The sequence below is a fragment of the Enterobacter sp. FUJ80071 genome (assembly GCF_038739915.1).
Taxonomy (GTDB): domain Bacteria; phylum Pseudomonadota; class Gammaproteobacteria; order Enterobacterales; family Enterobacteriaceae; genus Enterobacter; species Enterobacter kobei.
In genome coordinates, this window is record NZ_JBBXKH010000001.1 from 4,126,514 (window position 1) to 4,182,083 (window position 55,570).

General features: G+C 54.3%; 60 protein-coding genes, 2 tRNA genes and 1 pseudogene (2 of these 63 cut by a window edge). 27 read left to right on the forward strand and 36 right to left on the reverse strand.

Features of this window, described 5'->3' with window-relative positions; translation table 11 throughout:
* The 7 genes from AAER43_RS19995 to AAER43_RS20025 all read left to right on the forward strand — a co-directional run.
* Positions 1-138, forward strand: the 3' end of a protein-coding gene (locus AAER43_RS19995) for a tagatose bisphosphate family class II aldolase (RefSeq protein WP_014885349.1). It extends 717 nt beyond the left edge of the window; 138 of the gene's 855 nt are visible here — the last part of the coding sequence; the start codon falls outside the window, past its left edge; the stop codon is at positions 136-138.
* Positions 139-172: 34 nt separating this feature from the next.
* Complete coding sequence (gatZ, locus tag AAER43_RS20000) at positions 173-1,444, forward strand: tagatose-bisphosphate aldolase subunit GatZ (protein WP_050861474.1); 1,272 nt, start codon at positions 173-175, stop codon at positions 1,442-1,444.
* A 14-nt stretch (positions 1,445-1,458) separates the two neighbouring features.
* Positions 1,459-1,926 carry a PTS galactitol transporter subunit IIA gene (gene gatA, locus AAER43_RS20005; protein ID WP_014885351.1) on the forward strand — a complete coding sequence of 156 codons (468 nt, stop codon included), beginning with the start codon at positions 1,459-1,461 and terminating at the stop codon, positions 1,924-1,926.
* A 27-nt stretch (positions 1,927-1,953) separates the two neighbouring features.
* Entirely contained in the window at positions 1,954-2,238 is a 285-nt protein-coding gene (gene gatB / locus AAER43_RS20010; RefSeq protein WP_050861476.1) for a PTS galactitol transporter subunit IIB, read from the forward strand.
* A 4-nt stretch (positions 2,239-2,242) separates the two neighbouring features.
* A complete protein-coding gene (locus AAER43_RS20015) occupies positions 2,243-3,616 on the forward strand; it encodes a PTS galactitol transporter subunit IIC (protein WP_014885353.1) in 1,374 nt (457 codons plus the stop codon).
* 41 nt (positions 3,617-3,657) lie between these two features.
* The gene (gene gatD, locus AAER43_RS20020) at positions 3,658-4,701 is read left to right on the forward strand and encodes a galactitol-1-phosphate 5-dehydrogenase (RefSeq protein ID WP_050861488.1); all 1,044 of its coding nucleotides are present in this window, start codon (positions 3,658-3,660) and stop codon (positions 4,699-4,701) included.
* 110 nt (positions 4,702-4,811) lie between these two features.
* Positions 4,812-5,585 (forward strand): DeoR/GlpR family DNA-binding transcription regulator, encoded by a 774-nt coding sequence (locus tag AAER43_RS20025; protein ID WP_048997416.1) that lies wholly within the window; start codon positions 4,812-4,814, stop codon positions 5,583-5,585.
* 121 nt (positions 5,586-5,706) lie between these two features.
* On the opposite strand, the gene rsmI is transcribed toward AAER43_RS20025, so the two are convergent.
* Positions 5,707-6,570: a 16S rRNA (cytidine(1402)-2'-O)-methyltransferase gene (gene rsmI / locus AAER43_RS20030; protein ID WP_014885356.1), complete on the reverse strand. Its 864-nt coding sequence runs from the start codon at positions 6,568-6,570 to the stop codon at positions 5,707-5,709.
* 62 nt (positions 6,571-6,632) lie between these two features.
* Here rsmI and AAER43_RS20035 point away from each other — a divergent pair, with 62 nt between their 5' ends.
* The 4 genes from AAER43_RS20035 to dolP are packed head-to-tail and all read left to right on the forward strand — an operon-like array spanning position 6,633 to position 10,333.
* On the forward strand, positions 6,633-8,783 hold the full coding sequence (locus tag AAER43_RS20035; RefSeq protein WP_050861489.1) for a penicillin-binding protein activator: 2,151 nt from the start codon (positions 6,633-6,635) through the stop codon (positions 8,781-8,783).
* Entirely contained in the window at positions 8,741-9,136 is a 396-nt protein-coding gene (locus AAER43_RS20040; protein WP_014885358.1) for a YraN family protein, read from the forward strand. Before AAER43_RS20035 ends, AAER43_RS20040 begins: the two co-directional genes overlap by 43 nt.
* A 21-nt stretch (positions 9,137-9,157) precedes the next feature.
* Positions 9,158-9,748: a DnaA initiator-associating protein DiaA gene (gene diaA / locus AAER43_RS20045; RefSeq protein WP_003861754.1), complete on the forward strand. Its 591-nt coding sequence runs from the start codon at positions 9,158-9,160 to the stop codon at positions 9,746-9,748.
* Positions 9,749-9,757: 9 nt separating this feature from the next.
* Positions 9,758-10,333 carry a division/outer membrane stress-associated lipid-binding lipoprotein gene (gene dolP / locus AAER43_RS20050; RefSeq protein WP_014171764.1) on the forward strand — a complete coding sequence of 192 codons (576 nt, stop codon included), beginning with the start codon at positions 9,758-9,760 and terminating at the stop codon, positions 10,331-10,333.
* 62 nt (positions 10,334-10,395) lie between these two features.
* Here dolP and AAER43_RS20055 read toward each other — a convergent pair whose 3' ends face one another.
* A complete protein-coding gene (locus AAER43_RS20055) occupies positions 10,396-11,433 on the reverse strand; it encodes a permease (RefSeq protein ID WP_023337853.1) in 1,038 nt (345 codons plus the stop codon).
* 40 nt (positions 11,434-11,473) lie between these two features.
* Entirely contained in the window at positions 11,474-12,118 is a 645-nt protein-coding gene (locus tag AAER43_RS20060) for an NAD(P)H-binding protein (RefSeq protein ID WP_014885360.1), read from the reverse strand.
* A gap of 128 nt (positions 12,119-12,246) precedes the next feature.
* On the opposite strand from AAER43_RS20060, the gene AAER43_RS20065 reads away from it, so the two are divergent.
* A complete protein-coding gene (locus AAER43_RS20065) occupies positions 12,247-12,765 on the forward strand; it encodes a type 1 glutamine amidotransferase domain-containing protein (protein WP_014885361.1) in 519 nt (172 codons plus the stop codon).
* On the opposite strand, the gene AAER43_RS20070 is transcribed toward AAER43_RS20065, so the two are convergent.
* Complete coding sequence (locus tag AAER43_RS20070; RefSeq protein WP_050861490.1) at positions 12,745-13,179, reverse strand: YhbP family protein; 435 nt, start codon at positions 13,177-13,179, stop codon at positions 12,745-12,747. The two genes, AAER43_RS20065 and AAER43_RS20070, sit on opposite strands and share 21 nt — an antisense overlap.
* 14 nt (positions 13,180-13,193) lie before the next feature.
* Here AAER43_RS20070 and AAER43_RS20075 point away from each other — a divergent pair, with 14 nt between their 5' ends.
* Positions 13,194-13,523 (forward strand): GIY-YIG nuclease family protein, encoded by a 330-nt coding sequence (locus AAER43_RS20075; RefSeq protein WP_023331388.1) that lies wholly within the window; start codon positions 13,194-13,196, stop codon positions 13,521-13,523.
* Here AAER43_RS20075 and AAER43_RS20080 read toward each other — a convergent pair.
* Both AAER43_RS20080 and AAER43_RS20085 read right to left on the reverse strand, forming a co-directional pair.
* A complete protein-coding gene (locus AAER43_RS20080) occupies positions 13,510-14,013 on the reverse strand; it encodes an N-acetyltransferase (protein WP_050861492.1) in 504 nt (167 codons plus the stop codon). The two genes, AAER43_RS20075 and AAER43_RS20080, sit on opposite strands and share 14 nt — an antisense overlap.
* Entirely contained in the window at positions 14,007-14,531 is a 525-nt protein-coding gene (locus tag AAER43_RS20085; protein ID WP_014885365.1) for an SCP2 domain-containing protein, read from the reverse strand. Before AAER43_RS20085 ends, AAER43_RS20080 begins: the two co-directional genes overlap by 7 nt.
* A gap of 211 nt (positions 14,532-14,742) precedes the next feature.
* Here AAER43_RS20085 and AAER43_RS20090 point away from each other — a divergent pair, with 211 nt between their 5' ends.
* The 3 genes from AAER43_RS20090 to AAER43_RS20100 all read left to right on the forward strand — a co-directional run bounded on the left by AAER43_RS20090 (position 14,743) and on the right by AAER43_RS20100 (position 17,710).
* A complete protein-coding gene (locus AAER43_RS20090) occupies positions 14,743-15,738 on the forward strand; it encodes a peptidase U32 family protein (RefSeq protein WP_050861498.1) in 996 nt (331 codons plus the stop codon).
* A gap of 7 nt (positions 15,739-15,745) precedes the next feature.
* Positions 15,746-16,624, forward strand: coding sequence for a U32 family peptidase (locus AAER43_RS20095; RefSeq protein WP_050861500.1), 879 nt, complete (start codon positions 15,746-15,748; stop codon positions 16,622-16,624).
* Positions 16,625-16,702: 78 nt separating this feature from the next.
* Positions 16,703-17,710 (forward strand): LLM class flavin-dependent oxidoreductase, encoded by a 1,008-nt coding sequence (locus AAER43_RS20100; RefSeq protein WP_050861502.1) that lies wholly within the window; start codon positions 16,703-16,705, stop codon positions 17,708-17,710.
* A 62-nt stretch (positions 17,711-17,772) separates the two neighbouring features.
* On the opposite strand, the gene mtr is transcribed toward AAER43_RS20100, so the two are convergent.
* The 12 genes and pseudogenes from mtr to AAER43_RS20160 all read right to left on the reverse strand — a co-directional run bounded on the left by mtr (position 17,773) and on the right by AAER43_RS20160 (position 31,456).
* Entirely contained in the window at positions 17,773-19,017 is a 1,245-nt protein-coding gene (gene mtr / locus AAER43_RS20105; RefSeq protein ID WP_057057657.1) for a tryptophan permease, read from the reverse strand.
* A gap of 142 nt (positions 19,018-19,159) precedes the next feature.
* Positions 19,160-21,055, reverse strand: a complete 1,896-nt coding sequence (locus AAER43_RS20110) for a DEAD/DEAH family ATP-dependent RNA helicase (RefSeq protein WP_014885369.1) — start codon at positions 21,053-21,055, stop codon at positions 19,160-19,162.
* The gene (gene yrbN, locus AAER43_RS20115; protein WP_097397692.1) at positions 21,048-21,128 is read right to left on the reverse strand and encodes a protein YrbN; all 81 of its coding nucleotides are present in this window, start codon (positions 21,126-21,128) and stop codon (positions 21,048-21,050) included. Before yrbN ends, AAER43_RS20110 begins: the two co-directional genes overlap by 8 nt.
* 107 nt (positions 21,129-21,235) lie before the next feature.
* Positions 21,236-22,120, reverse strand: coding sequence for a lipoprotein NlpI (gene nlpI, locus AAER43_RS20120; protein WP_013098912.1), 885 nt, complete (start codon positions 22,118-22,120; stop codon positions 21,236-21,238).
* 50 nt (positions 22,121-22,170) lie between these two features.
* A pseudogene (gene pnp / locus AAER43_RS20125) lies at positions 22,171-24,368 on the reverse strand (polyribonucleotide nucleotidyltransferase).
* Between the two features lie 242 nt (positions 24,369-24,610).
* Positions 24,611-24,880 carry a 30S ribosomal protein S15 gene (gene rpsO, locus AAER43_RS20130; protein ID WP_003861789.1) on the reverse strand — a complete coding sequence of 90 codons (270 nt, stop codon included), beginning with the start codon at positions 24,878-24,880 and terminating at the stop codon, positions 24,611-24,613.
* Between the two features lie 154 nt (positions 24,881-25,034).
* A complete protein-coding gene (truB, locus tag AAER43_RS20135; protein ID WP_050861505.1) occupies positions 25,035-25,985 on the reverse strand; it encodes a tRNA pseudouridine(55) synthase TruB in 951 nt (316 codons plus the stop codon).
* On the reverse strand, positions 25,985-26,389 hold the full coding sequence (gene rbfA / locus AAER43_RS20140) for a 30S ribosome-binding factor RbfA (protein WP_014885372.1): 405 nt from the start codon (positions 26,387-26,389) through the stop codon (positions 25,985-25,987). Before rbfA ends, truB begins: the two co-directional genes overlap by 1 nt.
* Positions 26,390-26,476: 87 nt before the next feature.
* Positions 26,477-29,164, reverse strand: a complete 2,688-nt coding sequence (infB, locus tag AAER43_RS20145; protein ID WP_014885373.1) for a translation initiation factor IF-2 — start codon at positions 29,162-29,164, stop codon at positions 26,477-26,479.
* A 24-nt stretch (positions 29,165-29,188) separates the two neighbouring features.
* Positions 29,189-30,691 carry a transcription termination factor NusA gene (gene nusA / locus AAER43_RS20150; protein WP_014885374.1) on the reverse strand — a complete coding sequence of 501 codons (1,503 nt, stop codon included), beginning with the start codon at positions 30,689-30,691 and terminating at the stop codon, positions 29,189-29,191.
* Between the two features lie 28 nt (positions 30,692-30,719).
* Positions 30,720-31,172 (reverse strand): ribosome maturation factor RimP, encoded by a 453-nt coding sequence (gene rimP, locus AAER43_RS20155; RefSeq protein WP_014833432.1) that lies wholly within the window; start codon positions 31,170-31,172, stop codon positions 30,720-30,722.
* Positions 31,173-31,379: 207 nt separating this feature from the next.
* Positions 31,380-31,456, reverse strand: a tRNA-Met gene (locus AAER43_RS20160).
* Positions 31,457-31,743: 287 nt separating this feature from the next.
* Here AAER43_RS20160 and argG point away from each other — a divergent pair.
* The gene (gene argG, locus AAER43_RS20165) at positions 31,744-33,090 is read left to right on the forward strand and encodes an argininosuccinate synthase (RefSeq protein ID WP_014885375.1); all 1,347 of its coding nucleotides are present in this window, start codon (positions 31,744-31,746) and stop codon (positions 33,088-33,090) included.
* A gap of 178 nt (positions 33,091-33,268) precedes the next feature.
* Here the strand turns inward: argG and AAER43_RS20170 are convergent.
* From AAER43_RS20170 to rlmE, 6 genes are all read right to left on the reverse strand, one after another.
* Positions 33,269-33,355, reverse strand: a tRNA-Leu gene (locus AAER43_RS20170).
* A gap of 9 nt (positions 33,356-33,364) precedes the next feature.
* Entirely contained in the window at positions 33,365-33,697 is a 333-nt protein-coding gene (gene secG / locus AAER43_RS20175; protein WP_003861803.1) for a preprotein translocase subunit SecG, read from the reverse strand.
* 222 nt (positions 33,698-33,919) lie between these two features.
* Positions 33,920-35,257: a phosphoglucosamine mutase gene (glmM, locus tag AAER43_RS20180; protein ID WP_014885376.1), complete on the reverse strand. Its 1,338-nt coding sequence runs from the start codon at positions 35,255-35,257 to the stop codon at positions 33,920-33,922.
* Positions 35,250-36,098 carry a dihydropteroate synthase gene (gene folP, locus AAER43_RS20185; RefSeq protein ID WP_014885377.1) on the reverse strand — a complete coding sequence of 283 codons (849 nt, stop codon included), beginning with the start codon at positions 36,096-36,098 and terminating at the stop codon, positions 35,250-35,252. Before folP ends, glmM begins: the two co-directional genes overlap by 8 nt.
* A 98-nt stretch (positions 36,099-36,196) precedes the next feature.
* On the reverse strand, positions 36,197-38,131 hold the full coding sequence (gene ftsH / locus AAER43_RS20190) for an ATP-dependent zinc metalloprotease FtsH (protein WP_013098921.1): 1,935 nt from the start codon (positions 38,129-38,131) through the stop codon (positions 36,197-36,199).
* Positions 38,132-38,233: 102 nt separating this feature from the next.
* Positions 38,234-38,860: a 23S rRNA (uridine(2552)-2'-O)-methyltransferase RlmE gene (rlmE, locus tag AAER43_RS20195; protein ID WP_003861812.1), complete on the reverse strand. Its 627-nt coding sequence runs from the start codon at positions 38,858-38,860 to the stop codon at positions 38,234-38,236.
* A 127-nt stretch (positions 38,861-38,987) separates the two neighbouring features.
* On the opposite strand from rlmE, the gene yhbY reads away from it, so the two are divergent.
* The gene (yhbY, locus tag AAER43_RS20200) at positions 38,988-39,281 is read left to right on the forward strand and encodes a ribosome assembly RNA-binding protein YhbY (RefSeq protein ID WP_003861814.1); all 294 of its coding nucleotides are present in this window, start codon (positions 38,988-38,990) and stop codon (positions 39,279-39,281) included.
* Positions 39,282-39,432: 151 nt separating this feature from the next.
* Here the strand turns inward: yhbY and greA are convergent, their stop codons facing one another.
* Positions 39,433-39,909: a transcription elongation factor GreA gene (greA, locus tag AAER43_RS20205; protein WP_014171793.1), complete on the reverse strand. Its 477-nt coding sequence runs from the start codon at positions 39,907-39,909 to the stop codon at positions 39,433-39,435.
* A gap of 228 nt (positions 39,910-40,137) precedes the next feature.
* Between greA and dacB the strand changes: the two genes are divergently transcribed.
* Genes dacB through pmrB form a run of 3 tightly spaced genes read left to right on the forward strand, consistent with a single transcriptional unit; the run spans position 40,138 to position 43,276 of the window.
* Positions 40,138-41,571 (forward strand): serine-type D-Ala-D-Ala carboxypeptidase, encoded by a 1,434-nt coding sequence (gene dacB / locus AAER43_RS20210; RefSeq protein WP_045134768.1) that lies wholly within the window; start codon positions 40,138-40,140, stop codon positions 41,569-41,571.
* Positions 41,572-41,573: 2 nt separating this feature from the next.
* Complete coding sequence (pmrA, locus tag AAER43_RS20215; protein ID WP_014885379.1) at positions 41,574-42,236, forward strand: two-component system response regulator PmrA; 663 nt, start codon at positions 41,574-41,576, stop codon at positions 42,234-42,236.
* On the forward strand, positions 42,233-43,276 hold the full coding sequence (pmrB, locus tag AAER43_RS20220) for a two-component system sensor histidine kinase PmrB (RefSeq protein WP_050861507.1): 1,044 nt from the start codon (positions 42,233-42,235) through the stop codon (positions 43,274-43,276). Before pmrA ends, pmrB begins: the two co-directional genes overlap by 4 nt.
* Before the next feature lie 34 nt (positions 43,277-43,310).
* Here the strand turns inward: pmrB and cgtA are convergent, their stop codons facing one another.
* The 4 genes from cgtA to rplU form a co-directional block, all read right to left on the reverse strand.
* The gene (cgtA, locus tag AAER43_RS20225; RefSeq protein WP_014885381.1) at positions 43,311-44,483 is read right to left on the reverse strand and encodes an Obg family GTPase CgtA; all 1,173 of its coding nucleotides are present in this window, start codon (positions 44,481-44,483) and stop codon (positions 43,311-43,313) included.
* Complete coding sequence (locus AAER43_RS20230) at positions 44,480-45,454, reverse strand: DMT family transporter (protein WP_014885382.1); 975 nt, start codon at positions 45,452-45,454, stop codon at positions 44,480-44,482. Before AAER43_RS20230 ends, cgtA begins: the two co-directional genes overlap by 4 nt.
* 95 nt (positions 45,455-45,549) lie before the next feature.
* Entirely contained in the window at positions 45,550-45,807 is a 258-nt protein-coding gene (gene rpmA / locus AAER43_RS20235; protein WP_004385076.1) for a 50S ribosomal protein L27, read from the reverse strand.
* Between the two features lie 19 nt (positions 45,808-45,826).
* Positions 45,827-46,138 (reverse strand): 50S ribosomal protein L21, encoded by a 312-nt coding sequence (gene rplU / locus AAER43_RS20240; protein ID WP_003025032.1) that lies wholly within the window; start codon positions 46,136-46,138, stop codon positions 45,827-45,829.
* A 257-nt stretch (positions 46,139-46,395) separates the two neighbouring features.
* On the opposite strand from rplU, the gene ispB reads away from it, so the two are divergent.
* Together ispB and sfsB are read left to right on the forward strand one after the other, a co-directional pair.
* Positions 46,396-47,367: an octaprenyl diphosphate synthase gene (ispB, locus tag AAER43_RS20245; protein WP_014885383.1), complete on the forward strand. Its 972-nt coding sequence runs from the start codon at positions 46,396-46,398 to the stop codon at positions 47,365-47,367.
* Between the two features lie 229 nt (positions 47,368-47,596).
* The gene (gene sfsB / locus AAER43_RS20250; RefSeq protein WP_014885384.1) at positions 47,597-47,884 is read left to right on the forward strand and encodes a DNA-binding transcriptional regulator SfsB; all 288 of its coding nucleotides are present in this window, start codon (positions 47,597-47,599) and stop codon (positions 47,882-47,884) included.
* A 61-nt stretch (positions 47,885-47,945) separates the two neighbouring features.
* Here sfsB and murA read toward each other — a convergent pair whose 3' ends face one another.
* The 7 genes from murA to mlaF all read right to left on the reverse strand — a co-directional run bounded on the left by murA (position 47,946) and on the right by mlaF (position 52,738).
* Positions 47,946-49,205, reverse strand: coding sequence for a UDP-N-acetylglucosamine 1-carboxyvinyltransferase (murA, locus tag AAER43_RS20255; RefSeq protein ID WP_032635434.1), 1,260 nt, complete (start codon positions 49,203-49,205; stop codon positions 47,946-47,948).
* Positions 49,206-49,255: 50 nt separating this feature from the next.
* Positions 49,256-49,510, reverse strand: coding sequence for a BolA family iron metabolism protein IbaG (gene ibaG / locus AAER43_RS20260; RefSeq protein WP_008501458.1), 255 nt, complete (start codon positions 49,508-49,510; stop codon positions 49,256-49,258).
* Positions 49,511-49,636: 126 nt separating this feature from the next.
* On the reverse strand, positions 49,637-49,930 hold the full coding sequence (mlaB, locus tag AAER43_RS20265; protein ID WP_050861510.1) for a lipid asymmetry maintenance protein MlaB: 294 nt from the start codon (positions 49,928-49,930) through the stop codon (positions 49,637-49,639).
* The gene (gene mlaC, locus AAER43_RS20270) at positions 49,930-50,565 is read right to left on the reverse strand and encodes a phospholipid-binding protein MlaC (protein WP_014885387.1); all 636 of its coding nucleotides are present in this window, start codon (positions 50,563-50,565) and stop codon (positions 49,930-49,932) included. Before mlaC ends, mlaB begins: the two co-directional genes overlap by 1 nt.
* 17 nt (positions 50,566-50,582) lie before the next feature.
* Entirely contained in the window at positions 50,583-51,131 is a 549-nt protein-coding gene (gene mlaD / locus AAER43_RS20275; protein ID WP_014885388.1) for an outer membrane lipid asymmetry maintenance protein MlaD, read from the reverse strand.
* Between the two features lie 4 nt (positions 51,132-51,135).
* On the reverse strand, positions 51,136-51,918 hold the full coding sequence (mlaE, locus tag AAER43_RS20280) for a lipid asymmetry maintenance ABC transporter permease subunit MlaE (protein ID WP_032635433.1): 783 nt from the start codon (positions 51,916-51,918) through the stop codon (positions 51,136-51,138).
* Positions 51,919-51,925: 7 nt separating this feature from the next.
* The gene (mlaF, locus tag AAER43_RS20285) at positions 51,926-52,738 is read right to left on the reverse strand and encodes a phospholipid ABC transporter ATP-binding protein MlaF (protein WP_014885389.1); all 813 of its coding nucleotides are present in this window, start codon (positions 52,736-52,738) and stop codon (positions 51,926-51,928) included.
* Between the two features lie 227 nt (positions 52,739-52,965).
* On the opposite strand from mlaF, the gene AAER43_RS20290 reads away from it, so the two are divergent.
* The 4 genes in view from AAER43_RS20290 to lptC are tightly spaced (at most 14 nt apart) and all read left to right on the forward strand, a layout consistent with a single transcriptional unit that may run on beyond the window.
* Positions 52,966-53,943: a calcium/sodium antiporter gene (locus AAER43_RS20290; protein ID WP_045134767.1), complete on the forward strand. Its 978-nt coding sequence runs from the start codon at positions 52,966-52,968 to the stop codon at positions 53,941-53,943.
* A gap of 13 nt (positions 53,944-53,956) precedes the next feature.
* On the forward strand, positions 53,957-54,943 hold the full coding sequence (gene kdsD / locus AAER43_RS20295; protein ID WP_050861515.1) for an arabinose-5-phosphate isomerase KdsD: 987 nt from the start codon (positions 53,957-53,959) through the stop codon (positions 54,941-54,943).
* 14 nt (positions 54,944-54,957) lie between these two features.
* Positions 54,958-55,524, forward strand: coding sequence for a 3-deoxy-manno-octulosonate-8-phosphatase KdsC (kdsC, locus tag AAER43_RS20300; protein WP_023331400.1), 567 nt, complete (start codon positions 54,958-54,960; stop codon positions 55,522-55,524).
* A protein-coding gene (gene lptC / locus AAER43_RS20305; protein WP_014885393.1) for an LPS export ABC transporter periplasmic protein LptC crosses the window boundary here: on the forward strand, positions 55,521-55,570 show its start. 526 nt of this gene lie beyond the right edge of the window; the window shows 50 of its 576 coding nt (coding positions 1-50); its start codon is at positions 55,521-55,523; the stop codon falls past the right edge of the window. The genes kdsC and lptC overlap by 4 nt, the downstream gene beginning before the upstream one ends.

Below are 55,570 nucleotides of genomic sequence, written 5' to 3' on the forward strand. Positions count from 1 at the left end.
TCGAATGCGCTGAAAACCTATCTCGCTTCATATCCCGATGCCAGCGACCCCCGTCATTACATGGTACCCGCCAAAAGTGCCATGCAAGAGGTCGTACGCAAGGTTATTGCCGATTGTGGTTGTGAAGGAAAGCTCTAACAACGAAAGATTAATGCCCTAATCCGGAGGAAATGTGAAAGATATTATTGCCCGCCATAAAGCGGGAGAGCATCTCGGTATTTGTTCTGTCTGTTCCGCACACCCGCTGGTCATTGAAGCTGCACTGCGTTTTGATTTGAATACCGACAATAAAGTGCTGATTGAGGCCACTTCAAATCAGGTGAATCAGTTTGGCGGCTATACCGGCATGACTCCTGCTGATTTTCGCGATTTTGTATTGAATATCGCCAGGGACGTTGGTTTTCCCCGAGAACGCCTGATTCTTGGAGGGGATCACCTGGGGCCTAACAGCTGGCAAAACGAACCGGCTGAAGCCGCGATGGAAAAATCCGTTGAGCTGATCAAAACCTATGTCGCTGCCGGATTTACCAAGATCCATCTGGATGTTTCCATGTCATGCGCCGACGACCCCGTCCCGCTAGCACCAGTAGTGGTAGCCCAGCGGGCTGCACAGTTATGCAAAGCTGCAGAAGAGACGGCTAATGAGGAACAAAAAGCGGCACTAACCTACGTTATTGGCACTGAAGTTCCCGTACCGGGTGGGGAAGCCAGCAGTATTAACTGCGTGCATGTTACCCGTGTTGAAGATGCCGCACAGACGCTCGATACCCACCGCGCTGCCTTTAGCGCACTCGGTCTGGAAGATGCGATGACACGCGTGATCGCTATCGTGGTGCAACCGGGCGTGGAGTTCGACCATACCCAAATCATTCACTATCAACCCCACGCGGCCGAGGCACTATCCGGCTGGATCCGCCAGACACCAATGGTCTACGAGGCGCATTCAACCGACTACCAGACCCGTCAGGCTTATCAGGCCCTGGTGCGCGATCACTTCGCGATCCTGAAAGTGGGCCCAGCGCTCACCTTTGCTCTGCGTGAAGCCATCTTTGCCCTGGCACAAATGGAGAGAGAACTTATCGCCCCTGAGCAGCGCAGCCACGTGCTGGAGGTGATTGACGAAGTGATGCTGAACGAGCCGGATTACTGGAAAAAGTATTACCGTCCAACCTGGAGCCAGGCGATGGTGGATATCCATTTCAGTCTTTCTGATCGCATTCGCTACTACTGGCCGCATCCACGTATCCGTCAGGGCGTGGAGAAATTACTCACCAACATGAGTAATACCTCCCTACCGCTGGGTCTTATTAGCCAGTTTATGCCCGTTCAGTTCGAACGATTGTCAATGAATGAGATCGTTGCAACACCGCACAATCTCATCATCGACAAAATACAGGATGTATTACGTGCCTATCGATTTGGCTGTACCCCTGAATACGTCTGATGCCCGGAGAGTCTATGAGTCACGTTTTTGTCCGTACCGGAATTGAGTTTGAAAACTGTCAGCTTGCGCTGGCACACATTGGTGAGGAGATGTTGGCGAAAGGTGTTGTGCATGCCACTTACCCAGCCGCACTTCTCGAAAGGGAGATCAACTACCCCACCGGCATAACCCTTGAACGCCATGCGGTTGCAATCCCGCATTGTGAGGCGGTACATGCCAAAATCCCCGCGATTTACCTGATTCGCCCGGACAAACCGGTGAATTTTCAGCAGGCTGATGATGATGGAGAGGTCGCCGTTTCACTCATCATCGCATTAATTGTTGAAAACCCTGCGGCGCAAATAAAACTGCTGCGCCGTCTTTTCAGCGAGCTACAAAACCCGGACACGCTGGACCTGTTGTTGGTCACACCAGCCGATCGCCTGGCTGAGCAATTCCGGGAGACGATCCTTGAGCCTGACTCCTGTGCACAGGCTTCATAACATACTGATAATAAAAAGGAGTACCCTATGAAACGTAAAGTTATTGTTGCCTGTGGTGGTGCCGTAGCAACCTCAACCATGGCGGCTGAAGAGATCAAAGAACTGTGTGAAGCCCACCATATAGCGCTTGATCTGGTCCAGTGTCGTGTGACGGAAATTGAAACCTATATGTACGGTGCAGACCTCATTTGCACCACGGCAAAAGTCGACAGATCGTTTGGTGACATTCCGGTAGTTCATGGGATGCCGTTTGTATCGGGCGTCGGTATCGAAGCCCTGCAACAAAAAATCCTCACTATCCTCGAGGGGTAAAATCATGTTTACCGAAATCATGCGGTATATCCTCGACCTCGGTCCCACCGTCATGCTGCCCATCGTTATCATTATCTTCTCAAAACTTTTGGGGATGAAACTGGGCGATTGCTTCAAGTCCGGCCTGCATATCGGCATAGGCTTCGTGGGAATTGGATTGGTCATTGGCCTGATGCTCGACTCCATTGGTCCGGCAGCTAAAGCGATGGCAGAACAATTCCAGATTAACCTTCACGTAGTGGATATCGGCTGGCCAGGTTCTTCACCCATGACCTGGGCCTCACAAATCGCACTGGTGGCGATCCCGATAGCGATCGGCGTCAATGTCATCATGCTGGTCACTCGTATGACCCGTGTAGTTAACGTGGACATCTGGAACATCTGGCACATGACCTTCACCGGCGCAATGCTGCACCTGGCCACTGGCTCTTACTGGCTGGGGATCCTTGGTGTGGTGGTTCACGCAGCCTTTGTCTACAAGCTGGGTGACTGGTTTGCCAAAGACACGCGAGACTTCTTCGGCCTGGAAGGAATTGCTATTCCACACGGCTCGTCGGCGTATCTCGGTCCCGTCGCGGTGCTGGTCGATACGATTATCAACCACATTCCAGGTCTTAAGCGGATCCACTTTAGCGCCGACGATGTCCAGAAACGTTTTGGTCCGTTTGGCGAACCGGTCACCGTCGGTTTTGTCATGGGACTGGTCATTGGCATGCTGGCAGGCTACGACGCGAAATCCGTTCTGCAACTGGCAGTGAAAACCGCTGCAGTGATGCTGTTGATGCCGCGGGTCATCAAGCCGATTATGGATGGCCTGACGCCGATTGCTAAACACGCTCGCAAACGCCTGCAGGCCAAATTTGGTGGTCAGGAGTTCTTAATTGGTCTTGATCCCGCACTGCTGCTGGGTCATACGTCAGTGGTTTCCGCCAGTCTCATTTTCATCCCGTTAACCATTCTGATTGCGGTGCTGGTGCCAGGTAACCAGGTGCTACCTTTCGGCGACCTTGCGACTATCGGTTTCTTCGTGGCAATGGCGGTCGCGATTCACCAGGGTAATCTGTTCCGTACACTCATCTCCGGCGTCATCATCATGGGGATCACACTATGGATCGCCACACAGACCATCGGCCTGCATACCCAGCTTGCACAGAACGCTGGTGCGTTAAAAGCAGGTGGGCTTGTGGCATCCATGGATCAGGGTGGTTCGCCAGTCACCTGGTTGCTCATCCAGCTCCTTACCTGGCAAAACGTGGTGGGATTCATTGTGATTGGCGCGATCTACTTCACAGGCGTACTGCTCACCTGGCGACGTGCCCGGACGTTTACGACGGCAGAGAAAAACGCCGCTAACCCGCAAAGCCAGACGGTATCTTAATATCCGGGGAGCCATGCTCCCCTTCTTTTCTGGAGTAAATCATGAAATCAGTGGTAATTCACGCTGAGGGTAGCGTGCGCGTTGAAGAACGTCCGATCCCTCAAATACAGGATGCGGATGAAGTTCTGGTGCGCATTGTTTGCTCAGGGTTATGCGGCTCAGATATCCCGCGTATTTTTGCCAAAGGGGCACACTATTATCCTATCATCCTGGGCCATGAATTTAGCGGACACGTCGAAGCCTATGGTGCAGATGTAAAGGACCTCCAGGCGGGAGATGCTGTGGCCTGCATTCCACTTCTGCCCTGTTTTTCCTGCCCAGAGTGTGGGCAAGGCTACTACTCGCTGTGTAAGCAGTACCAGTTTGTCGGCTCACGCAGTGACGGTGGCAATGCCGAATATATTGTCGTGAAACGCGCGAACTTGTTCCGCCTGCCAGCAGAGATGGCAATCGAAGACGGGGCATTTATCGAACCTGTCACCGTAGGTTTGCACGCGTTTCATCTGGCTTCAGGCTGCAAAGGTAAAAATGTCATTATCGTCGGAGCGGGGACGATCGGTCTGCTGGCGATGCAGTGCGCGTTGGCGCTCGGGGCAAAGAGCGTAACTGCGATTGATATCAACGACGATAAACTCGCCCTGGCGAAAACACTGGGTGCGACTCAAGTATTCAACAGCAGTACCTTGAGCACCGATGACATTCTCAACGCGCAGAGTGACAGTCGATTTGACCAACTGGTGCTGGAGACCGCAGGAACACCACAAACTGTCTCGCTTGCCATTGATATTGCTGGCCCTCACGCACAAGTTGCGCTGGTCGGTACATTGCATCATGACCTGAATTTATCTGCCGCAACCTTTGGTAAAATATTACGTAAGGAACTGACGCTTTTGGGTAGCTGGATGAACTACTCTGCACCGTGGCCAGGGGAAGAGTGGGAAACAGCAGTCCGCCTGCTCACCGGGAAAAAACTGCAACTGGAGCCGCTCATTGCTCATACTGGCGACAGTGAAAGCTTCGCTCAGGCCGTGCAGGCACTGAATGGGGCACCGATGCAGGGCAAAATTATGCTGCGTTTCGCCTAATCTCTCGAGCCAGCAACCTGAGCTGGCTCACATTTACTTTCGAATATAGCCTTACACCTTTCGCATACCTTCGATTAGAATAGGAACAGTTAATTATCAGGCAAATCAATATGAACTCATTTGAGCGAAGGAACAAAATCGTTGACCTCGTCAACGCTCAGGGTAGCGTGATGGTGCAGGATCTTTCTAACCTGTTCGGCATCTCGGAAGTGACCATTCGAACCGACCTGCGCCTGCTGGAAGAAAAAGGCTTAGTCACGCGCTTCCATGGAGGCGCAGCAAAACCGGGCAGTAACCTGGCTGAAAGTGAGAATCAGGAAGTCATACTGGAGGAGCGTTACCAACTGGCAAGCGACCCGAAAAAACGTATTGCTCAGGCCGCTGCTGCCCTGATCGAAGAAGGAATGACGATTATTTTAGACAGCGGCAGTACCACTATGCTAATAGCCGAAGCCCTGTCGAGAAAAGCCAATATTACCGTCATTACCAACAGCTTGCCCGCTGCGTTTGCTCTTTCGGAAAATAAAGATATTACGCTGGTGGTTTGCGGCGGCACGGTACGCCATAAGACGCATTCAATGCACGGTACCATTGCCGAGCGTTCGCTTGCAGGTATTAGCGCGGACTTGATGTTTGTTGGGGCGGACGGTATTGATGCGACAAACGGCATCACCACCTTCAATGAAGGCTATTCCATCAGCAGCGTGATGGCCGCCGCCGCCCATAAAGTGATTGCCGTACTCGATGCGAGCAAGTTTAATCGTCGCGGGTTTAACCAGGTACTGCCAATGGAGAAGATTGATTGTGTGATTACGGATGATGGGATCGGAAAACATGATAAAGATCTGCTGAGCAAAACGGGCACTGAGGTCATTACGGTTTAGCTAACAACGCAGGTCAGCGCATGACCTGCGCAATTTTCTTTTCCGACATTTATACCGACATTTTATAAAGTTGCAGGCAAAGTAAGGCGCAGCCGCCGCCCGGCAAAAAGACGGCTGGGGCTTACTCCCCCTGCTGCTCCAGCGCGTACTTATACAGGGCATTCTTCTTCACGCCGTGAATTTCCGCCGCCAGCGCAGCCGCTTTTTTAAGCGGCAATTCGGCCTGTAGCAATGCCAGCGTGCGCAGCGCATCGGCTGGCAGGGCATCCTCTTCTGCTTTATGCCCTTCGACAATCAGCACCATCTCACCTTTGCGGCGGTTTTCGTCTTCCTTCACCCACGCCAGCAGTTCACCCACCGGTGCGCCGTGAATGGTTTCCCAGGTTTTGGTCAGCTCGCGCGCCAGCACGACGTAGCGGGACTCACCCCAGACGGTAACCATATCGTCCAGGCTTTCCAGCAGGCGGTGGGTGGATTCGTAGAAAATCAGGGTGCGCGGTTCCGCTTCCAGGTCTTTTAAGACGTCGCGACGGCCTTTGGATTTGGCGGGCAGAAAACCTTCATAGCAGAAACGGTCAGACGGCAGACCTGCGGCGCTTAACGCAGCAATCGCGGCGCACGGTCCCGGCAGGGGCACAACGCGAATTCCGGCTTCACGGCAGGTACGCACCAGATGGTAGCCGGGGTCGTTAATCAGCGGCGTTCCCGCGTCGGAGACCAGCGCAATGTTCTGCCCCTCCTTGAGCTTCGCCACCAGCGTGTCGGCTTTTTGTTGCTCATTGTGATCGTGCAGGGCAAACAAACGGGCGTTAATCGCGAAATGCTGCAGCAGTAAACCGGTATGACGAGTGTCCTCAGCCGCAATTAAATCAACGGCTTGCAATACAGTGAGTGCACGTTGGGTAATATCAGACAAATTCCCGATAGGAGTAGGTACAATATAAAGCTGGCCTTGAGAATTATCTGCCGTTTCGTGTTGTTTCATTGTTTCGTCCGTATTGCCGATTTAATATTGAGCATTGCGTAAAAAAAATCACTGGATACAGTATGGTACCGTTAACGTTTCTTCGAAAAAAAGCCACGCGCAGCGTGCCGCTTCTGCTGGCAGCCCTGATCTTTGCAGGCTGCGGCACCCAGGCACCTGACCAGAGCACCGCCCATCTTGAGGGTTCCGCTCAGGCTGATTCTGGCTTTTATCTGCAACAAATGTCGCAGAGTTCAAATGATACCAGGATCAACTGGCAATTACTCGCCATTCGTGCACTGCTGAAAGAGGGAAAAACCCAGCAGGCTGCAGAGCTGTTCGGCCAGCTGCCGAAAGATCTTAACGATACCCAGCGTCTTGAGCAGAGCCTGCTCTCTGCCGAGCTGAAGGTCGCGCAGAAAGAGTATGACGGCGCGAAAAAGATCCTGGGTAGCATCGACCTGAGCGCGCTGGATAAAAACCAGCAGGCACGCTTCTGGCAGGCGGGTATTACCGCTGAACAGGGGCGTCCTTCCCTGACGCTGCTCCGCGCGCTTATCGCTCAGGAACCGCTGCTTGCCGGTGCCGACAAGCAGAAAAATATTGATGCCACCTGGCAGGCTCTTGCCGCCATGACCCCGGATCAGGCAAAGGCGCTGGTCATCAACGCGGATGAGAACGTGCTGCAGGGCTGGCTTGATCTCCAACAGATGTGGTTTAACAACCGCACCGACCCTAAGATGCTGAAGGCCGGTATTACCGACTGGCAGACTCGCTACCCGCAAAACCCGGGCGCCAAAATGCTGCCAACCCAGCTGGTGAACGTGCAGAACTTTAAGCCAGCATCGACCAGCAAAATTGCACTGCTTCTGCCGCTAAATGGTCAGGCGGCGGTGTTTGGCCGTACGATTCAACAGGGCTTTGAAGCGGCGAAAAACGGCACTATGCCGGTGACGGGCAGCGCGGTGCCGGTGCAGGCAGCACAGGCGGCCAACGTGAATGATGTTGTCAGCCCTTCCGCCGCCGAGACCAGCGATCTGACCACGGCGCAAACCCCGGCGCAAGGCACGATGCAAAACCCGGTGACCGCACCGACGACGCCTCCGCCTGCTGCAGAACCAGCAACACAGGCGCCAGTGGAGACACCTGCTTCTCCTGCAGTGCCTGAGGCAACAGCAGAACAAACTCAACAACAGCCAGCACAACCAACCACTCCACCTGCCGCGCAGCCGCAGGCCGTGGCGACCACCAGCGCTAATCCTGGCACCGAACTGAAAATTTACGACACCAGTTCGCAGCCGCTTGACCAGGTACTGGCTCAGGTGCAACACGACGGGGCGAGCATCGTTGTCGGTCCGCTGTTGAAAAACAACGTGGAAGAGCTGATGAAGAGCAATACCACGCTAAACGTGCTGGCGCTCAACCAGCCGGAGCAGGTTCAGAACCGGGCCAATATTTGCTACTTCGCGCTCTCTCCGGAAGACGAAGCTCGCGATGCGGCACGTCATATCCACGAGCAGGGTAAACAGGCTCCACTGTTGCTCATCCCGCGCAGTACGCTGGGCGATCGCGTAGCGAATGCCTTCGCCGATGAGTGGCAGAAGCTGGGCGGCGGTATCGTGCTGCAGCAGAAATTCGGTTCCGTCTCAGAACTGCGCGCGGGCGTAAACGGCGGAGCGGGTATCGCGCTTAACGGCAGCCCGGTGACCGCCAGCCTGCCACAGCAGCAGGGCGTGACCATTGGTGGGCTGACCATCCCTGCCCCACCTACCGACGCGCAGATCGGCGGCGGTGGAAAAGTGGATGCGGCTTATATCGTTGCCACACCGCAAGAGATCGCCTTTATCAAACCGATGATTGCGATGCGTAACGGCAGCCAGAGCGGCGCAACGCTCTATGCCAGTTCCCGCAGCGCGCAAGGCACCGCTGGCCCCGATTTCCGTCTGGAAATGGACGGCCTGCAGTACAGTGAAATTCCGATGCTCGCGGGCAGCAACCCGGCGCTGATGCAGCAGGCGCTGAGCAGCGTACGTAACGACTACTCACTGGCGCGTCTGTATGCCATGGGGGTCGATGCATGGGCGCTGGCGAACCACTTTACCCAGATGCGTCAGGTACCGGGCTTTGAGCTTAACGGCAACACCGGCGATCTGACCGCGACGCAGGACTGCGTGATCAACAGGAAGTTATCATGGCTCAAATACCAGCAGGGACAAATCGTCCCGGCCAGTTAAGCCGTAAAGAGACCGGCGATGCGTGGGAGTTAAAAGCGCGTCGCTGGCTTGAAGGCAAAGGACTGCATTTTATCGCCGCTAACGTTCGCGGACGTGGCGGCGAAATTGATCTGATCATGAAAGAGGGTCAGGTGATTGTGTTTGTAGAAGTCCGCTTTCGACAGTCTTCCCGTTTTGGCGGTGCTGCCGCCAGCGTGACGCTCGCCAAACAACATAAATTATTACAGACTGCCCACTTGTGGCTTGCCCGCCATAATGGGAGTTTTGATACTGTGGATTGCCGGTTCGATGTGATAGCCTTCACCGGAAATGAGATCGAATGGCTTAAAAACGCTTTTGGCGAAGACGCATAATTACGATTTAAAAGGGATAACGTGCTCGAAAGAATTAAAGTGTGCTTCACAGAAAGCATCCAGACTCAGATTGCCGCGGCGGAAGCCCTTCCGGACGCGATCTCTCGTGCTGCAATGACGCTGGTGCAATCCCTGCTTAATGGCAACAAAATCCTCTGTTGTGGCAACGGTACCTCAGCCGCCAACGCACAGCATTTTGCTGCCAGCATGATTAATCGTTTTGAAACCGAACGCCCGAGTTTACCTGCCATTGCACTTAATACCGATAATGTGGTCTTAACAGCGATTGCTAACGATCGTCTGCATGACGAAATTTACGCAAAGCAGGTGCGCGCCCTGGGGCATGCCGGTGATGTGCTGCTGGCCATCTCCACGCGCGGCAACAGCCGGGACATTGTCAAAGCCGTTGAAGCCGCGGTCACCCGAGACATGACTATCGTCGCCTTAACCGGCTATGACGGTGGTGAACTGGCGGGTCTGCTGGGGCCGCAGGATGTGGAAATCCGCATTCCGTCTCACCGAAGCGCACGCATTCAGGAGATGCATATGCTCACGGTAAACTGCTTATGCGATTTGATCGATAACACGCTTTTCCCTCACCAGGATGATTAAGGAGTTTTTATGAAGGCTTTATCGACCCTCGCAGTCCTTATGTCTGCATTGCTGCTTCAGGGATGTATCGCTGCGGCTGTCGTGGGTACTGCCGCAGTAGGCACCAAAGCGGCGACCGATCCACGCTCTGTAGGAACGCAGGTGGATGACGGTACGCTGGAGCTGCGCGTCAACAGTGCGCTGTCGAAAGACGAACAAATTAAGAAAGAAGCGCGTATCAACGTGACGGCTTATCAGGGCAAAGTCCTGCTGACGGGTCAGTCACCGAATACCGAACTCTCCAGCCGCGCGAAGCAGATCGCCATGGGCGTTGAGGGCACTACGGAAGTCTTCAATGAAATCCGTCAGGGCCAGCCAATCAGCCTGGGTACGGCGTCGTCTGACACCTGGATCACCACAAAAGTCCGTTCCCAGCTGCTGGGTTCAGATCAGGTGAAATCCTCAAACGTAAAAGTGACGACCGAAAACGGTGAGGTGTTCCTGCTGGGTCTGGTTACCGACCGTGAAGGGAAAGCGGCAGCGGATATCGCCAGCCGGGTCAGCGGCGTGAAGCACGTCACCACCGCGTTTACTTACATCAAATAAAAAAAACCTCACTTGAAGGGATTTTTGTAGGCCCGGTAAGCGTAGCGCCACCGGGCTTTTTTTCACAGAAGCGCAATGCTTCCCACCAGCACCCCACTTAACGCTACCAGCCCCGCTGTCAGCCACAGCGCTTTTGCCGGGAAAGACTTACGCAGCATGACAAGCGACGGCAAACTAATGGCCGGCAAGGTGATAAGCAGCGCCAGCGCGGGCGCGGTGCCCATGCCAGCCAGCATCATGGTCTGAACAATCGGAATTTCAGCCGCCGTTGGGATCACAAACAGGCAGCCAGCAACGGCCATCGCAATCACCCACATCAGCGTGTTATCAATCGCGCCATCCGCATGCGGGAACAGCCAGACGCGCGCCGCGCCGAGTACCAGAACCGCCAGGATATAAACCGGAATGGTGCTCCAGAAAAGTTGCCACAGCGCTTTACCCCAGCGGGCAAAGAAACTGCCCTGCGGCTCGCTGATGTCCAGCTCAACAGAAGCGGGCTCTGGCGCTTTCTCTTTCACCAGATTTTGCACCAGCGTCGCCACCACCAGCACCGTCAGCAGCCCGGCAACCAGGCGGATAGCCGCAAAATGCCAGCCGAGCACAAAGCCCATAAACACCAGCGTTGCCGGGTTGAGCAGCGGGTTGCCCATCCAGAACGCCAGTGCACCGCCCATCGAGACACGCTGACGGCGCATTCCTGCGGCCACAGGGGCTGCACAGCATGAACACATCATGCCCGGCAGAGAGAAAATCGTCCCCAGCAAGGTGCCCTGAAAGCGTGGCTGCCCGAGGGTTTTCACCAGCCAGTTTCGCGGAATAAGTACCTGAATCAGCGACCCTAACAAGACGCCTAATACCGCAGCTTTCCAGACAGCAAGGAAGTAGACCATGGCGTAATCCCACGCCGCCTTCAGCGGGCTGGCATCCGCCTGCGCGAGTATCGATTTACCAATGCTGTGCGTTTCAGCGGCGGTGAAGGCCTTGCCATAGTACGGCTGCCATTTCACATACCAGAGGCCAATGATGACCACGAGAAAGAAGAGTGCGGGCTTCCACCATTGGACAGGTGTCGCCGCCTGAGATGAAGACTGACCAGTCATACCATTCCCCGGAGAGTGTTATTGAATAAGCCGGAGAAGTTTACGCCTCGCCCTGCGCGATTTCACGCAGTTTTGCCGAAGGGATGATATTGACCCCTTCCTGCGACGGTGCCAGCGCCTCTTTCAGCATCGCCTGCGCGACATCCCGCGCCTCAATGGACTTCCAGTTACCCGGCAGGATGCGAAACAGCGGAGCGAAAACAGACTCGTTAAAGCGCCGTTCGTCGCGGTGCCCCATCAGCATGGAAGGCCGCACAATGGTCAGATATTCCCACTTCTGGGCAATCAGCGCCTCTTCCATCTTGCCCTTCACCTGGTTGTAAAAAAACGGCGAGCCGGTGCTCGCGCCGTGCGAACTGACCACCAGAAAATGCTTTGCCCCCAATTTTTTCGCCGTCAGTGCGGTATCCACCACCAGGGTGTAATCCGCATGGACAAAGGCTTCTTTACTGCCCGCCTCACGCCGCGTCGTACCGAGGCAGCAAAAGGCGATATCAATCGGGTCCTGCACCTGCGCCAGCGCGTCGGTGAGCTGCGGGTCGTGCGGGTTAAAGACGCCGGAGATATCCAGCAGCGGGCGACGCGTCGGTGCGGCGATATAGTTAATATGGCGATCCTGGATCAGCAGCCGCAGCAGATGCCCGCCGACCAGCCCGGTTGCGCCCGTAATCAGTACCTGGCTCATCGTATCCCCTTTACAGAATTGTCCGTTTGCGAACTCAGCGTGGTCGACCACACTTAGAAGTCTGTTACAGGTAAGTATTTACCACAAGCGGAGAAAAATCAGTCTGAAGCCAAAACAACGGAGGAAGCATGGGCAAGAAAATCGCAGTCTTGATTACCGACGAGTTTGAAGATTCAGAATTCACCTCTCCTGCAGAGGCATTCCGCAAGGCGGGACATGAGGTCATTACCATTGAGAAAGAAGCGGGCAAAACGGTGAAAGGCCATAAGGGCGAAGCCAGCGTGACCATCGACGAAACTATCGATAACGTCAGCCCGTCTGATTTCGACGCCCTGCTGTTACCCGGCGGCCATTCACCGGATTCCCTGCGCGGGGACGAGCGTTTCGTCACTTTCACACGTGACTTTGTCGCTACCGGAAAACCAGTCTTTGCTATCTGTCACGGCCCGCAGCTGCTGATCAGCGCCGACGTGGTCCGCGGACGTAAGCTGACGGCGGTGAAACCGATCGTGATCGATCTGAAAAATGCGGGGGCTGAGTTTTACGATCAGGAAGTGGTCAACGACAAAGACCAGTTGATCACCAGCCGGACCCCGGACGATCTTCCGGCGTTTAACCGGGAAGCGCTACGCCTGCTCGGCGCGTAGCCAGTGAAGCTTCTTGCCAAAGCCCAGCGTGTTGTCGGTAAATTTCAGCTCATCGAGGCGGATTTCCCACACCGGGGCTTTTAGCGCAGCGGCAACCGGGAAGCGGCGCGTGTAGTGCTTACGGCGCGCGTCGCTCTCTTCTCCCTCCAGCCGACGGATCTCTCCCTTGAACTGCACGCCACGGATCAGCGCGACCGTTTTGGGCTGGCCATTTACCGTACCCGCCACCTTCGCCTGCTGGCCGGTCATTTGCGCATGCCGCGTTTTGTCTTCGCTCATGACATAGAACGCTACGCGCTTGGGATCGTAGTAATAAAAGGCGTTCGCGCACCACATCTCTTCGTCTTTACAGACGCACCAGGTGACGACATGCTGCTTCGCCAGCCAGCGGTTAATGGCTGCCAGTGTTTCCATTTTCGCTCTCTCTCATGCTATGGTGCGTTCACCTTAACATACTGAATCTGTTTACCGTGTGCTGGTTTCTCTATCTCGTCCGAACCGCTGATAACGCACTCTACACCGGGATCACTACCGATGTGGCGCGGCGTTTTTTACAACATCAAACGGGGAAAGGGGCAAAAGCGCTGCGGGGGAAAGGTGAACTTCAGCTGGCTTTTTACGCCGCCGTCGGCGACAGGTCGCTGGCGCTCAGGCTGGAATACCGGATTAAACAGCTGACGAAGCGCCAGAAAGAGCGCCTCGTTACCGGAGACGGCTCCTTTGAGGCGCTACGCGAAAGCCTGCTCAGAAACGATTGAAGTGATCGTGGTAATCAACCAGGCCACTCACACCGTTCAGGGCATCATCCGCCAGGCGATGTACCTGGAAGGCGGATTCGGTACCCGGCCAGCGGCAGCGCAGATCGTAATGCGCGGCCTGCTCGAAGCCTAAGCGGCCATAAAATGCCGGATCGCCCAGCGTGACCACGGCGGCATAGCCAAACTCATTCAGCGAGTCCAGCCCTTCATACACCAGCTGGCGCGCCAGGCCCTGGCCGCGATAGTTCTCATCGACCGCCAGCGGTGCCATGCCTACCCACTGCAGATCTTCGCCATGAACAATTACCGGGCTGAAGGCAACATAGCCAACAACCTGACCTTCGTCATCGGTGGCTACCAGCCCTAAAGTAATCAGGCCGTCTTCACGGAGATCGTGGACCAGTTGGGCCTCCGCATCGCTCTCAAAAGCGCGGCGTAACAACGCATCGATACCCGGTGCATCAATCCCAATTTCGACTCGAATCAGCATGGCTCACCTACTGAAGTGTGTTTACTGTCAGGCGGGGTTTTCAGCCCAGCCTCAACGAAATCTGCCATTTGCATCAGCATCACGCGCAGCGCTTTCGGCATCTGCTCCAGCTCAATGGCATCCATTAAATTTTTCACGTACAGACCCAGCTCCGTATCGCCTTCAATGACCAGACGGCGCTGGAAGAATAACGTATCCGGATCCTGTTTACGCGCGGCGATCATCAGCAGATCGCTGGCACTGGCGCTAAAGCTCACATCCGCCTCGGCGGACTCACGCACAATGAGTTGATCATTCTCAACCGAGGTAAACCAGCGCAGCCCGATGTCACGCACCTCAATGCTCAGCCAGCGGCCTTCCAGAAACTCCAGCTCGCCGTCCTGCAGCGCCTGGCGGAATTGCCAGCTCAGGACCTGCTCGAGCACCTGACGTTTTAGCGCGAACGGCGCCAGTTTCACCGGCACGCTCAGCATTGATGGACCGAATTGTACGAGACGTGAACGCAGTTTATCCAGCACGAGCTTTACTCCCTGATAGCAATAGTCCCGCTATTTTGCCATATCCGACGCACAACATAGCGGCGTAAATCAACAAACCGTCGTCCGGTGACGCTCATTATTGGTGTCATCAATACGCCATTAGCTGCCTTAAATCAAAAATTGTCGCCCAGGGGTTAATTAAAATCCCAGCTCGTTAACAATTTTGCGATCGACTACATCAGGATAATTTATGGAGCTGCTCTGCCCTGCCGGTAACCTACCGGCGCTTAAGGCGGCCATCGAAAATGGGGCCGATGCGGTCTATATCGGGCTGAAAGATGATACCAACGCCCGCCATTTTGCTGGCCTCAACTTTACGGAGAAAAAGCTTCAGGAAGCCGTTAACTTCGTTCACCAGCACCGCCGCAAACTGCATATTGCCATTAATACCTTTGCGCATCCTGACGGCTATGCCCGCTGGCAGCGCGCGGTAGATATGGCCGCACAGCTGGGTGCCGATGCGTTAATCCTGGCCGACCTCGCCATGCTTGAGTATGCGGCAGAACGCTATCCGCATATTGAGCGCCACGTCTCTGTTCAGGCATCAGCCACGAATGAAGAGGCCGTGCGTTTTTATCATCAACACTTTGACGTCGCTCGCGTGGTGCTGCCCCGCGTGCTCTCCATTCATCAGGTTAAGCAACTCGCGCGCGTCACGCCAGTGCCGCTGGAAGTTTTTGCCTTTGGCAGCCTGTGCATCATGGCCGAAGGCCGTTGCTACCTTTCTTCTTATTTAACCGGTAAATCACCCAATACCGTTGGGGCCTGCTCTCCTGCCCGCTTTGTCCGCTGGCAACAAACCCCACAGGGGCTGGAATCACGCCTGAATGAAGTGTTGATTGACCGCTATCAGGACGGCGAAAACGCGGGTTATCCAACGTTATGCAAAGGCCGATATCTGGTTGACGGTGAGCGCTACCACGCGCTGGAAGAGCCTACCAGCCTCAACACGCTGGAGCTGCTGCCGGAACTGCTGGCGGCGAATATTGCCTCGGTAAAAATTGAAGGTCGCCAGCGTAGCCCGGCCTATGTGAGCCAGGTGGCGAAAGTCTGGCGTCAGGCTATCGACCGCTGCATGGCGGACCCGCAAAACTATGCTCCGCAGGCAGCCTGGATGGAGACGCTCGGTTCTATGTCCGAAGGCACGCAAACGACGCTTGGCGCGTATCACCGTAAATGGCAGTGAGATAACCATGAAATATTCATTAGGACCGGTGCTCTACTACTGGCCAAAAGAGACGCTGGAAGATTTTTACCAACAGGCCGCCACCAGCAGCGCTGATGTGATTTATCTCGGTGAAGCCGTGTGCAGCAAGCGCCGCGCCACCAAAGTGGGCGACTGGCTGGAGATGGCGAAAAGTCTCGCCGGAAGCGGTAAACAGGTGGTGCTCTCGACGCTCGCGCTGGTGCAAGCCTCGTCCGAACTGGGTGAACTGAAACGCTACGTTGAAAACGGTGAGTTCCTGCTGGAAGCGAGCGACCTGGGCGTGGTGAACATGTGCGCCGAACGTAAGTTACCGTTCGTCGCGGGTCATGCATTGAACTGCTATAACGCCGTCACGCTGCGCCTGCTGCTCAAACAGGGAATGACGCGCTGGTGTATGCCGGTGGAACTCTCACGCGACTGGCTGGTAAACCTGCTGACGCAGTGTGACGATCTCGGCATTCGCAATCAGTTTGAAGTGGAAGTGCTGAGCTACGGCCATCTTCCGCTGGCTTATTCCGCGCGCTGCTTTACCGCGCGTTCGGAAGACCGCCCGAAAGACGAGTGTGATACCTGCTGCATCAAGTACCCGAACGGGCGCAGCGTGCTATCCCAGGAAAATCAGCAGGTGTTTGTCCTGAACGGGATCCAGACCATGAGCGGCTATGTCTATAACCTGGGCAACGAACTGGCGTCAATGGACGGCCTGGTGGATATGGTGCGTTTATCCCCTCTGGATACCGGCGTGTTCACAATGCTGGACGCCTTCCGCGCAAATGAAACCGGCGCAGCTCCGCTGCCGCTAACGGCAAACAGCGACTGTAATGGTTACTGGAAACGCCTGGCCGGGCTGGAACTTCAGGCCTAAAAAAGGCTCACTTTGTTAACAACGGTTATCATTTTTTAATGCAGTATTAAAGATTGACCGTCGACAAAGTGAGCTGTTATGACTGACAAAACCCTTCCGTTTTCGGTGCTGGACCTGGCGCCGATCCCACAAGGCTCCTCGGCCAGAGAAGCCTTTTCGCATTCTCTCGATCTGGCTCAACTGGCTGAAAAGCGTGGCTACCATCGCTACTGGCTGGCCGAGCACCACAACATGGTTGGCATTGCCAGCGCCGCCACCTCGGTTCTGATTGGTTATCTGGCGGCGAACACAACGACATTGCACCTGGGCTCCGGTGGCGTGATGCTGCCGAACCACGCCCCGCTGGTGATTGCCGAGCAGTTTGGCACGCTGAATACCCTCTATCCTGGCCGTATTGATTTGGGGCTGGGTCGTGCGCCGGGTAGCGACCAGCCGACCATGCGCGCCCTGCGTCGCCATATGAGCGGCGATATCGACAACTTCCCGCGCGATGTGGCTGAACTGGTTGACTGGTTTGACGCGCGCGATCCGAACCCACACGTGCGCCCGGTGCCGGGCTACGGCGAGAAGATCCCGGTGTGGCTGCTGGGTTCGAGTCTTTATAGCGCGCAGCTTGCCGCGCAGCTGGGTCTGCCGTTTGCGTTTGCCTCGCATTTCGCACCGGATATGCTGCATCAGGCTCTGCATCTCTATCGTACGAACTTTAAACCGTCTGAACGTCTGGAGAAACCGTACGCGATGGTGTGTATTAACATCATTGCCGCCGACAGTAATCGCGATGCTGAATTCCTGTTTACCTCCATGCAGCAGGCGTTTGTGAAGCTGCGCCGCGGTGAGACCGGGCAACTTCCACCGCCAGTGGAGAATATGCATCAGCTGTGGTCTGCCTCTGAGCAGTATGGCGTGCAGCAGGCGCTGAGCATGTCGCTGGTGGGGGATAAAGCGAAAGTGCAGCACGGTCTGGAAGCGGTGCTGCGTGAAACGCAGGCGGATGAGATTATGGTTAACGGCCAGATTTTCGATCACCAGGCGCGTTTGCATTCGTTTGATTTGGCGATGCAGGTGAAAGAGGAGCTGGTTGGGTAGTTTTTTGCTTTGCTCCCTCTCCCTTTGGGAGAGGGTCGGGGTGAGGGGGCAAGCCGCACGTTTTACTGGTATACCGGCAACAGATTAAAGCTCGACAGCACGTGTACCACCGCGTTGCCAGCACCAAATACCAGGATCAGTGCAATCATCGGTTTGCCACCCCAGACGCGGAATTTAGGACTACCGAAGCGTTTACGTGATTTACGCGCCAGCAGCGCCGGCACAATCGCCGCCCAGATGGTTGCCGCCAGACCCGCATAGCCGATGGCGTACAGGAAACCGTTCGGCCACAGCAGCCCCCCCGCAACGGGCGGCAGGAACGTCAGCAGCGCCGTTTTGAAACGTCCCATCGCGGAATCATCAAAGCCAAACAGATCCGCCAGGTAGTCAAACAGACCCAGCGTCACGCCGAGGAAAGAGCTCGCCACGGCAAAGTTGGAGAAGATCACCAGCAGCAGATCCAGGCTACGGCTGTTCAGCACGCCGCTCAACGCCTGAACCAGCACATCAATGTTACCGCCCTTCTGCGCAATATCGATGAACGCCGGGCGCGGGATGTTGCCCATCGTACCCAGCAGCCAAATTACATACAGGCCCAGCGCCAGCAGCGTACCGTAGACCAGACACTTCACGATGGTGCGTGGATCTTTGCCGTAGTACTTCATCAGGCTCGGCACGTTACCGTGGTAGCCAAACGATGCCAGACAGAACGGCAGCGTCATCAGCAGGTACGGGGTGTAGGAAGTATTCACTTCCGCGACATTAAACAGCGTGGCGGGCGTGACGTGCCCCAGCAGGCTACCGAAGGTCAGGAAGAAGGTGATGACCTTGGCGCCCAACACAATCGCCGTCATGCGGCTCACCGCTTTGGTACTCATCCAGACGATAAAGGCCACGCCCAGAGCAAAACACAGACCCGCCAGACGCGCCGGAACGTTTAGCGACATCTCAGCAAAGGTGTGGTGCAGTATCGAACCGCTCGCGGAAATGTACGCGTAGGTCAGAATGTAGAGCACAAACGCGATGGAAAGCCCGTTTACCAGGTTCCAGCCCTTGCCCAGCAGATCTTTGGTGATGGTGTCGAAGCTGGAGCCAATGCGGTAGTTGAGGTTCGCCTCAAGGATCATCAGCCCGGAATGGAGCATACAGAACCAGGTAAAGACCAGCGCCGCCAGCGACCAGAAGAACCACGCACCGGACATGACCACAGGCAGGGAAAACATCCCGGCACCTATAATGGTTCCGCCGATGATCACCACGCCGCCAAGCAGCGAAGGTGACGTTTGGGTGGTGGTTAGTGTCGCCATACAGCCTTTTCTCCAGTCAATTATGCGGTTCTGCATTTTAGTGTGACGCACTGTACCAGTACAAGAGTACAAAGGGAATAAAAAAAGCCCCGATAGCATTTATCGGGGCTGTATATTTTACTTTACGTCAGAAGCGTAAGGCTTACGCGTCACCGAAACGACGACGGCTGGTGCCTTCTTCACGACGTGGGCCACGGTTTTCGCGGCGCTCGCCGGAGAAACGACGACCTTCACCACCGCGACCTTCTGTGCGACCGCCTTCACGACGCTCGCCGCCGAAACTGCGACCACCGCCACGACGTTCGCCACCACGGTCAGGACGTGGCTGAGCATCGCCCAGCAGCTGCATGTTCATCGGCTTGTTCAGGATGCGGGTGCGAGTAAAGTGCTGCAGTACTTCGCCCGGCATACCTTTTGGCAGCTCGATGGTAGAGTGGGATGCGAACAGCTTGATGTTACCGATGTAACGGCTGCTGATGTCGCCTTCGTTAGCGATCGCGCCAACGATGTGACGAACTTCAACACCATCATCACGGCCCACTTCAATGCGGTACAGTTCCATATCGCCCGCTTCACGGCGTTCACGACGTGGACGGTCTTCACCACCACGCTCTGGACGGTCACCACGTGGGCCACGATCGTTACGGTCGCCACGACGTTCAAAGCGATCGTCACGGTCACGGAATTCACGCTTAGGACGCATTGGCGCATCAGGTGGCACGATCAGAGTACGTTCGCCCTGCGCCATTTTCAGCAGTGCCGCAGCCAGGGTTTCCATGTCCAGCTCTTCGCCTTCAGCCGTAGGCTGAATCTGCGACAGCAGTGCACGGTACTGATCCAGATCGCTGCTTTCCAGCTGCTGCTGTACTTTCGCGGCGAATTTTTCCAGACGGCGTTTGCCCAGCAGTTCTGCGTTTGGCAGTTCAGCTTCTGGAATAGTCAGCTTCATGGTGCGTTCGATGTTACGCAGCAGACGACGCTCGCGGTTCTCAACGAACAGCAGCGCACGGCCCGCACGACCCGCACGACCGGTACGGCCGATACGGTGAACGTAAGACTCGGAATCCATCGGGATGTCGTAGTTAACAACCAGGCTGATACGCTCAACGTCCAGACCACGTGCTGCCACGTCGGTTGCAATCAGGATATCCAGACGACCGTCTTTCAGGCGCTCCAGCGTCTGCTCACGCAGAGCCTGGTTCATGTCACCGTTCAGTGCTGCGCTGTTGTAGCCGTTACGCTCCAGCGCTTCAGCCACTTCCAGGGTCGCGTTTTTGGTACGCACGAAGATAATCGCCGCATCAAAATCTTCCGCTTCCAGGAAACGTACCAGCGCTTCGTTTTTGCGCATGCCGTACACAGACCAGTAGCTCTGGCTGATGTCCGGGCGAGTGGTGACGCTGGACTGAATACGCACTTCCTGAGGATCTTTCATGAAGCGTTTGGTGATACGACGAATCGCTTCTGGCATGGTAGCAGAGAACAGCGCGGTCTGATGACCTTCTGGGATCTGCGCCATGATGGTTTCGACGTCTTCGATGAAGCCCATACGCAGCATTTCATCTGCTTCGTCCAGTACCAGACCACTCAGTTTAGAGAGATCCAGCGTACCGCGCTTCAGGTGATCCAGCAGACGGCCCGGCGTACCGACAACAATCTGTGGGCCCTGGCGCAGGGCGCGTAACTGCACGTCATAACGCTGGCCACCGTAAAGGGCTACCACGTTTACGCCGCGCATATGTTTAGAGAATTCCGTCATGGCTTCAGCAACCTGAACAGCCAGTTCACGGGTTGGAGCCAGGACAAGGATCTGCGGTGCACGCAGGTCCGGATCGATGTTGTTCAGCAGCGGCAGCGAGAACGCTGCAGTTTTACCGCTACCAGTCTGGGCCATGCCCAGCACGTCACGACCAGAAAGCAGGTGTGGGATACACTCAGCCTGGATCGGAGATGGTTTTTCGTAACCCAGATCGTTAAGGGCTTCAAGGATAGGAGCCTTCAGGCCCAGATCTGCAAAAGTGGTTTCGAATTCAGCCATGTAGTACAAGTGCCTCGATATTAATGGCGGCCAGTCTACTTAGCTCATCGTGAAAATGATTAGCAATTTTCATTGAAAAGTGTGAACCGGCTCAAAGTAGGTGTATTGACGAACAACAACGCCCTCACCAGTTAAGGTGATGGCAATCAAAAGATTACGGGCTGATGTTTATGTCGTCAGCTATTGCTGGTCCGATTCTGCCAGGTCGTCTTGCTCCTGGCCCAAGAGCGATAATTCCAACAATGCATAACGGTGCTCAACGAAGTTGTGTACGTTGTTAGCAACCGCTAATTTGAACAGTGCCGTAGCGCTGTCCTTATCCCCCAGACTTAGGTAGTACTTACCTAAATAGAAGTTGGTTTCACTGAGATGCTCAGCGAGCGAGGTGTTATCCGTTGCGTCCGCCTTGAGGCGTTCCATCAGCGTTGCTTCGCTAATGTTGCCCAGGTAGAACTCGACAATGTTCCATCCCCACTGTTCCTTGTCCGATTTATCGAAGCGCTGTTTCAGGGCCTCTTTTGCCTGCTTCTCATCGAGCTTCTGCTCAACGATGTAAAGCCACAGGCTACGGAAAGGATCATTAGGATCGTCTTGATAAAACGCCAGCAGATCATCTTGCGCTAACTTATCACGACCGCCGTAGTACAATGCGATACCGCGATTCAAGTGCGCGTAGTTGTAAGTTGGATCAAGCTCAAGTACAGAATCAAACGCTTCATAGGCAGCATCAAAATTGCCTGCCTGCGTTAAATAAATGCCTAAGTAATTGAATACTTCAGGCATATCAGGTCGGATAGCCAGCGCTTGTGAAAAATCATTTCGCGCCAATGCCCTCAGACCGAGACTATCATACAACACTCCGCGCTCATATAAAAGCTGTGCGCGTTCGTCATCGGTTAAAGCCCGACTGGCAAGAATTTGTTCCATGCGTGCCAGAATCACTTCCTGCTGCAAAGTCGGTTGCAATGGCACTGCGAGGACTTCGCTCTTACGCCAGGCAGAGTTGCTGCATCCTGCCAGCGTTAAAGCTGTCGCAACGAAACACCAGCGCAAAAAAGGCTTCATTTCCCACTCCCGAAGACAACTATTGGATGAACGTCCTGTCCCCCGGCGGCTTAACAAGGCGTCCTGCCTGATACCAGGCCCTCCGCAATGCGGAGGGCAAATGGCAACCTTACTCGCCTTGCTGTTCAGCAGCCGGAGTTTCCGGCGCCGCAGCAGGCTGAGACTGCTCGGTTGCTTCTTTAATGCTCAGACGGATACGGCCCTGGCGGTCAACTTCCAGAACTTTAACCGGTACTTCCTGACCCATCTGCAGGTAATCGGTCACTTTCTCAACGCGCTTGTCAGCGATCTGAGAGATGTGAACCAGACCTTCTTTACCGCCACCGATGGCAACGAACGCGCCAAAGTCAACGATACGGGTCACTTTACCGTTGTAGATACGGCCCACTTCGATTTCAGCGGTGATCTCTTCGATACGACGGATAGCGAATTTCGCTTTCTCGCCGTCAGTTGCTGCGATCTTCACAGTACCGTCATCTTCGATTTCGATGGTGGTGCCCGTCTCTTCGGTCAGCGCACGGATTACGGAACCGCCCTTACCGATAACATCTTTGATCTTGTCTGGATTGATCTTGATGGTGTGGATACGTGGAGCGAACTGAGAAATGTCGCCACGCGGCGCGTTAATCGCCTGTTCCATCACGCCCAGGATGTGCAGACGCGCACCTTTAGCCTGGTTCAGAGCAACCTGCATGATCTCTTTGGTGATACCTTCAATTTTGATATCCATCTGCAGTGCAGAGATACCGTCGCGGGAACCCGCCACTTTGAAGTCCATATCGCCGAGGTGATCTTCGTCACCCAGAATGTCAGACAGAACAACGAAGTTGTCGCCTTCTTTCACCAGGCCCATTGCGATACCCGCAACAGCGGCTTTGATCGGCACGCCTGCATCCATCAGTGCCAGAGAAGCACCACATACGGAAGCCATGGAAGAAGAACCGTTAGATTCGGTGATTTCAGACACCACACGTACGGTGTACGGGAATTTGTCAGCTTCTGGCATCACGGCCAGCACGCCGCGCTTCGCCAGACGACCGTGACCAATTTCACGACGCTTCGGCGAGCCAACCATGCCGGTTTCCCCTACGGAGTACGGAGGGAAGTTGTAGTGGAACAAGAAGTTGTCAGTGCGCTCGCCCATCAGTTCGTCGATGATCTGTGCGTCACGAGCGGTACCCAGGGTCGCGGTGACCAGGGCCTGCGTTTCACCACGGGTAAACAGTGCGGAACCGTGAGTACGTGGCAGTACGCCAGTACGCACATCCAGACCACGGATCATGTCTTTTTCACGGCCATCAATACGCGGCTCGCCGGCCAGTACGCGGCTACGAACAACGTTTTTCTCGATAGCGTGCAGGATTTCGCCAATTTCGTTAGCGTCCAGCGTTTCGTCTTCAGCAACCAGGGTCGCGGTCACTTCAGATTTGATCACATCAACCTGAGCATAGCGCTCCTGTTTGTCGGTGATGCGGTACGCGTCGCTCAGACGAGACTCTGCCAGTGCCGCAACACGTGCGTTCAGCGCGTCGTTTGCTGCTTCTGGCTGCCAGTCCCAACGTGGCTTACCGGCTTCTTTCACCAGGTCGTTGATGTTCTGGATAACAATCTGCTGCTGATCGTGGCCGAAGACCACTGCGCCCAGCATCTGGTCTTCGCTCAACAGTTCTGCTTCGGATTCAACCATCAGAACCGCCGCTTCAGTACCGGCAACAACCAGGTCCAGCTTACTTTCTTTCAGCTCTTCCTGAGTTGGGTTCAGCACGTACTGGTCATTGATGTAACCCACGCGCGCGGCACCGATTGGGCCATTGAATGGAATACCAGACAGTGACAGGGCAGCAGATGCACCGATCATCGCAACGATGTCCGGGTTAACCTGTGGGTTAACGGAAACTACGGTTGCGATAACCTGTACTTCGTTAACGAAGCCTTCCGGGAACAGCGGACGAACCGGGCGGTCAATCAGACGCGCGATCAGGGTTTCGCCTTCGCTTGGACGGCCTTCACGACGGAAGAAACCACCAGGGATTTTACCGGCAGCGTAGGTACGCTCCTGGTAGTTAACGGTCAGCGGGAAGAAGTCCTGACCTGGTTTAGCTTTTTTCTGGCCCACTACGGTGACGAACACCGCGGTGTCATCCATGCTTACCATAACGGCAGCAGTAGCCTGACGTGCCATCATGCCGGTTTCCAGCGTGACGGTATGTTGACCATACTGGAATTTACGAACGATCGGATTCAGCAAAATTCTGTCCTTTCTTAAATGTATGACAGCACACCACCGGCGTGCTGTCGATTTAACCCGACCTTCTTCGCATCCTCGCGACTAATGACAACCGACACCCCCATGGGTGAAGCCTCTCATTAGCCGCGCGAACCTCTGCAATGAAGATCATTTATAGCAACAATACAATAGTTTCCAGTGAATTGCTGCCGTCTGGTTGAAAAAAGGGGCCATCAGGCCCCCTTTTCTGAAACTCGCAAGACTTAGCGACGCAGACCCAGACGCTCGATCAGCGCGGTGTAACGTGCAACATCTTTACGTTTCAGGTAGTCGAGCAGTTTACGACGCTGAGAAACCATACGCAGCAGACCACGACGGCTGTGGTGATCTTTTTTGTGCTCTGCAAAGTGACCCTGCAGGTGGTTAATCTGTGCAGTCAGCAGAGCAACCTGAACTTCGGTAGAACCGCTGTCGTTAGTACCACGACCAAACTCAGAAACGATTTTAGCTTTAGCTTCAACGCTTAGAGACATTTTAAAACTCCAAAGTATAAAGAATGTAAGGGTGCCGATCTCTAATTCAGCGACCCCATGTACGCCTCGCAGATTGTTAAACAATTTACCAGGCGTTAAGCGGCAATATTCTACTCGTCTCCCCTGCTTATCGCAAGATGAGGCGTTATCACCGTCACGCGTCGACCGGATATTCGACGACCAGACGACGCGGCGCAACGCGCCCTTCGCCATCCATTTCGCCCATGCCGATAAACTTACCGTCGTCACCTTCGGTCACGCGCACCAGCCCTTCCAGCGGAGCTTCCGCCGTGCGAACCGGGTTGCCGTTCTTAAAGTAAACGGACGATGTTAAAGGAAGATTAACCACCGGGAAGTCCGCTGCCGGACTGTCCATTGGCATCAGCAAGGGATCCAGCAACGCTGCTGGCGCGATCCCCTGTACTTCCGCCTGTTCAACCAGCTCGCGCAGGTGCTCAAGCGTCACCATCCGCTCAACCGGGTACTTACTCACCGCCAGACGGCGCAGGTAGATAACATGCGCACCGCAGCCTAGTTTTTCACCGAGGTCGTCGATGATGGTGCGAATGTACGTCCCTTTGGAACAGTGCACTTCCAGCTCCAGCTCATCACCTTCGTGGCGAATAAAGAGCAGCTCATACACGGTTATCGGACGGGCTTCGCGCGGAACGTCAATGCCCTGACGCGCATATTCGTAGAGTTTCTTGCCCTGGTATTTCAGGGCGGAATACATCGACGGCACCTGCATCGTGTCCCCGCGGAAGCTCTCCAGCGCAGCGTCAAGCTGTTCAGAACTGAAGGTCACCGGACGTTCTTCCACGACCTGGCCATCCGCGTCGGAGGTATCCGTGCGCTGGCCGAGCTTCGCGATAACGCGGTAACGCTTATCGGAGTCGAGCAGATACTGGGAAAACTTTGTCGCCTCTCCCAGACAAATCGGCAGCATACCGGTCGCCAGCGGATCGAGCGCGCCGGTGTGGCCCGCCCGGTTGGCGTTATAAAGACGCTTCACTTTTTGCAGCACGTCGTTGCTGGATGCCCCCTGCGGTTTGTCCAGCAGCAGCACGCCATGCACGTCGCGACCACGACGACGAGGACGACTCATTAGTCCTCCTTGCTGTCGTCCGTCGGGTTAACACGACGTTCGTCGTCATGTTTCACCACGCTGGTCACCAGATTGGACATGCGCATACCTTCTACCAGCGAGTTGTCGTAGAAGAAGGTCAGCTCAGGCACGATACGCAGACGCATCGCTTTGCCGAGCAGAGAGCGGATAAACCCGGAGGCTTCCTGCAGCGCTTTAATGCCGTTCTTCACGGCCGCTTCGTCCTGATCGTTCAGGAAGGTGACGAACACTTTGGCGTAGGCCAGGTCACGGGACATTTCCACGCCGGACACGGTGGTCATCACGCCGATGCGAGGGTCTTTAATTTCGCGTTGCAGGATAAGCGCGATCTCTTTTTGCATTTCCTGCGCCACGCGCTGTGGGCGACCAAATTCTTTCGCCATAATAAATTCTCCAGACAAAAAAGGGGCTTAAGCCCCTTTTGAAATAATTGCCGGATGGCGCTTCGCTAACCCGGCCTACGATCTCAATTAATCGATGCTGCGTTGGATCTCGATGATTTCGAACACTTCGATCATATCGCCAACGCGTACGTCGTTGTAGTTCTTCACACCGATACCACATTCCATGCCGTTACGGACTTCGTTAACGTCATCTTTGAAGCGGCGCAGAGATTCCAGCTCACCTTCGTAGATAACCACGTTGTCACGCAGTACGCGGATTGGGTTGTGACGCTTGATGGTACCTTCGGTAACCATACAGCCCGCGATCGCACCGAATTTCGGTGATTTGAACACGTCACGCACTTCAGCCAGACCGATGATCTGCTGTTTCAGCTCAGGAGACAGCATGCCGCTCATCGCCGCTTTCACTTCGTCGATCAGGTTATAGATGACGGAGTAGTAGCGCAGATCCAGGCTTTCCGCTTCGATCACGCGGCGAGCAGAAGCATCAGCACGCACGTTGAAGCCTACCAGGATGGCGTTGGACGCAGCAGCCAGGGTCGCGTCGGTTTCGGTGATACCACCTACGCCAGAACCGATGATCTTCACTTTCACTTCGTCGGTAGACAGTTTCAGCAAGGAGTCGGAGATCGCTTCCACAGAACCCTGAACGTCAGCTTTCAGCACAACGTTCACTTCGTGAACTTCACCCTCGGTCATGTTAGCAAACATGTTCTCGAGTTTAGATTTCTGCTGACGAGCCAGTTTAACTTCACGGAATTTGCCCTGACGATACAGTGCCACTTCACGCGCTTTCTTCTCGTCACGCACGACGGTCACTTCGTCACCGGCAGCCGGCACACCGGACAGACCGAGGATTTCAACTGGAATGGACGGACCCGCTTCCAGCACTTCCTGACCCAGTTCGTTACGCATCGCACGAACACGACCGTATTCGAAGCCACACAGAACGATATCGCCCTTAAGCAGGGTACCTTCACGAACCAGAACGGTTGCAACCGGGCCACGACCTTTATCCAGGAAGGATTCGATCACCGCACCGCTCGCCATACCTTTACGAACGGCTTTCAGCTCCAGAACTTCAGCCTGCAGCAGGATAGCGTTCAGAAGGTCGTCAATACCGGTACCCGCTTTAGCAGATACTGGGATGAACTGTGCTTCACCGCCCCACTCTTCCGGCATAACGCCATACTGAGACAGTTCGTTTTTAACACGGTCCAGATCGGCTTCTGGCTTATCGATTTTGTTGACTGCAACAACCAGAGGCACCTGCGCCGCTTTCGCGTGCTGGATAGCTTCGATGGTTTGCGGCATTACGCCGTCGTCTGCAGCAACAACCAGCACAACGATATCCGTTGCCTGAGCACCACGAGCACGCATAGACGTAAACGCTGCGTGGCCTGGGGTATCCAGGAAGGTAATCATACCGTTGTCGGTTTCTACGTGGTAAGCACCGATGTGCTGGGTAATACCACCCGCTTCGCCAGAGGCAACTTTCGTAGAACGAATGTAGTCAAGCAGAGAGGTTTTACCGTGGTCAACGTGACCCATAATGGTCACAACCGGTGCACGCGGTTCAGCCGCAGCGCCAGTATCACGGTCGCTCATTACGGCTTCTTCCAGCTCGTTTTCACGACGCAGGATAACTTTGTGGCCCATCTCTTCGGCAACCAGCTGCGCGGTTTCCTGGTCGATAACCTGGTTGATGGTCGCCATTGCGCCCAGCTTCATCATCGCTTTGATGACCTGAGAGCCTTTAACCGCCATCTTGTTCGCCAGTTCGCCAACGGTGATGGTTTCGCCGATCACGACGTCACGGTTAACAGCCTGAGCGGGCTTCTGGAAGCTCTGCTGCAGAGCGGAACCTTTACGCTTGCCACCTTTACCACCGCGAACAGCAGCGCGTGCTTCTTCACGATCGGCTTTGGATTCAGCGTGCTTGTTACCTTTCTTAGCAGGACGCGCAGCTTTTGCATTACGACCACGGCCACGGCCGCCTTCTACTTCACGGTCGTTGTCATCTTCAGCCTGACGTGCGTGCTGAGAAGTGGTGACGTGGTAGTCGCTGGTGTCTTCAGTCGGTTCAACGGTATTCACACCGTTCTTCTCGTTTTCTTCTGCCATACGGCGTGCTTCTTCAGCGACGCGGCGAGCTTCTTCTTCGAGCTTGCGGCGTGCTTCTTCTTCGGCTTTACGCTTCAGTTCGGCAGCTTCATTTTCACGACGGGCTTTTTCAGCCTGGGCAGTTTTGGTCATTTCGTCTGTCTGTTGATTGCTCACTTTGTCTTTTTCCGCAGCGTCACGCTTCACTTTATCACTGGCGTCGCGTTTCGCTTTTTCTGCGGCCTCACGTTCAGCTTTTAATTCTGCCTCGCGTTTGGCGGCAGCTTCCGCCTCACGCTGAGCTTGTTCTTCCGCTTCACGCTGTGCCTGCTCTTCCGCGGCAAGGCGTTCTGCCTCTTGCGGATCACGTTTTACAAAGGTGCGCGTCTTGCGGACTTCAATTTGTACCGATTTACTTTTGCCACCGGTACCAGGAATATTCAACGTGCTGCGCGTTTTGCGCTGCAGCGTTAACTTGTCAGGCGTAGAACCGTGCTCACGGTTCAGGTGCGTTAACAAGGTTTGTTTTTCTTGCGCGGTCACCGAGTCATCAGCGGACTTCGGGATCCCTGCATCAGCAAATTGCTGTACCAGGCGGTCCACGGAGGTCTGAATCTCAGCAGCCAGCGATTTTACAGTTACATCAGTCATGCTGTTCCTTCCTGCTACAGTTTATTACGCTTCGTCGCCGAACCAGCAAATATTACGTGCGGCCATGATGAGTTCGCCGGCTTTCTCGTCGGTTAAACCTTCGATATCAGCCAGGTCATCAACGCCTTGCTCAGCGAGATCTTCCAGCGTACAAACACCACGGGCAGCCAGCTTGAACGCAATCGCACGATCAAGACCTTCCAGATTCAGCAGGTCATCAGCCGGCTTCTTATCGCCAAGGCTTTCTTCCTGAGCCAGTGCCAGGGTGGTCAGTGCGTTTTTAGCGCGTTCACGCAGGGCTTCAACGGTTGGTTCATCCAGACCGTCAATTTCCAGCAGCTCTTTCATTGGCACATAGGCCAGTTCTTCCAGCGTAGAGAAACCTTCCTCAACCAGAACAGTGGCGAAATCTTCGTCAATGTCGAGGTATTTGGTGAAGGTATCGATCGCCGCATGGGCTTCAGCCTGATGCTTGGCCTGCAGGTCGTCAACGGTCATTACGTTGAGTTCCCAGCCGCTCAGCTGTGACGCCAGACGTACGTTCTGACCGTTACGGCCAATCGCCTGCGCCAGGTTGCCCGCTTCAACAGCGATATCCATGGTGTGTTTGTCTTCGTCAACAACGATAGACGCCACATCTGCCGGAGCCATTGCGTTGATCACGAATTGCGCCGGGTTGTCATCCCACAGAACGATATCAATACGTTCGCCACCCAGCTCGGTAGACACCGCCTGAACACGCGCACCACGCATACCAACGCAAGCACCGACCGGGTCGATACGCTTGTCGTTCGTTTTCACCGCAATTTTCGCACGGGAGCCCGGATCGCGAGCCGCCGCTTTGATTTCGATGACTTCTTCACCGATTTCCGGTACTTCGATACGGAACAGTTCAACCAGCATTTCCGGTTTAGAACGGGTCACGAACAGTTGAGCACCACGCGCTTCAGGACGCACGGCGTACAGCACACCACGGATACGGTCGCCCGGGCGGAAGTTTTCACGCGGCAGCATGTCTTCACGCAGGATCACCGCTTCAGCGTTACCCGGCATCCCTTCGGATTTGATCTCCAGAGAGATGTTGTCGCGGTTTACTTTCTTCACCACGCCGGTAATGATTTCGCCTTCCTGATCGCGGAACTGGTCAACCACCAGTGCGCGCTCGGCTTCGCGCACTTTCTGCACGATAACCTGTTTCGCGGTCTGGGTAGTGATACGGTCAAAGGTGACAGATTCAATCTGATCTTCAACGTAGTCACCCACGTTCAGACTTTCGTCTTCAAAACGTGCCGCTTCCAGCGTGATCTCTTTGGTCGGCTGGGTCACTTCTTCAACAATTACCCAACGACGGAATGTATCGAAGTCACCGCTTTTACGATCGATTTCTACGCGAACATCGATCTCTTGTTCGTATTTTTTCTTGGTTGCTGTAGCCAGTGCACTTTCCAGCGCTTCGAAAATCTTCTCACGCGGCAGTGATTTCTCGTTGGAGACGGCTTCAACAACAGCCAAAATTTCTTTGTTCATCGCGGGCTTTTCACCTCAATCCAGACTGTTAAAAGTGGGGAACCAGGTTCGCCTTCTGGATATTACTCAGCGCGAACACTTCATCTTTGCCTTCGACTGTCACCGTGATCATTTCACCATCAACGGCTTTGATAATTCCCTGCCATTTACGGCGGTTCTGTACGGCCATACGCAGAACGAGAGCCACTTCTTCACCGGTAAAGCGCACATAGTGCTCGGCCGTGAACATCGGACGATCGAGGCCAGGTGAGGAAACTTCCAGGTTGTACGCAACGGTAATTGGGTCTTCAACATCAAGAACCGCACTCACCTGGTGGCTGACATCAGCACAATCATCAACATTGATGCCATCTTCACTATCAATATAGATGCGCAGCGTCGATGTACGGCCGCGAACGAATTCGATGCCGACCAGTTCGTAGCCCAGTGCTTCGACCGGTGCAGTAATCATCTCTGTTAATTTTTGCTCTAATGTGGACAAGCCCACCCCCAAGACATAAAAAAAGGGCGTAAAGCCCAGTTATTCTGTAGTCAGATAACAAAAAACCCCGATAAATCGGGGCTTTAGATAACTGAACCCTATAGCCACAACTGTGGCCTGGAGCACTCTCCGAAAGAATTTTTTCAAATCCAGCTACGAAGGCTCTGAGTCTTCACAGTATATTTGAAAAAGAACTTTATGGGAAAGTGGTTGCGGGGGCCGGATTTGAACCGACGACCTTCGGGTTATGAGCCCGACGAGCTACCAGGCTGCTCCACCCCGCGCCTGAAACGTGGCAAATTCTACGGGTTTTGGACAGAATTTGCAAATAATGCTGGGATTTGGTACCGAAGACGGGACGTAAAATCGGCGTTTAGTATATTGATAGTTGACCCCACCTGTCAACCCAACTTCCATCAGACGAAACAGACCAAATTTTTTACAAAAAACGCACGAGTCTCTTCCGGTATTCGATAAAAGATGATTAAATGAATACTCACTTATTTTGCATAAAAATGCACAAGAGAGCGAAAGCGGTCTCTAATCAGTCAATCAAGCAGGGTTTTATTCTATGACGACGATTCTCAAGCATCTTCCGGTAGGACAACGTATTGGCATCGCTTTCTCAGGCGGCCTGGATACCAGCGCTGCACTGCTGTGGATGCGCCAGAAGGGAGCGGTTCCGTATGCATATACTGCGAACCTGGGTCAGCCGGATGAGGACGACTACGATGCTATTCCTCGTCGCGCGAAAGAGTATGGCGCAGAAAACGCGCGCCTGATTGACTGCCGTAAGCAACTCGTCGCAGAAGGTATTGCGGCTATTCAGTGTGGTGCGTTCCATAACACCACCGGCGGTCTGACCTATTTCAACACCACTCCACTGGGTCGCGCCGTTACCGGCACGATGCTGGTTGCCGCGATGAAAGAAGATGGCGTGAACATCTGGGGTGACGGCAGCACCTATAAAGGTAACGATATCGAACGTTTCTATCGTTATGGCCTGCTGACCAACGCCGAGCTGCAGATCTACAAACCCTGGCTGGATACCGACTTCATCGACGAGCTGGGTGGCCGTCATGAAATGTCCGAGTTTATGATTGCCTGCGGCTTTGACTACAAGATGTCCGTTGAGAAAGCCTACTCCACCGACTCCAACATGCTGGGTGCGACGCACGAAGCGAAGGACCTGGAATTCCTGAACTCCAGCGTGAAGATCGTTAACCCAATCATGGGCGTGAAATTCTGGGATGAGAACGTGAAGATCGCGGCAGAAGAGGTGACCGTACGTTTCGAGCGTGGTCATCCGGTTGCCCTGAACGGTAAAACCTTCTCTGACGACGTAGAGCTGATGCTGGAAGCGAACCGCATTGGCGGCCGTCACGGTCTGGGCATGAGCGACCAGATTGAGAACCGTATTATCGAAGCGAAAAGCCGTGGCATTTATGAAGCACCGGGGATGGCGCTGCTGCATATCGCTTATGAGCGTCTGCTGACCGGGATCCACAACGAAGACACCATTGAGCAATATCACTCTCATGGTCGTCAGCTGGGTAAACTGCTGTATCAGGGTCGCTGGTTCGATCCGCAGGCGCTGATGCTGCGTGATGCGCTGCAGCGCTGGGTGGCGAGTGCCATTACCGGTGAGGTCACTCTGGAACTGCGTCGCGGTAACGACTACTCCATCCTGAACACCGTGTCTGACAACCTGACCTATAAAGCAGAGCGTCTGACCATGGAGAAAGGTGAGTCGGTGTTCTCGCCAGATGACCGTATTGGTCAGCTGACCATGCGTAACCTGGACATCACCGATACCCGTGAAAAGCTGTTCAACTATGTTGAGAATGGTCTGCTCTCCGCAAGCTCCGGTAACGGCCTGCCGCAGGTGGAAAACCTGGAGCACAGCGATAAGAAGTAATCGCTATTCAGAAATGCAGAAGGCACTCTTAGGGTGCCTTTTTTATGCCCTTTTGTAGGGCGGGTAAGCGCAGCGCCACCCGCCATTTTGCCCGGTGGCGCTGCGCTTACCGGGCCTACGAAAACAAAAAGTACAGACGAAAAAAAAGACGCCTTTCGACGTCTTTCTTCTGGAATATTGGTACCGAGGATGGGACTCGAACCCACAAGCCCGTTAGGGCACTACCACCTCAAGGTAGCGTGTCTACCAATTCCACCACCTCGGTACGGAATACTTACTGCGGGATATCGCTGGTTGGCTTCGCCGGTGCAGCTGGCTGAGTCTGCTCAGTTTTTGCTGGCGCGCTCAGGTTTTCCCACTCGCTTCCTTTACTGGTCTTGTTGCTGTTGATATTGCCCAGCACCAGACTGATGATGAAGAACAGCGTAGCCAGAATCGCTGTCGTACGGGTCATGAAGTTCGCAGAACCACTTGAACCGAACAGCGTACCGGAAGCGCCTGCTCCGAAGGAGGCTCCCATATCAGCGCCTTTACCTTGCTGCAGCATAATCAGCGCTACGAGAGCGATGGCTACAATAAGGAAAATAACTAAAAGAGCTTCGTACATAATCAACCTGTTCCTTGCGGATTTGCCGCATACCAATGCTTCGACCAATTAGCAGGATTTTGTTTCCCACTGAAGCGGGTGTGAATACTAACCAAAGCGAATGGCCTTCGCAAGGGCATTTTTGAGCCATTGTATCAACTGCGGAAAAAAACAGCAAAAAGCCATTAATTGCTTAAAACAAAGGCGACAAAAGTCGCCTTTTTAAACAGTTAGCGTGCAAGTTTATGCAGCTTTAACGGCATCAGCAATACGGTGGGCAAATTCAGTCACCTGCGCTTCATCCTCACCTTCCACCATAACGCGAATCAGTGGTTCAGTTCCGGACTTACGCAGCAGCACGCGGCCACGGCTTCCCAGCGCCGCTTCAACGTCAGCCATTACCGCTTTCACATTGTCATTTTCCAGCGGATCGCCTTTACCTGCCGTGAAACGCACGTTCACCAGGATCTGCGGGAACATTTTCATGCCGCTGCAGAGATCGTGCAGGCTCATATGGTTACGGGCCATCGCTGCGACGACCTGAAGCGCAGCCACGATGCCGTCACCGGTGGTGGTTTTGTCGAGCAGGATCACGTGGCCTGAGTTTTCTGCGCCAATGCGCCAGCCTTTCTCCTGAAGCTTCTCCAGCACGTAACGGTCACCCACTTTCGCGCGAACAAACGGGATACCCAGCTGTTTCAGCGCCAGCTCCAGACCCATGTTGCTCATCAGCGTGCCGACGGCACCACCGCGCAGTTGACCCTGACGCAGCCCTTCACGGGCGATGATGTAGAGGATCTGATCGCCATCAACCTTGTTGCCTTCGTGGTCGACCATGATCACGCGATCGCCGTCGCCATCCAGCGCAATACCCAGGTCGGCCTTCTCTGCCAGCACGCGCGCCTGCAGGGCACGCACGTCCGTCGCGCCAACCTGCTCGTTAATATTCAGACCATCCGGCTCGCAGCCAATGGTGATCACTTTGGCGCCCAGCTCGCGGAATACGTTTGGCGCAATGTGATAGGTCGCACCGTTGGCGCAGTCCACCACAATTTTAAGGTGGGCAAGGCTCAGTTCGTTCGGGAAGGTACCTTTGCAAAACTCAATATAGCGACCCGCGGCATCGACGATACGGTTTGCTTTACCCAGCTCTGCGGAGTCCACGCAGGTGATCTCTTTTTCCATTTCGGCTTCAATGGCTTCTTCCACTTCATCCGGCAACTTGGTGCCATCAATGGAGAAGAACTTGATGCCGTTGTCATAGAACGGGTTATGGGAGGCCGAAATCACAATTCCCGCTTCCGCGCGGAAGGTACGGGTCAGATACGCAACAGCAGGCGTTGGCATTGGGCCAGTAAAGGAAGCTGACAGCCCCGCGGCTGCCAGTCCGGCTTCAAGCGCCGATTCCAGCATATAACCTGAAATACGGGTATCTTTACCAATAATGATCTTACGGGAGCCATGACGTGCGAGTACCTTGCCAGCAGCCCAGCCAAGCTTAAGGACAAAATCAGGCGTGATAGGCGCATCGCCGACACGCCCACGGATACCATCGGTCCCAAAATATTTACGATTACTCATAGCGTTTGTTTTCCTTCGCTGCCAGTGTGGCTTCCACCACGCGCATGGCTTCTACTGTTTCTTTGACGTCATGGACACGGATAATATGCGCGCCTTGCATCGCCGCAATGACCGCGCAGGCCAGACTACCACTCAGGCGCTCGCTCGGCCCTACGTTAAGCAATTGGCCAATCATCGATTTTCTCGACATCCCCACCAGCAGCGGCAGGCCGAAGTGATGGAATTCCGATAAGCGCGCAAGCAGTGCATAATTGTGGGAGAGATTTTTACCGAAACCGAACCCCGGGTCGAGCAGCAATTTCTCTTTTGGGATGCCTGCACGCTCACAGCGTTCAATATGCTCAATAAAGAAGCGATTCACATCAGCAAAGACATCGTCATACTTCGGCGCCTCCTGCATGGTTTTCGGCTGCCCCTGCATGTGCATCAGGCACACAGGCAACCCTGTCTCAGCAGCGGCTTCGATTGCACCGGGTTCAGTCAGCGAGCGGATATCATTAATAATGTGAGCACCCACTCTCGCCACTTCACGAATCACTTCTGGTTTGGAAGTATCGACGGAGATCCATACCTCAAAACGTTGTGCGATTGCCTCAACGACCGGCACCACGCGCGCCAGCTCTTCTTCCACCGACACATCCGCTGCCCCTGGGCGCGTCGATTCACCGCCGACATCAATGATGGTAGCACCCGCGTTGATCATTAAATTCGCGTGCTTAACCGCGTCGATAAGCGTGTTGTGCGTGCCGCCGTCAGAGAAGGAGTCAGGGGTAACATTCAGGATACCCATCACATGAGGATGTGAGAGATCGAGATGCGAGTCCTGGGCGAAGAGTTTCATGGCTAAATCCCTGGTATCAATATGGTTAAATGAAAAAGAAAAACCCCGGAGCAAGCTCCAGGGTTTGAGATACAGACAAACGCTTCAACAGCAGTGACTTACTTGTCGCCCAACTGTTCTGACATGGTGTTGCCCGGGTTCGGCGTACGCGGTTCATCGACCGGACGCGGCGCACGCGGGGTGCCATTGTTGTCAGAATTGTTGGAAGCACCTGGGTCTTCCCAGCCTGCTGGCGGACGCACTTCGCGGCGAGCCATCAGGTCGTCAATCTGCGGTGCATCGATGGTCTCATATTTCATGAGCGCATCTTTCATCGAATGCAGGATGTCCATATTGTCGTTCAGGATCTGACGCGCGCGACCGTAGTTACGTTCAATCAGCGCTTTCACTTCCTGGTCGATGATACGAGCCGTCTCATCGGACATATGTTTCGCTTTTGCCACGGAGCGGCCCAGGAATACTTCACCCTCTTCCTCTGCATAAAGCAGCGGACCGAGTTTGTCGGAGAAGCCCCACTGAGTGACCATGTTACGTGCCAGGTTTGTCGCCACTTTAATGTCGTTCGACGCACCGGTAGAAACATGTTCCGGCCCGTAGATGATCTCTTCCGCCAGACGACCACCGTACAGGGTTGAAATCTGGCTTTCCAGTTTCTGACGGCTGGCGCTGATCGCGTCGCCTTCAGGCAGGAAGAAGGTCACACCCAGCGCACGACCGCGCGGAATAATCGTCACTTTGTGTACCGGATCGTGCTCCGGTACCAGGCGGCCGATAATCGCGTGACCGGCTTCGTGATATGCCGTGGACTCTTTCTGCGCTTCCGTCATCACCATGGAGCGACGTTCCGCACCCATCATGATTTTGTCTTTCGCTTTCTCGAACTCCACCATGGACACCACGCGCTTGTTACCGCGAGCGGCGAACAGAGCAGCTTCGTTGACCAGGTTAGCCAGATCCGCACCGGAGAAGCCCGGGGTACCACGCGCAATAATTGCCGCGTCGATATCTGGCGCCAGCGGTACGCGACGCATGTGCACTTTCAGAATCTGTTCACGACCACGAACATCTGGCAGACCGACCACAACCTGACGGTCGAAACGGCCTGGACGCAGCAGCGCCGGGTCAAGTACGTCCGGACGGTTAGTTGCGGCGATAACGATAATACCTTCGTTACCTTCGAAGCCGTCCATCTCAACCAGCATCTGGTTCAGAGTCTGTTCACGTTCATCGTGACCACCGCCCAGGCCCGCGCCACGCTGGCGGCCTACGGCGTCGATTTCATCGATGAAGATAATGCACGGTGCTGCCTTCTTAGCCTGCTCGAACATGTCACGCACACGAGATGCACCGACACCCACGAACATTTCGACGAAGTCAGAACCTGAAATAGTAAAGAACGGCACCTTCGCTTCACCTGCAATAGCTTTCGCCAGCAGGGTTTTACCGGTACCCGGAGGGCCGACCATCAGCACGCCTTTCGGGATCTTACCGCCCAGTTTCTGGAAACGGCTCGGCTCGCGCAGGTATTCAACCAGTTCACCGACTTCTTCTTTCGCTTCGTCACAACCGGCAACGTCAGCGAACGTAGTCTTGATCTGGTCTTCCGTCAGCATACGCGCCTTGCTCTTACCGAACGACATGGCACCTTTGCCACCGCCGCCCTGCATCTGACGCATAAAGAAGATCCAGACGCCGATAAGAAGCAGCATCGGGAACCAGGAAATGAAGATTGAAGCCAACAGGCTTGGTTCTTCTGGCGGCTCGCCTACCACTTTGACGTTTTTGGTCAGAAGGTTATCAAGCAGCTTAGGATCGTTCACCGGGATGTAAGTCGTGTAACGGTTACTATCTTTCTTGGTAACGTTGATCTCACGTCCGTTGATACGCGCTTCGCGAACCTGGTCCTGATTGACCTCCTGCAGGAAGGTAGAATAATCCACCTTGCGGCCATTCGACTCGCTGGGCCCAAAGCTCTGGAATACTGACATCAGCACAACGGCAATGACCAGCCAGAGTATTAGGTTTTTCGCCATGTCACTCAAGGGATTAACCTCATATTACAACTGTGTTAAAAACAGCGTCAGGATACTCTATATCCAGTTTCATTCAAACTTTCGCCTGAAATCTACCGGTTATCATTTTCGCCCGGTCGCTACAATATACACTTCGCGGGAACGGGCCCGGGAAGAGTCCGGCTTACGAACTTTGACCTTCGCAAACAGGGAGCGAATTTCCTTAAGATACTCCTCGAAACCTTCGCCCTGAAACACCTTCACAACAAAACTACCACCAGGCGCTAGTACATCACGACACATTTCTAACGCTAGCTCCACCAGATACATGGCGCGGGGGATATCCACCGCCGGTGTTCCACACATATTTGGTGCCATATCTGACATGACAACCTGGACCTTACTGTCACCTACACGATCAAGTAACGCTTTAAGCACTAATTCATCACGAAAGTCGCCCTGAAGGAAGTCGACACCGACGATAGGATCCATTGGTAAAAGATCGCACGCGATGATTCGGCCCGTTCCGCCGATCTGCGTTACCGCATACTGGGACCATCCGCCAGGTGCCGCACCGAGGTCAACAACCGTCATCCCCGGCTTAAAAAGTTTGTCACTTTGCTGTATTTCATCAAGTTTAAACCAGGCACGGGAACGCAACCCCTTTTTCTGCGCCTGTTGAACATATTTATCGCTAAAGTGTTCCTGAAGCCAGCGGCTGGAGCTGGCAGAACGCTTTTTACCTGTCATTTAACATTTCCGTCCTGGTTCATCGTTACTTGCCTGTGACGTAAATTTCTACGCAGCTATTTGGCGATATAAGGGAGATGGCGGTAGAATGAACCGTTTTCAATCCCAACGTAAGCAAAAATATACGATGAATCTGAGTACTAAACAAAAACAGCACCTTAAAGGTCTGGCACATCCGCTCAAGCCTGTAGTGATGCTTGGCAACAATGGTTTGACCGAAGGGGTGCTTGCCGAGATTGAACAAGCGCTGGAACACCACGAGCTGATCAAGGTGAAAATCGCCTCTGAAGACAGAGACACTAAAAACCTGATCGTGGAAGCCATCGTGCGCGAAACCGGCGCCTGTAATGTACAGGTCATCGGTAAAACGCTGGTGCTCTACCGCCCATCTAAAGAGCGTAAAATCTCGCTGCCACGCTAAGGATATCCTGAATCAAACACATTTTCTGTGTGAAACGAGGGATTTCTGTCAGCAGGCGAGCAAAATGCCATGCTCCTTGAGTTGATAAAAGGCCGCTATGCGGCCTTTTTCTTTTCTTTACAATGTATCAACATCTTACCAGAGATGCGAATTACAGGTATTCAACCTTGATAATTTCGTATTCCACTTCACCGCCAGGCGTGCGAATGGTAACAACATCATCCTGCTCTTTGCCAATCAGGCCGCGAGCAATCGGAGAGTTCACGGAAATCAGGTTCTGTTTGAAGTCTGCTTCATCATCACCCACGATGCGATAGGTCTGCTCTTCGTCGTTGTCCAGGTTCAGCACGGTCACGGTTGAACCAAAGATCACACGCCCATTGTTAGGCATCTTGGTGATATCGATAACCTGCGCATTGGACAGTTTTGCTTCGATATCTTTGATACGTCCTTCACAGAAGCCCTGCTGCTCACGCGCCGCGTGGTATTCAGCGTTCTCCTTCAGGTCGCCATGCTCACGCGCATCCGCGATAGCGGCGATAATTTCAGGGCGACGAACGGATTTCAGGAAATCCAGCTCTTCGCGCAGTTTTTCGGCACCACGTAAGGTCATCGGAATAGCTTGCATTTGTTATACCTCTTAAACATTCCTGTTGGGAGCAGTGTTCCCTGCCCCTGCCCCCCTAAGCGGGCAAGAAGCAAAAAGAAAACCGACCCGGGAGCAACGCCCCAGGTCAGCAGCAATTTTTCAATTTGATACGCATTTTACCGCGAAGTTCACTATGGGTCATCGTTTACTTTGCAGTGCTATGCACCGTAGTATGACGGTTTGTTTTCGGGTTGTTAGCGCGAGATTATGCGATTTTCCAGATTTATCATCGGATTGACTACCAGTATAGCGTTCAGCGTTCAGGCCGCGAATGTTGATGAGTACATTAATCAGCTACCCGCAGGTGCTAACCTTGCATTGATGGTGCAAAAGGTCGGGGCGCAGACGCCAGAGATTGACTATCACAGTCAACAGATGGCGCTGCCTGCCAGTACCCAAAAGGTGATCACGGCCCTCGCCGCGCTGCTTCAGCTCGGCCCTGACTTTCGTTTTACCACCACGCTTGAGAGCAAAGGCAACATTGAGGGCGGTGTACTGAAGGGCGATCTTATTGCCCGTTTTGGCGGCGATCCGACCTTTAAGCGCCAGGATATCCGCAATATGGTGGCGGTGCTGAAAAAATCCGGTGTGACGAAAATCGAGGGTAACGTGCTGATCGACACCTCGATTTTTGCCAGCCATGATAAAGCGCCAGGCTGGCCGTGGAACGACATGACGCAATGCTTTAGCGCACCACCCGCCGCCGCGATTGTTGACCGCAACTGCTTTTCAATTTCCCTTTACAGCGCGCCCAAACCGGATGATTTAGCGTTTATCCGCGTGGCATCCTACTACCCGGTGACCATGTTTAGCCAGGTGCGTACGCTGGCCAAAGGCTCCCCGGATGCCCAGTATTGCGAACTGGACGTGGTGCCTGGCGATCTTAACCGTTTCACGCTCACCGGCTGTCTGACCCAGCGCGCCGATCCCCTGCCGCTGGCCTTTGCGATACAAGATGGCGCGAGCTACGCGGGCGCCATTCTGAAGGATGAACTGAAGCAGGCAGGCATTAGCTACTCCGGTACGCTGCTCCGCCAGACGCAGGTCAACCAGCCCGGAACGGTCATCGCCAGCAAACAGTCGCCTCCGCTGCACGATTTGCTGCGAATTATGCTGAAAAAGTCTGACAACATGATTGCTGATACGGTGTTCCGCATGATCGGCCACGCGCGTTTTGGCGTGCCGGGAACCTGGCGCTCGGGCTCAGACGCTGTGCGCCAGATCCTGCGCCAACAGGCGGGAATCGATCTGGGTAATACCATTGCTGTCGATGGTTCCGGATTATCGCGTCATAATTTGATCGCACCGGCAACCATGATGCAAGTGCTTCAGTACATTGCACAACATGACTCTGAGCTAAACTTTATTTCAATGCTGCCGCTTGCCGGGCATGACGGTTCTCTGCAGTATCGCGCCGGGCTTCACGCGGCCGGCGTAGATGGCAAAGTATCCGCTAAAACAGGTTCACTGCAGGGCGTTTACAATCTTGCAGGGTTCATCACGACCGCCAGCGGACAACGCATGGCCTTCGTACAGTATCTTTCCGGCTATGCCGTCGAACCGACCGATCAGCGCAACCGTCGTATTCCGCTGGTTCGCTTCGAAAGCAGGCTTTATAAAGACATTTATCAGAATAACTAGCGATGAAACTACTCATAGTTGAAGATGATCTGTTATTGCAGGAAGGACTCGCGCTGGGGCTTGCCAACGAAGGGTATGCTCTGGATTGTGCCGGTACCGCGGCAGAGGCGGATTCCCTGATCCAGAGCGGCGAGTACAGTCTGGTGATCCTCGATTTGGGTTTGCCGGACAAAGACGGCGCGACGCTGCTCACCCAATGGCGTCGGCGCGGCATCGCTAACCCGGTGTTGATCCTGACGGCACGCGATGCGATTGAAGATCGTATTACCGGCCTCGATGCTGGCGCAGATGACTATCTGGTGAAGCCCTTTGCGCTCGCAGAACTTCAGGCACGCGTGCGGGCGCTTATCCGGCGCTATCAGGGGCACAGCGATAATCTGCTGACGGACGGCGACATCACGCTCAATCTGCAAACCCAGCAGGTACTGCGTCAGTCCCAGCCCGTTGAAGTGACCCCAAAAGAGTTCGCCCTCCTGACCCGCCTGATTATGCGCAGCGGGCAAACGGTGCACCGTGAAACGCTGCAACAGGACATTTACTCCTGGCAGGACGATCCCGGCTCTAACACCCTGGAAGTCCACATCCATAACCTGCGTCGCAAGCTTGGCAAAGACAGGATAAAAACCGTCCGCGGCGTTGGCTATCGTCTGGAGAGCCAGAAATGAACAGCATGCGTCGGCGATTAATGGTGTTGCTGGCGGTCATTCTGTTATTTTTCCAGCTGATAAGCGTGATTTGGTTGTGGCATGAAAGTCGTGAGCAGATTGGCTTTCTGGTGAATGAAACGCTGTCTGCAAAAGCCCGCAATAACCATGTCGAAAAAGAGATCCGCGAGGCGATTGCATCTCTTCTGGTCCCTTCCCTGGTGATGGTCAGTTTCACTCTGCTGTTTTCATTCTGGGCGGTCACCTGGATAACCCGGCCTCTGAATAAACTCCGCGACAGCCTCGCTAACCGTTCGGCGGATAACTTAACGCCGCTGCCTATGTATTCCGACATGGAAGAAATAGGCGCCGTTACCACCTCTCTCAACCAGCTACTCGCCAGGCTGGACAGTACCATTCAGCAGGAGCGTCTCTTCACCGCAGACGCCGCCCACGAACTGCGAACGCCACTGGCCGGGATCCGGCTTCATCTGGAGTTAATGGCGCAGTCAGGCTCTCCGCAGGCGACAACGTTAATCAGCCGTATCGATCAGCTCATGCATACCGTTGAACAACTGCTGATGCTGGCCCGTGCAGGACAGGCGATGGCGAGCGGTCGCTATGAGACCATCAACTGGACGGACACGATCATCACGCCCCTTGGTCTTGAGCATGAAGCCAAAGAACATACGGTGATATGGCCGGCCAAAAGTACGCTTACGGTGCAGGGTGACGCGGTGCTTTTGCGACTGATGCTGCGTAACCTGCTGGAAAATGCCGGACGTTACAGTCCACCAGGCACAACAATCACCGTGGCACTAACCGAGGTTGCGGGAGGTACGCTGGTCAGCGTGAGCGATCAGGGGCCCGGCATCGATGAAGCACATCGACAGTCGATCACCGAGCCGTTCCGTCGGCTTGATCAGCGCTACGGCGGTAGCGGCCTGGGCCTGAGTATCGTACAGCGTATCCTGCAACTCCACCGCGGTAAGCTAGCGTTGGAGAACGGTGCTGAAGGCGGCCTGATAGCAAGCTGCTGGCTCCCCTCAACGCTGGAATAAAAAAAGCCCCCGGAATGGGGGCTTTAGACAGATATCAGTGCTTGTAGATGAACTCGACACCTTCTTCGTCGTCTTCATCCCAGTCATCGTCCCAGTCGTCTTCCTCTTCCGCTTCCAGCTCTTCGAGCTGCTGACGGTGGTAGTCATCCCACATGAATTCGACTTTTTCTGGCTGTTTCGCTTCTTCAGCCTGAACAACCGGGTTTTCGATGATAAAGGTCATCACATCCCAGCAGAGGTCTTTCACGCCAACCTGGCTTGCCGCGGAGATCAGGTAGTATTTATCTTCCCAGCCCATCGCTTCAGCAATCGCTTTAGCTTTCGCTTCCGCTTCAGCTTTATCCATCAGGTCGATCTTGTTGAAGACCAGCCAGCGCGGTTTAGACGCCAGTTTTTCGCTGTATTTTTCCAGCTCACCGATGATGATCCGGGCATTTTCAACCGGATCGGAACCATCAATAGGATCGATATCAATGAGGTGCAGCAGTACGCGGCAACGCTCAAGGTGTTTCAGGAAGCGAATGCCGAGACCGGCACCTTCCGCTGCACCTTCGATCAGACCCGGGATGTCAGCAACAACGAAGCTCTTCTCGTTATCCATACGGACAACACCCAGGCTCGGTACCAGCGTGGTAAACGGATAGTCCGCCACTTTTGGTTTCGCCGCAGAAACCGCGCGAATAAAGGTCGATTTACCGGCATTTGGCATACCCAGCATGCCCACGTCTGCCAGGAGCATCAGCTCCAGCTGCAGATCGCGCTTATCGCCCGGCGTACCCATCGTTTTCTGACGCGGAGTACGGTTAACGGATGATTTGAAGCGGCTGTTGCCCAGACCGTGCCAGCCACCTTTTGCAACCATCAGGCGCTGACCGTGTTTGGTCATGTCACCCATGGTTTCACCGGTGCCCTGGTCAATCACGCGCGTACCAACCGGCACTTTAATGGTCACGTCTTTACCGCGTTTACCGGTACAGTCGCGGCTCTGACCGTTCTGACCACGTTCAGCGCGGAAGGATTTTTCGAAACGGTAGTCGATCAGCGTGTTGAGGTTCTCATCCGCCTCCAGCCACACATCACCACCATCCCCGCCGTCGCCGCCATCCGGGCCACCTCGAGGAATATATTTTTCACGGCGGAAGCTCACGCAACCGTTGCCGCCATCACCAGCCACAACCAGGATCGTTGCTTCATCAACAAACTTCATTTTACTCTCCGTAACTCATTCGCCTGAGCGGGGACCGCTTCATTTTTGCGCCAACGTCCCCAAAGACGATGACCAATGGCGGAATACATCGCGCCCGCAACCACGACAAACGCACCGAGATAGCCCAACAGGTTGAGCATCGGTCTGACGAAGACATCGGGCCAGGCCATTGATAACAAATCTGAAAATAACAGGGTAAACAGCGGAGTCAGCGTGATCAATGCGCTAACCTGTGCTGCCTGCCAGCGCGCCATTGCTTCAGCAAGCGCGCCATAACCAACCAGCGTGTTAAGCCCACAAAAAATGAGGCACGCCAGCTGCCAGTCGCTCAGCTGGGTAATGACACCCGGCTTTGCTAACGGCAATAATGCAACTGTACATAAAGTGTACAGCAAAAAAAGGATCTGCTGTGAGGCCAGGCGCCGCAATAACACCTTTTGCGCGACGCCATAGCTTACCCAGACCGTAGCTGCTCCCACACCAAAAATCACACCCCAGGTGTAATCCGTCAGGCGGGTAAAAATTTCGATCAGGCTGGTGTTAAAGAACATCACCAGACCACACAGCAACATGCTCGCCCCGATAATCTGCGTCCCACGCATCTTCTCCTTGAGGATAAACACGCTGGCGACCATCATGCCCACAGGTGAAAGCTGACCAATCACCTGTGACGCTGTAGGGCTAAGATACTGCAGAGAAGAGCTGAACAGGATGAAGTTACCAAACAGACCGCCCGTCGCGATAGCCAGCAGCACCAGCCAGCGCGGTTTGCGGAAAAGTCGCAAAGGCGGAAGCTTACCTTTGATAGCCAGAATGGCGCCGAGGCCGATGCTTGCCATCAGAAAGCGATAAAAGACCACCGTAGGCGGCTCCATCACTTCCAGTACTTGCTTCATTGCAATTGGCAGCGCACCCCAGCACATTGCGGTCGTGAGCGCCAAAAGAATACCAATGCCGGCCTGCTGCTTCATGCCCGTTTTCCCTACAGAAAATTTTCCGGGTTTCCAATGTAAAAAGCCCCGCAACACGTTGCGGGGCTTTAATCCGTTACCGGACCGAGAAAACCTTACTCAGCAACGATGCTGATGTATTTACGGTTGTTCGGGCCTTTAACTTCAAATTTCACTTTACCGTCTGCTTTAGCAAACAGAGTGTGGTCACGACCGCAACCTACGTTGTTGCCAGCGTGGAATTTGGTACCACGTTGACGAACAATGATGCTACCCGCCAGAACGGATTCGCCACCGAAACGCTTAACGCCCAGGCGTTTAGCTTCTGAATCGCGACCGTTACGTGTGGAGCCGCCAGCCTTTTTATGTGCCATTTAAATCTCTCCTCAGGTCTTAGGCGCTGATGCCAGTAATTTTCACATCAGTGAACCACTGACGGTGGCCCTGCTGCTTACGGTAGTGTTTACGACGACGAAACTTAACGATTTTAACTTTCTCGCCACGACCGTGAGCAACAACTTCAGCTTTGATAACGCCGCCATCAACGAAAGGAACGCCGATTTTGACTTCTTCACCGTTTGCGATCATCAGAACTTCTGCGAACTCAACAGATTCGCCAGTTGCGATGTCCAGCTTTTCCAGGCGAACGGTCTGACCTTCGCTTACTCGGTGTTGTTTACCACCACTTTGGAAAACCGCGTACATATAAACTCCGCTTCCGCGCACATCCTCGTATGATTCAGAGTGCGCTATAAATATTCACAATAGGGCGCGAATATTACGCAAAACGCGAGCCTTTGACAAGTGCTACCATCAATACATGAAGAAAAAAAACACAACACGTACGGTAACGTTTATCTGAGCCGTTTTTTCAGTACAATCAGCACTACTATTGATAAACCGAAACCCTTCGTTACCCCATTGAAGATGGGATCAACAGGATGAAAAGCCCGGCTTTTGCGATGAATTTAGAAAAAATCAATGAGTTAACCGCGCAAGATATGGCGGGTGTGAATGCAGCAATCCTGGAGCAACTCAACTCTGACGTTCAGTTGATCAATCAGTTGGGATATTACATTGTCAGCGGCGGCGGTAAACGCATTCGCCCGATGATTGCCATTCTGGCTGCCAGAGCCGTTGGCTATCAGGGAAATGCCCACGTCACGATCGCCGCACTGATCGAATTTATTCACACAGCGACGCTTCTGCATGACGATGTTGTGGATGAATCCGATATGCGTCGCGGTAAGGCCACGGCCAATGCCGCCTTCGGTAATGCCGCCAGCGTTCTGGTCGGGGATTTTATCTATACCCGCGCCTTCCAGATGATGACCAGCCTGGGCTCGCTGAAAGTGCTGGAAGTGATGTCAGAAGCCGTAAACGTCATCGCTGAAGGCGAAGTGCTGCAGCTGATGAACGTCAACGATCCGGATATTACTGAAGAAAACTACATGCGCGTCATCTACAGCAAAACAGCGCGCCTGTTTGAAGCGGCCGCGCAGTGCTCCGGCATTCTGGCTGGCTGTTCTGAGGCTCAGGAAAAAGGGCTCCAGGACTATGGTCGCTATCTGGGGACAGCCTTCCAGCTGATTGATGATTTGCTGGACTACAGTGCGGACGGCGAAACGCTCGGCAAAAACGTGGGCGATGACCTGAACGAAGGCAAACCGACCCTGCCGCTGCTCCATGCGATGCGCAACGGAACTGAAGACCAGGCGAAAATGATCCGTGAGGCGATCGAACAGGGAAATGGTCGCCATCTTCTGGAACCGGTACTGGAAACTATGGCGATCTGCGGTTCACTGGAATGGACGCGTCAGCGTGCCGAAGAAGAGGCTGATAAAGCCATCGCTGCCCTTCAGGTTATTCCAGACAGCCCGTGGCGTGATGCCCTTATTGGCCTTGCCCACATCGCTGTTCAACGCGATCGTTAATCCTTTCACACCTCCCCGTTTCCATCGCGGGGAGGTTCTAAAACACCCCAGTAAATTCCGTATTCATGTAAATTCATCGGTTTAGAGACCGCATGAATAAAGGCATGTCTTATTCTGAATATCCCTTCAAGTAACGCGAACTTTTTAGAACAAGAGTTTGAAATGGGTATAGTAAGCCAGTCGTTTCAGAAGAAACGGCGTAGGTGAATCCGCACTTAAGGACAGCGTTATGGATACGAAATTTATCGACTGGCATACGGCAGATATCATTGCGGCACTGCGCAAAAGAGGGACGTCACTGGCAGCAGAGTCCCGCCGCCATGGTCTGAGTTCTTCCACCCTGGCCAACGCCCTGACCCGCCCCTGGCCAAAGGGAGAATTAATTATCGCGACGGCGCTGGAAACGCACCCGTGGGTGATCTGGCCCTCGCGCTACCACGATCCCATTACCCATGAATTCATCGACAGAACGCGCATGATGCGCCAGAGAAAGTTAAAGAAAGAACCACAGGAATAACGCGCTTTTTAGCAGGAACAGCAACCCCCCGGTCATCTCTGGCAGGGGGCTGCCGGAACGATTACTCGCCCTTCACACGCTCGATATTGGCACCCAGCGCGCGCAGTTTGTCTTCGATACGCTCATAACCACGATCGATGTGGTAAATACGATCCACCACCGTGGTACCTTCCGCAATACACCCCGCCAGCACCAGGCTTGCAGACGCACGCAGATCGGTTGCCATCACCTGAGCACCTGACAGTTTCTCCACGCCGTGGCAAATCACGGTATTGCTCTCGATCTCAGCATGCGCACCCATACGGATCAGTTCCGGTACGTGCATAAAGCGGTTCTCGAAAATGGTCTCTGTGATGAAGCCTGTCCCTTCGGCAACCAGGTTCAACAGGGTGAACTGCGCCTGCATGTCCGTTGGGAACGCCGGATGCGGCGCCGTACGCACATTGACCGCTTTTGGACGCTGACCGTGCATATCAAGGCTGATCCAGTCTTCTCCGATTTCGATATCCGCGCCTGCATCACGCAGTTTCGCCAGCACCGCATCCAGGGTATCAGGCTGCGCGTTGCGACAAACAATCTTACCGCCAGAGATCGCTGCGGCCACCAGGAAGGTGCCAGTTTCGATACGGTCGGGCAGAACGCGATACACACCGCCGCCCAGACGCTCAACGCCTTCGATGGTGATACGGTCAGTACCCTGGCCGGAGATCTTCGCCCCCAGCGCCACGAGGAAGTTGGCAGTATCCACAATCTCAGGTTCACGCGCGGCGTTTTCGATGATGGTCGTGCCGTCTGCCAGCGTTGCCGCAGACATGATGGTGACGGTTGCGCCCACACTCACTTTGTCCATGACAATGTGCGCGCCTTTCAGACGACCGTTGACGGAGGCTTTAACGTAACCTTCTTCCAGCTTGATCTCAGCGCCCAGTTTCTCCAGACCATAGATATGCAGATCAACCGGACGCGCACCGATGGCGCAACCGCCCGGCAGTGAAACCTGACCCTGACCAAAACGCGCCACCAGCGGGCCAAGTGCCCAGATGGATGCACGCATGGTTTTCACCAGATCGTAAGGCGCAGAGAAGTTGTTCACGTTGCTGGCATCGATCCAGACGGAACCGTTACGCTCAACTTTCGTGCCCAGCTGGGTGAGCAGCTTCATGGTGGTGTCGATATCTTTCAGCTTCGGTACGTTCTGAATTTCTACCGGCTCTTCCGCGAGCAGCGCAGCAAAGAGGATTGGCAGCGCGGCGTTTTTCGCGCCAGAAATTGTGACTTCGCCCTGGAGACGCGTTGGCCCCTGTACACGAAATTTATCCATTGTGTGCTCTCTTATAAATTCAACCGTGCTGCGGGCCTGTCGCCCTCAGCTCAAAAACCGTTTAGTTTGCGATCGCGTGCCCACTCTTGCGGGGTGAACGCTTTAATCGACAGGGCGTGGATGCGGTTATCCGCAATATATTCCATCAGCGGCGCGTACACAGCCTGCTGTTTCTTCACACGGCTCATACCGTCGAACATCTCACCCACAGCAATAACCTGGAAGTGACTGCCATCGCCAGTGACGTGGGCTTCCTGAAGGGAGAGTGCATTCATCAGCACTGTCTGGATTTCATGATTTTCCATGGGTTCTTAATCATCTGATAGTGAAAACAAGCCCAACATCTTAGAGCAAAGTGGCGTCGTCTTAAACAAGCAAAAAGCCCCGACGATGAAACTGTCAGGGCTTTCGGAAGTAACGCACTGAAAATATTAACGAGGCAGGACGTCCGGAGGCAAATTGTAGAGTTGGGCAAGGGTAACGACATTATCGCTCGTGCCATGAAGCCTGACGCTTGTCCCCTGCTTTTTCCCCACAGCGACCAGATGGGCGAGCAGCGCAACACCTGCCGTATCCACCCGCGTGACGTCGGTTAAGTCGATGAGCGTCACGCCCTGCATCGCGTCGTGGCGTTTATCCCACAGTGGGTTCAGCAGGTCCTGATCAAGTTCACCGGACAGCTTTAACGTCTCACCTTCACGCGACCAGCTGAGTTGCTGCGACATTACTTTTTCTCGTCCAGAGTAATTTTCTGACGCGCAATAGACTGCAGTTGCGCGGTCAGGCCATCAATACCTTTGGTGCGCAGCAGGTCACTCCACTCGTTCTGTTTGGTGGTGATCATGCTTACCCCTTCGGCAATCATGTCATAGGCCTGCCAGTGCCCGGTCTGGCTGTTTTTACGCCACTGGAAATCCAGGCGCACCGGTGGACGGCCGTTAGGATCGTTGATCGTCACGCGGATAGGCACAATGGTGGCATCACCCAGCGGCTGCTCGGGAGCAATCTGATAGGTCTGGCCGTGGTACATCGCCAGCGCCTGACCATACGCCTGTTTCAGGTATTCACGGAACGCAGCAAAGTAGGCTTCACGCTGCGCAGGCGTCGCATCTTTGTAATAACGTCCCAGCACCAGCGCACCAGCATATTTGATCTGCACATAGGGCAGCAGTTCCTGGTCTACCACGTCACGCAGATAATCAGGATTCGCGCGAATTTTTGGCTGTTCGTTTTTGAGACGGTCGAAGGTTTTCTTCGCAGCTTCGTCCATCAGTTTGTACGGGTTGCTTTGATCCGCAGCATGAGCCGCAGTCAGGGGAGCAATGACCAGCATGGCAACCATTAACAGTCGTTTAAACATGAATGACTTCTCCTGAATTAATTCGTCGCACCTGGGGTCGGCGCAGCGTTGGTATGGTCTTCACTCTGCGCAGGGGCATCGTCAGACTTTTTATCATCCCCTTTACTGTTGTAAAGGAACTGACCAATCATATCTTCCAGCACCATCGCGGACTTCGTATCCTGGATAACGCTACCGTCTTTAAGGATAGTCGTTCCAAGCTCAGGGTCTTCAAAGCCAACGTTGAGCGCCAGGTATTGCTCTCCCAGCAGGCCGGAAGTACGGATTGACAGGGAGCTGGTGTCCGGAATGTGGTTGTAACGCTCTTCGATATCCATCGCAACGCGCGGCAGATACGTTTTCTCATCAAGCGTTATGTCTGATACACGCCCGATAACAACGCCACCAATACGCACCGGTGAGCGCGCTTTCAGGCCGCCGATATTATCGAAGGTGGCATAGACACGGTATGTCGGCTCGGTGCGCACTGAGGTGATATCCGCCGCTCGCAGACAGATAAACAGTGCGGCCAGCAGCGCCAGCAGCAGAAACACGCCGACCCAAATTTCATTTTTTCTCGTTTGCATGAACTCAATTCCCAAACATCAGTGCGGTGAGCACAAAATCCAGACCCAGTACGGCCAGCGACGAATGTACGACAGTACGTGTAGTTGCACGGCTAATGCCCGCCGACGTCGGAATGGCATCATAACCATTGAACAAGGCGATCCAGGTGACCGTAATGGCAAATACCACGCTTTTAATCAGGCAGTTAACCAGGTCCATTCGCAGATCGATGGCATCCTGCATGGCGGACCAGAAGAAACCGGCATCAATGCCTTTCCAGTGGACCCCCACCAGCGAACCACCCCAGATCCCCACGGCGACAAACAGAACAGTCAGTAGCGGTAACGAGATCACCCCCGCCCAGAAACGCGGAGAGATGACCCGACGCAGCGGGTCGACCGCCATCATCTCCATGCTGGAGAGTTGCTCGGTGGCGCGCATCAGGCCAATTTCTGCCGTGAGTGCTGACCCTGCACGACCGGCGAACAGCAGCGCCGCCACAACCGGCCCCAGTTCACGCAGCAGTGAGAGCGCCACCAGCATCCCGAGGCTGGTTTCCGCACTGTAGGTGGTCAGAACGAGGTAGCCCTGCAGCCCCAGCACCATACCGATAAACAGGCCGGAGACAATGATGATGAGCATCGACAGCACACCGACATTATAAAGCTGCCGCACCAGCAGAGGCGCGTGCTTGCGAAACTCCGGCTTGCCAACCAGCGCGTTGAATAACATTAATCCGGCACGCCCGAACGTCCTGATGGTTTTTATGCCACGGTGTCCAAGGGCGGCCAACGCATTTAACAGCATGAGTGGCTTAACTCCCTAATCCCAGTAAATCGTCACGATAATCGCCCGCCGGGTAGCGGAACGGTACGGGTCCGTCAGCAATACCATCGAGGAATTGCCGCACGCGCGGATCGCAATTTTCCTGAAGCGCCTGGGCGCTGCCGTGTGCGACGATCTTTTTGTCCGCCACGATATAGGCGTAATCGGCAATGCTCAACACTTCCGGTACATCGTGAGACACCACAATACAGGTTACGCCGAGCGCGCTGTTCAGTTCAGAGATAAGCTTCACCAGCACGCCCATCGTGATGGGATCCTGTCCGACAAACGGTTCGTCGAACATGATTAAATCGGGTTCTAATGCAATGGCTCGCGCCAGTGCGGCACGTCGCGCCATCCCGCCAGACAGTTCTGAAGGCATCAGTTTCGCAGCCCCCCGCAGACCGACAGCTTCAAGCTTCATCATCACCGTGCTTTTCAGCAGTTCAGGCGGCAGGCTGGTATGTTCGCGCAGCGGATAAGCCACGTTATCAAAGACGTTCATGTCGGTGAACAGCGCCCCCGACTGAAAGAGCATACTCATACGTTTGCGGACAGTATACAGGCGCGAGCGCGACATCTCCGGGATGTTTTCGCCATCGAAGAGGATTTCACCGCTGTCAGGTGGTATCTGCCCACCAATAAGGCGCAGAAGGGTCGTTTTACCGATCCCGGACGGCCCCATGATGGCGGTAATTTTGCCACGCGGTACGGTCAACGAAATATCATCGAATATCAATCGATTACTACGCGAGAAACTCACACCGCGAACATCGACTAAATTCGCCATCGTTTGGCTCATTTATGGTTCCTTTCTTACCCTGCTCACGTTTAAGCGTGCAGCCTGAATCAGCCCTAAACTCAGCATTTTTACAGAATATTAGCCATTGAGGTTAGCGAAAGCTGGCATTTGTTTTACTTTTCCGGCGCATAAAGTCAAAATTAGGAATTCGTTACGCCTCAGACCGTATGCAGTCCAGCCATTCCCGCGCGATGGACCGACAAGTATACCTGAAGAAAGGACTTTTGATGCTTTTAGCAACAGCACTGTTAATAATTGGTTTACTTTTGGTGGTCTACAGTGCTGACCGTTTAGTGTTTGCTGCATCAATCCTGTGTCGCCTGACGGGCGTACCGCCGGTTGTCATCGGGATGACCGTTGTCAGTGTTGGCACGTCGCTTCCTGAAATCATCGTCTCTGTCTCGGCATCGTTGCACGGTCAGTTAGACCTTGCAATTGGCACCGCGATTGGCTCTAACATCGTCAACATCTTACTGATCCTGGGCCTGGCGGCGCTGCTCCATCCATTTCGCGTGCATTCTGATGTTCTGCGCCGGGAATTGCCGCTAATGTTAATCGTAAGTCTGCTGGCAGGCTGCGTATTTTATGATGGCGTACTGAGCTACAGCGACGGCATTTTCCTGCTGGCGCTGGCCGTCATTTGGCTGCTGTATAGTGTTAAAATCGCCCGCCAGGCTGAGAAGCTGGGTCATGACAGCCTCACGCGTGAGCAGGTCGCCGAACTCCCGCGCGAAGGTACGCTACCGGTCGCTCTGCTCTGGCTTGGCGTTGCGCTGATTATTATGCCGATGGCAACGCGCATGGTCGTGGATAACGCGACGGTGCTGGCGAACTTTTACGCCATGAGTGAACTGACGATTGGCCTGACGGTGATTGCTATCGGCACCAGCCTGCCGGAGCTGGCCACCGCCATTGCGGGGGCACGTAAAGGGGAAGATGACATTGCCATTGGTAATATCATCGGTTCCAACATATTTAATATCGCGATTGTGATGGGTCTGCCGGCCCTGATAACGCCAGGGCCCTTCAACCCTCTGGCATTCTCTCGCGATTACGGAGTGATGTTGCTGGTCAGCGTGATATTCGCCCTGCTCTGCTGGCGGCGGCAACGACAGATCGGCAAAGGCGCAGGTGCGCTGCTGACAGGTGGATTTATCGTATGGATGGCGATGCTGTACTGGCTCTCGCCTCTTCTCTCTGGGTAAACGGAAACGCATTATGTCGCAAATAGAATTGCAGCCGGGTTTTGACTTTCAGAAAGCAGGCAAAGACGTTCTGGAGATTGAACGTGAAGGTCTGGCGCAGTTAGATCAGTACATTAATCAGGATTTTAGTCTGGCCTGTGAGAAGATGTTTTACTGTGCCGGTAAAGTCGTGGTGATGGGGATGGGCAAATCCGGTCATATTGGCCGCAAAATGGCGGCAACCTTTGCCAGCACCGGAACCTCCTCCTTCTTTGTCCACCCGGGAGAAGCCGCACACGGCGACCTGGGGATGGTCACGCCGCAGGATGTTGTCATCGCGCTGTCCAACTCCGGTGAATCCAATGAAATCCTGGCGCTAATCCCGGTACTGAAGCGCCTGCAGGTGCCGCTGATTTGCATGACCAGCCGCCCGGAAAGCAGCATGGCGCGTGCAGCCGATATTCACCTGTGCGTAAAAGTACCCAAAGAAGCCTGTCCTCTCGGTCTGGCGCCAACGTCCAGTACCACCGCGGCCCTGGTCATGGGCGATGCACTTGCCGTTGCGTTGCTGGAAGCGCGTGGTTTTACGCCGGAGGACTTCGCGCTTTCCCACCCGGGTGGCGCGCTGGGACGCAAGCTGCTGCTTCGGGTAAACGACATTATGCACACCGGGGATGAGATCCCTCACGTCAGTAAAGAGGCCTCCCTGCGTGATGCGCTGCTGGAAATCACCCGCAAGAATCTGGGCATGACGGTCGTGTGTGACGACCTGATGAAAATTCAGGGGATCTTCACCGATGGCGACCTGCGTCGCGTGTTCGACATGGGTGTAGATGTCCGTACACTTGGCATTGCCGATGTCATGACGCCCGGCGGGATTCGCGTGCGTCCGGGTACGCTGGCCGTGGATGTGCTGAACCTGATGCAGTCCCGCAATATCACCTCCGTTATGGTTGCCGATGGCGACCAGTTGCTGGGTGTGGTACATATGCATGATCTGCTGCGCGCAGGCGTAGTGTAATGAAGGATAAGACAATGAGTAATGCGGGTGCATCCCTTGCAACCTGTTATGGACCGGTTAGTACCCAGATGATGGCAAAGGCGGAAAATATTCGTCTGCTCATCCTTGATGTCGATGGCGTACTCTCCGATGGCCTGATTTACATGGGCAATCATGGCGAAGAGCTGAAAGCGTTTAACGTCCGCGATGGCTACGGAATTCGCTGCGCGCTCACCTCGGGTATCGAGGTGGCTATCATCACCGGGCGGAAAGCTAAACTGGTAGAAGACCGCTGTGAAACCTTAGGGATTACCCATCTGTATCAGGGGCAATCCGATAAAATGGCAGCGTTCAACGATTTACTGGGTAAACTGGCGATCGCGCCGGAAAACGTGGCCTATGTCGGGGACGATTTGATTGACTGGCCAGTGATGGCTGAAGTCGGTCTCAGCATTGCGGTTGCTGACGCTCACCCGTTGCTGCTCCCACGCGCTGACTACGTTACCCACATCAACGGTGGCCGCGGTGCCGTACGTGAAGTCTGCGACCTGCTTCTGCTGGCGCAGGGCAAGCTTGATGAGGCCAAAGGGCAATCAATATGAGTAAAACCAGACGTTGGGTTATCATTCTGCTTTCGCTTGTCGCACT

Excerpts from the sequence above, each read along its gene's own strand:
- glmM (WP_014885376.1), bottom strand. The coding sequence starts at position 35,257 with ATGAGTAATCGTAAATATTTTGGGACCGATGGTATCCGTGGGCGTGTC.
- AAER43_RS20110 (WP_014885369.1), bottom strand. The coding sequence starts at position 21,055 with ATGGCTGAATTCGAAACCACTTTTGCAGATCTGGGCCTGAAGGCTCCT.
- mlaE (WP_032635433.1), bottom strand. The coding sequence starts at position 51,918 with ATGCTGTTAAATGCGTTGGCCGCCCTTGGACACCGTGGCATAAAAACC.
- greA (WP_014171793.1), bottom strand. The coding sequence starts at position 39,909 with ATGCAAGCTATTCCGATGACCTTACGTGGTGCCGAAAAACTGCGCGAA.
- sfsB (WP_014885384.1), top strand. The coding sequence starts at position 47,597 with ATGGATACGAAATTTATCGACTGGCATACGGCAGATATCATTGCGGCA.
- AAER43_RS20090 (WP_050861498.1), top strand. The coding sequence starts at position 14,743 with ATGGAGCTGCTCTGCCCTGCCGGTAACCTACCGGCGCTTAAGGCGGCC.
- folP (WP_014885377.1), bottom strand. The coding sequence starts at position 36,098 with ATGAAACTCTTCGCCCAGGACTCGCATCTCGATCTCTCACATCCTCAT.
- rplU (WP_003025032.1), bottom strand. The coding sequence starts at position 46,138 with ATGTACGCGGTTTTCCAAAGTGGTGGTAAACAACACCGAGTAAGCGAA.
- infB (WP_014885373.1), bottom strand. The coding sequence starts at position 29,164 with ATGACTGATGTAACTGTAAAATCGCTGGCTGCTGAGATTCAGACCTCC.
- mlaD (WP_014885388.1), bottom strand. The coding sequence starts at position 51,131 with ATGCAAACGAGAAAAAATGAAATTTGGGTCGGCGTGTTTCTGCTGCTG.
- rpsO (WP_003861789.1), bottom strand. The coding sequence starts at position 24,880 with ATGTCTCTAAGCGTTGAAGCTAAAGCTAAAATCGTTTCTGAGTTTGGT.
- AAER43_RS20095 (WP_050861500.1), top strand. The coding sequence starts at position 15,746 with ATGAAATATTCATTAGGACCGGTGCTCTACTACTGGCCAAAAGAGACG.
- gatB (WP_050861476.1), top strand. The coding sequence starts at position 1,954 with ATGAAACGTAAAGTTATTGTTGCCTGTGGTGGTGCCGTAGCAACCTCA.
- rpmA (WP_004385076.1), bottom strand. The coding sequence starts at position 45,807 with ATGGCACATAAAAAGGCTGGCGGCTCCACACGTAACGGTCGCGATTCA.
- mlaB (WP_050861510.1), bottom strand. The coding sequence starts at position 49,930 with ATGTCGCAGCAACTCAGCTGGTCGCGTGAAGGTGAGACGTTAAAGCTG.
- AAER43_RS20025 (WP_048997416.1), top strand. The coding sequence starts at position 4,812 with ATGAACTCATTTGAGCGAAGGAACAAAATCGTTGACCTCGTCAACGCT.
- ftsH (WP_013098921.1), bottom strand. The coding sequence starts at position 38,131 with ATGGCGAAAAACCTAATACTCTGGCTGGTCATTGCCGTTGTGCTGATG.
- nlpI (WP_013098912.1), bottom strand. The coding sequence starts at position 22,120 with ATGAAGCCTTTTTTGCGCTGGTGTTTCGTTGCGACAGCTTTAACGCTG.
- AAER43_RS20060 (WP_014885360.1), bottom strand. The coding sequence starts at position 12,118 with ATGAGCCAGGTACTGATTACGGGCGCAACCGGGCTGGTCGGCGGGCAT.
- AAER43_RS20100 (WP_050861502.1), top strand. The coding sequence starts at position 16,703 with ATGACTGACAAAACCCTTCCGTTTTCGGTGCTGGACCTGGCGCCGATC.
- AAER43_RS20070 (WP_050861490.1), bottom strand. The coding sequence starts at position 13,179 with ATGGAAACACTGGCAGCCATTAACCGCTGGCTGGCGAAGCAGCATGTC.
- AAER43_RS20035 (WP_050861489.1), top strand. The coding sequence starts at position 6,633 with ATGGTACCGTTAACGTTTCTTCGAAAAAAAGCCACGCGCAGCGTGCCG.
- dacB (WP_045134768.1), top strand. The coding sequence starts at position 40,138 with ATGCGATTTTCCAGATTTATCATCGGATTGACTACCAGTATAGCGTTC.
- rlmE (WP_003861812.1), bottom strand. The coding sequence starts at position 38,860 with ATGACAGGTAAAAAGCGTTCTGCCAGCTCCAGCCGCTGGCTTCAGGAA.
- yrbN (WP_097397692.1), bottom strand. The coding sequence starts at position 21,128 with ATGAAAATTGCTAATCATTTTCACGATGAGCTAAGTAGACTGGCCGCC.
- kdsD (WP_050861515.1), top strand. The coding sequence starts at position 53,957 with ATGTCGCAAATAGAATTGCAGCCGGGTTTTGACTTTCAGAAAGCAGGC.
- argG (WP_014885375.1), top strand. The coding sequence starts at position 31,744 with ATGACGACGATTCTCAAGCATCTTCCGGTAGGACAACGTATTGGCATC.
- pmrA (WP_014885379.1), top strand. The coding sequence starts at position 41,574 with ATGAAACTACTCATAGTTGAAGATGATCTGTTATTGCAGGAAGGACTC.
- ibaG (WP_008501458.1), bottom strand. The coding sequence starts at position 49,510 with ATGGAAAATCATGAAATCCAGACAGTGCTGATGAATGCACTCTCCCTT.
- murA (WP_032635434.1), bottom strand. The coding sequence starts at position 49,205 with ATGGATAAATTTCGTGTACAGGGGCCAACGCGTCTCCAGGGCGAAGTC.
- rsmI (WP_014885356.1), bottom strand. The coding sequence starts at position 6,570 with ATGAAACAACACGAAACGGCAGATAATTCTCAAGGCCAGCTTTATATT.
- AAER43_RS20290 (WP_045134767.1), top strand. The coding sequence starts at position 52,966 with ATGCTTTTAGCAACAGCACTGTTAATAATTGGTTTACTTTTGGTGGTC.
- AAER43_RS20015 (WP_014885353.1), top strand. The coding sequence starts at position 2,243 with ATGTTTACCGAAATCATGCGGTATATCCTCGACCTCGGTCCCACCGTC.
- dolP (WP_014171764.1), top strand. The coding sequence starts at position 9,758 with ATGAAGGCTTTATCGACCCTCGCAGTCCTTATGTCTGCATTGCTGCTT.
- nusA (WP_014885374.1), bottom strand. The coding sequence starts at position 30,691 with ATGAACAAAGAAATTTTGGCTGTTGTTGAAGCCGTCTCCAACGAGAAA.
- mtr (WP_057057657.1), bottom strand. The coding sequence starts at position 19,017 with ATGGCGACACTAACCACCACCCAAACGTCACCTTCGCTGCTTGGCGGC.
- cgtA (WP_014885381.1), bottom strand. The coding sequence starts at position 44,483 with ATGAAGTTTGTTGATGAAGCAACGATCCTGGTTGTGGCTGGTGATGGC.
- AAER43_RS20065 (WP_014885361.1), top strand. The coding sequence starts at position 12,247 with ATGGGCAAGAAAATCGCAGTCTTGATTACCGACGAGTTTGAAGATTCA.
- yhbY (WP_003861814.1), top strand. The coding sequence starts at position 38,988 with ATGAATCTGAGTACTAAACAAAAACAGCACCTTAAAGGTCTGGCACAT.
- AAER43_RS20080 (WP_050861492.1), bottom strand. The coding sequence starts at position 14,013 with ATGCTGATTCGAGTCGAAATTGGGATTGATGCACCGGGTATCGATGCG.
- gatD (WP_050861488.1), top strand. The coding sequence starts at position 3,658 with ATGAAATCAGTGGTAATTCACGCTGAGGGTAGCGTGCGCGTTGAAGAA.
- AAER43_RS20075 (WP_023331388.1), top strand. The coding sequence starts at position 13,194 with ATGCTATGGTGCGTTCACCTTAACATACTGAATCTGTTTACCGTGTGC.
- secG (WP_003861803.1), bottom strand. The coding sequence starts at position 33,697 with ATGTACGAAGCTCTTTTAGTTATTTTCCTTATTGTAGCCATCGCTCTC.
- ispB (WP_014885383.1), top strand. The coding sequence starts at position 46,396 with ATGAATTTAGAAAAAATCAATGAGTTAACCGCGCAAGATATGGCGGGT.
- mlaC (WP_014885387.1), bottom strand. The coding sequence starts at position 50,565 with ATGTTTAAACGACTGTTAATGGTTGCCATGCTGGTCATTGCTCCCCTG.
- gatA (WP_014885351.1), top strand. The coding sequence starts at position 1,459 with ATGAGTCACGTTTTTGTCCGTACCGGAATTGAGTTTGAAAACTGTCAG.
- kdsC (WP_023331400.1), top strand. The coding sequence starts at position 54,958 with ATGAGTAATGCGGGTGCATCCCTTGCAACCTGTTATGGACCGGTTAGT.
- mlaF (WP_014885389.1), bottom strand. The coding sequence starts at position 52,738 with ATGAGCCAAACGATGGCGAATTTAGTCGATGTTCGCGGTGTGAGTTTC.
- pmrB (WP_050861507.1), top strand. The coding sequence starts at position 42,233 with ATGAACAGCATGCGTCGGCGATTAATGGTGTTGCTGGCGGTCATTCTG.
- AAER43_RS20055 (WP_023337853.1), bottom strand. The coding sequence starts at position 11,433 with ATGACTGGTCAGTCTTCATCTCAGGCGGCGACACCTGTCCAATGGTGG.
- truB (WP_050861505.1), bottom strand. The coding sequence starts at position 25,985 with ATGAGTCGTCCTCGTCGTCGTGGTCGCGACGTGCATGGCGTGCTGCTG.
- AAER43_RS20040 (WP_014885358.1), top strand. The coding sequence starts at position 8,741 with ATGGCTCAAATACCAGCAGGGACAAATCGTCCCGGCCAGTTAAGCCGT.
- AAER43_RS20230 (WP_014885382.1), bottom strand. The coding sequence starts at position 45,454 with ATGAAGCAGCAGGCCGGCATTGGTATTCTTTTGGCGCTCACGACCGCA.
- rbfA (WP_014885372.1), bottom strand. The coding sequence starts at position 26,389 with ATGGCGAAAGAATTTGGTCGCCCACAGCGCGTGGCGCAGGAAATGCAA.